Annotated in this window: 58 protein-coding genes (2 of these 58 only partly in view); 35 read left to right on the forward strand and 23 right to left on the reverse strand. The window is 59.7% G+C overall.

The genetic code is table 11. The features are described from left to right. The 3 genes in view from AAGW23_RS11860 to AAGW23_RS11870 are tightly spaced (at most 50 nt apart) and all read left to right on the forward strand, a layout consistent with a single transcriptional unit that may run on beyond the window. On the forward strand, positions 1-366 hold the 3' portion of the coding sequence (locus AAGW23_RS11860) for an MFS transporter (protein WP_342406685.1). The gene continues 96 nt to the left of window position 1, outside the view; only the last 366 of its 462 coding nucleotides appear in the window; the start codon falls outside the window, past its left edge; the stop codon is at positions 364-366. A gap of 50 nt (positions 367-416) precedes the next feature. Further along, positions 417-1193 (forward strand): class II glutamine amidotransferase, encoded by a 777-nt coding sequence (locus tag AAGW23_RS11865; protein ID WP_342406686.1) that lies wholly within the window; start codon positions 417-419, stop codon positions 1191-1193. Next, on the forward strand, positions 1193-1732 hold the full coding sequence (locus AAGW23_RS11870; RefSeq protein ID WP_342406687.1) for a DUF2937 family protein: 540 nt from the start codon (positions 1193-1195) through the stop codon (positions 1730-1732). Before AAGW23_RS11865 ends, AAGW23_RS11870 begins: the two co-directional genes overlap by 1 nt. Here the strand turns inward: AAGW23_RS11870 and AAGW23_RS11875 are convergent. From AAGW23_RS11875 to AAGW23_RS11895, 5 genes are all read right to left on the reverse strand, one after another. Continuing rightward, positions 1707-2225 (reverse strand): hypothetical protein, encoded by a 519-nt coding sequence (locus tag AAGW23_RS11875; RefSeq protein WP_342406688.1) that lies wholly within the window; start codon positions 2223-2225, stop codon positions 1707-1709. The two genes, AAGW23_RS11870 and AAGW23_RS11875, sit on opposite strands and share 26 nt — an antisense overlap. Before the next feature lie 36 nt (positions 2226-2261). Beyond that, on the reverse strand, positions 2262-3440 hold the full coding sequence (locus AAGW23_RS11880; protein WP_342406689.1) for a VWA domain-containing protein: 1179 nt from the start codon (positions 3438-3440) through the stop codon (positions 2262-2264). Positions 3441-3486: 46 nt separating this feature from the next. Then, entirely contained in the window at positions 3487-3885 is a 399-nt protein-coding gene (locus AAGW23_RS11885; RefSeq protein ID WP_342406690.1) for a GFA family protein, read from the reverse strand. 49 nt (positions 3886-3934) lie between these two features. Beyond that, entirely contained in the window at positions 3935-4780 is an 846-nt protein-coding gene (locus AAGW23_RS11890) for an AAA family ATPase (RefSeq protein ID WP_019341637.1), read from the reverse strand. Positions 4781-4921: 141 nt separating this feature from the next. Continuing rightward, positions 4922-5998: a DUF748 domain-containing protein gene (locus AAGW23_RS11895; protein WP_342406691.1), complete on the reverse strand. Its 1077-nt coding sequence runs from the start codon at positions 5996-5998 to the stop codon at positions 4922-4924. A gap of 130 nt (positions 5999-6128) precedes the next feature. Here AAGW23_RS11895 and cysK point away from each other — a divergent pair, with 130 nt between their 5' ends. From cysK to AAGW23_RS11910, 3 genes are all read left to right on the forward strand, one after another. After that, positions 6129-7103 (forward strand): cysteine synthase A, encoded by a 975-nt coding sequence (cysK, locus tag AAGW23_RS11900; protein ID WP_342406692.1) that lies wholly within the window; start codon positions 6129-6131, stop codon positions 7101-7103. Between the two features lie 354 nt (positions 7104-7457). Beyond that, positions 7458-9179: a bifunctional isocitrate dehydrogenase kinase/phosphatase gene (gene aceK / locus AAGW23_RS11905; RefSeq protein ID WP_342406693.1), complete on the forward strand. Its 1722-nt coding sequence runs from the start codon at positions 7458-7460 to the stop codon at positions 9177-9179. 179 nt (positions 9180-9358) lie between these two features. Next, positions 9359-9484, forward strand: a complete 126-nt coding sequence (locus AAGW23_RS11910; RefSeq protein WP_342406694.1) for a PA1414 family protein — start codon at positions 9359-9361, stop codon at positions 9482-9484. A gap of 22 nt (positions 9485-9506) precedes the next feature. Here AAGW23_RS11910 and AAGW23_RS11915 read toward each other — a convergent pair whose 3' ends face one another. Further along, positions 9507-10178, reverse strand: a complete 672-nt coding sequence (locus AAGW23_RS11915; RefSeq protein ID WP_342406695.1) for a glutathione S-transferase — start codon at positions 10176-10178, stop codon at positions 9507-9509. Positions 10179-10269: 91 nt separating this feature from the next. Between AAGW23_RS11915 and AAGW23_RS11920 the strand changes: the two genes are divergently transcribed. After that, the gene (locus AAGW23_RS11920) at positions 10270-10854 is read left to right on the forward strand and encodes a tRNA-uridine aminocarboxypropyltransferase (RefSeq protein WP_342406696.1); all 585 of its coding nucleotides are present in this window, start codon (positions 10270-10272) and stop codon (positions 10852-10854) included. Positions 10855-10861: 7 nt separating this feature from the next. Here AAGW23_RS11920 and AAGW23_RS11925 read toward each other — a convergent pair whose 3' ends face one another. Beyond that, positions 10862-11263: a YbaN family protein gene (locus tag AAGW23_RS11925; protein WP_342406697.1), complete on the reverse strand. Its 402-nt coding sequence runs from the start codon at positions 11261-11263 to the stop codon at positions 10862-10864. A 15-nt stretch (positions 11264-11278) separates the two neighbouring features. Continuing rightward, positions 11279-11866 carry a YecA family protein gene (locus AAGW23_RS11930; RefSeq protein WP_342406698.1) on the reverse strand — a complete coding sequence of 196 codons (588 nt, stop codon included), beginning with the start codon at positions 11864-11866 and terminating at the stop codon, positions 11279-11281. A gap of 246 nt (positions 11867-12112) precedes the next feature. Between AAGW23_RS11930 and recQ the strand changes: the two genes are divergently transcribed. From recQ to AAGW23_RS11945, 3 genes are all read left to right on the forward strand, one after another. Continuing rightward, positions 12113-14236 carry a DNA helicase RecQ gene (gene recQ, locus AAGW23_RS11935; RefSeq protein WP_342406744.1) on the forward strand — a complete coding sequence of 708 codons (2124 nt, stop codon included), beginning with the start codon at positions 12113-12115 and terminating at the stop codon, positions 14234-14236. Positions 14237-14403: 167 nt separating this feature from the next. Further along, positions 14404-14841 (forward strand): MarR family transcriptional regulator, encoded by a 438-nt coding sequence (locus tag AAGW23_RS11940; protein ID WP_342406699.1) that lies wholly within the window; start codon positions 14404-14406, stop codon positions 14839-14841. Positions 14842-15119: 278 nt separating this feature from the next. Next, a complete protein-coding gene (locus tag AAGW23_RS11945) occupies positions 15120-17084 on the forward strand; it encodes a FimV/HubP family polar landmark protein (RefSeq protein WP_342406700.1) in 1965 nt (654 codons plus the stop codon). Between the two features lie 30 nt (positions 17085-17114). Here the strand turns inward: AAGW23_RS11945 and AAGW23_RS11950 are convergent, their stop codons facing one another. Beyond that, positions 17115-19295 (reverse strand): patatin-like phospholipase family protein, encoded by a 2181-nt coding sequence (locus AAGW23_RS11950; RefSeq protein WP_342406701.1) that lies wholly within the window; start codon positions 19293-19295, stop codon positions 17115-17117. 74 nt (positions 19296-19369) lie between these two features. On the opposite strand from AAGW23_RS11950, the gene AAGW23_RS11955 reads away from it, so the two are divergent. After that, positions 19370-19654, forward strand: a complete 285-nt coding sequence (locus AAGW23_RS11955) for a SelT/SelW/SelH family protein (protein ID WP_342406702.1) — start codon at positions 19370-19372, stop codon at positions 19652-19654. A gap of 33 nt (positions 19655-19687) precedes the next feature. On the opposite strand, the gene AAGW23_RS11960 is transcribed toward AAGW23_RS11955, so the two are convergent. The 4 genes from AAGW23_RS11960 to AAGW23_RS11975 form a co-directional block, all read right to left on the reverse strand. Further along, positions 19688-20596, reverse strand: coding sequence for a DMT family transporter (locus tag AAGW23_RS11960; RefSeq protein WP_342406703.1), 909 nt, complete (start codon positions 20594-20596; stop codon positions 19688-19690). A gap of 141 nt (positions 20597-20737) precedes the next feature. Further along, positions 20738-21505 carry an AraC family transcriptional regulator gene (locus tag AAGW23_RS11965; protein ID WP_342406704.1) on the reverse strand — a complete coding sequence of 256 codons (768 nt, stop codon included), beginning with the start codon at positions 21503-21505 and terminating at the stop codon, positions 20738-20740. 80 nt (positions 21506-21585) lie between these two features. Beyond that, a complete protein-coding gene (locus tag AAGW23_RS11970) occupies positions 21586-22974 on the reverse strand; it encodes an adenylate/guanylate cyclase domain-containing protein (RefSeq protein WP_342406705.1) in 1389 nt (462 codons plus the stop codon). Positions 22975-23147: 173 nt separating this feature from the next. Next, on the reverse strand, positions 23148-23465 hold the full coding sequence (locus AAGW23_RS11975) for an Mpo1-like protein (RefSeq protein WP_342406706.1): 318 nt from the start codon (positions 23463-23465) through the stop codon (positions 23148-23150). A 175-nt stretch (positions 23466-23640) separates the two neighbouring features. Between AAGW23_RS11975 and AAGW23_RS11980 the strand changes: the two genes are divergently transcribed. The 3 genes from AAGW23_RS11980 to AAGW23_RS11990 all read left to right on the forward strand — a co-directional run bounded on the left by AAGW23_RS11980 (position 23641) and on the right by AAGW23_RS11990 (position 26162). Then, a complete protein-coding gene (locus AAGW23_RS11980; protein WP_342406707.1) occupies positions 23641-24642 on the forward strand; it encodes an AraC family transcriptional regulator in 1002 nt (333 codons plus the stop codon). Between the two features lie 107 nt (positions 24643-24749). Further along, on the forward strand, positions 24750-25679 hold the full coding sequence (locus tag AAGW23_RS11985) for a DUF808 domain-containing protein (RefSeq protein ID WP_342406708.1): 930 nt from the start codon (positions 24750-24752) through the stop codon (positions 25677-25679). Between the two features lie 42 nt (positions 25680-25721). Beyond that, the gene (locus AAGW23_RS11990; RefSeq protein WP_342406709.1) at positions 25722-26162 is read left to right on the forward strand and encodes a nucleoside deaminase; all 441 of its coding nucleotides are present in this window, start codon (positions 25722-25724) and stop codon (positions 26160-26162) included. Between the two features lie 5 nt (positions 26163-26167). On the opposite strand, the gene AAGW23_RS11995 is transcribed toward AAGW23_RS11990, so the two are convergent. Further along, the gene (locus tag AAGW23_RS11995) at positions 26168-27619 is read right to left on the reverse strand and encodes a TrkH family potassium uptake protein (protein WP_342406710.1); all 1452 of its coding nucleotides are present in this window, start codon (positions 27617-27619) and stop codon (positions 26168-26170) included. Positions 27620-27808: 189 nt separating this feature from the next. On the opposite strand from AAGW23_RS11995, the gene AAGW23_RS12000 reads away from it, so the two are divergent. Further along, complete coding sequence (locus tag AAGW23_RS12000) at positions 27809-28180, forward strand: YkgJ family cysteine cluster protein (protein ID WP_342406711.1); 372 nt, start codon at positions 27809-27811, stop codon at positions 28178-28180. Between the two features lie 124 nt (positions 28181-28304). Beyond that, positions 28305-28871, forward strand: a complete 567-nt coding sequence (locus tag AAGW23_RS12005) for a nitroreductase (protein ID WP_342406712.1) — start codon at positions 28305-28307, stop codon at positions 28869-28871. A 1-nt stretch (position 28872) separates the two neighbouring features. Here AAGW23_RS12005 and AAGW23_RS12010 read toward each other — a convergent pair whose 3' ends face one another. The 6 genes from AAGW23_RS12010 to AAGW23_RS12035 form a co-directional block, all read right to left on the reverse strand. Continuing rightward, a complete protein-coding gene (locus AAGW23_RS12010; protein WP_342406713.1) occupies positions 28873-30222 on the reverse strand; it encodes a HAMP domain-containing sensor histidine kinase in 1350 nt (449 codons plus the stop codon). A 73-nt stretch (positions 30223-30295) separates the two neighbouring features. Continuing rightward, entirely contained in the window at positions 30296-30700 is a 405-nt protein-coding gene (locus tag AAGW23_RS12015; protein WP_342406745.1) for a Spy/CpxP family protein refolding chaperone, read from the reverse strand. Between the two features lie 144 nt (positions 30701-30844). Next, the gene (locus AAGW23_RS12020; RefSeq protein ID WP_342406714.1) at positions 30845-31522 is read right to left on the reverse strand and encodes a response regulator transcription factor; all 678 of its coding nucleotides are present in this window, start codon (positions 31520-31522) and stop codon (positions 30845-30847) included. A 17-nt stretch (positions 31523-31539) separates the two neighbouring features. Further along, positions 31540-31926 carry a hypothetical protein gene (locus tag AAGW23_RS12025; RefSeq protein WP_342406715.1) on the reverse strand — a complete coding sequence of 129 codons (387 nt, stop codon included), beginning with the start codon at positions 31924-31926 and terminating at the stop codon, positions 31540-31542. Positions 31927-32013: 87 nt separating this feature from the next. After that, a complete protein-coding gene (locus AAGW23_RS12030; protein WP_102834504.1) occupies positions 32014-32313 on the reverse strand; it encodes a YciI family protein in 300 nt (99 codons plus the stop codon). Positions 32314-32322: 9 nt separating this feature from the next. Next, a complete protein-coding gene (locus tag AAGW23_RS12035; RefSeq protein ID WP_342406746.1) occupies positions 32323-32904 on the reverse strand; it encodes a septation protein A in 582 nt (193 codons plus the stop codon). A gap of 180 nt (positions 32905-33084) precedes the next feature. On the opposite strand from AAGW23_RS12035, the gene AAGW23_RS12040 reads away from it, so the two are divergent. From AAGW23_RS12040 to scpB, 5 genes are all read left to right on the forward strand, one after another. Next, positions 33085-33951 (forward strand): PHP domain-containing protein, encoded by an 867-nt coding sequence (locus tag AAGW23_RS12040; RefSeq protein ID WP_342406716.1) that lies wholly within the window; start codon positions 33085-33087, stop codon positions 33949-33951. Positions 33952-33964: 13 nt separating this feature from the next. Continuing rightward, entirely contained in the window at positions 33965-34588 is a 624-nt protein-coding gene (locus tag AAGW23_RS12045; RefSeq protein WP_342406717.1) for an L-threonylcarbamoyladenylate synthase, read from the forward strand. A gap of 46 nt (positions 34589-34634) precedes the next feature. Then, positions 34635-35840 (forward strand): tryptophan--tRNA ligase, encoded by a 1206-nt coding sequence (locus AAGW23_RS12050; protein ID WP_342406747.1) that lies wholly within the window; start codon positions 34635-34637, stop codon positions 35838-35840. Positions 35841-35903: 63 nt separating this feature from the next. Next, on the forward strand, positions 35904-36764 hold the full coding sequence (locus tag AAGW23_RS12055) for a ScpA family protein (protein ID WP_342406718.1): 861 nt from the start codon (positions 35904-35906) through the stop codon (positions 36762-36764). Continuing rightward, on the forward strand, positions 36761-37531 hold the full coding sequence (scpB, locus tag AAGW23_RS12060) for an SMC-Scp complex subunit ScpB (protein ID WP_342406719.1): 771 nt from the start codon (positions 36761-36763) through the stop codon (positions 37529-37531). The genes AAGW23_RS12055 and scpB overlap by 4 nt, the downstream gene beginning before the upstream one ends. Here the strand turns inward: scpB and AAGW23_RS12065 are convergent. Both AAGW23_RS12065 and gap read right to left on the reverse strand, forming a co-directional pair. Further along, complete coding sequence (locus AAGW23_RS12065; RefSeq protein ID WP_342406720.1) at positions 37525-38001, reverse strand: methylglyoxal synthase; 477 nt, start codon at positions 37999-38001, stop codon at positions 37525-37527. The genes scpB and AAGW23_RS12065 overlap by 7 nt on opposite strands. A 34-nt stretch (positions 38002-38035) precedes the next feature. Continuing rightward, entirely contained in the window at positions 38036-39037 is a 1002-nt protein-coding gene (gene gap, locus AAGW23_RS12070) for a type I glyceraldehyde-3-phosphate dehydrogenase (RefSeq protein WP_342406721.1), read from the reverse strand. A gap of 122 nt (positions 39038-39159) precedes the next feature. Here gap and edd point away from each other — a divergent pair, with 122 nt between their 5' ends. The 10 genes from edd (at position 39160) to AAGW23_RS12120 (ending at position 50422) form a co-directional block, all read left to right on the forward strand. After that, positions 39160-40989, forward strand: a complete 1830-nt coding sequence (gene edd, locus AAGW23_RS12075) for a phosphogluconate dehydratase (RefSeq protein ID WP_342406722.1) — start codon at positions 39160-39162, stop codon at positions 40987-40989. Next, positions 40986-41957 carry a glucokinase gene (locus AAGW23_RS12080; RefSeq protein WP_342406723.1) on the forward strand — a complete coding sequence of 324 codons (972 nt, stop codon included), beginning with the start codon at positions 40986-40988 and terminating at the stop codon, positions 41955-41957. The genes edd and AAGW23_RS12080 overlap by 4 nt, the downstream gene beginning before the upstream one ends. Positions 41958-41996: 39 nt before the next feature. After that, the gene (locus AAGW23_RS12085) at positions 41997-42731 is read left to right on the forward strand and encodes a response regulator transcription factor (protein WP_342406724.1); all 735 of its coding nucleotides are present in this window, start codon (positions 41997-41999) and stop codon (positions 42729-42731) included. Further along, entirely contained in the window at positions 42715-44175 is a 1461-nt protein-coding gene (locus AAGW23_RS12090; protein ID WP_342406725.1) for an ATP-binding protein, read from the forward strand. Before AAGW23_RS12085 ends, AAGW23_RS12090 begins: the two co-directional genes overlap by 17 nt. Before the next feature lie 168 nt (positions 44176-44343). Beyond that, entirely contained in the window at positions 44344-45594 is a 1251-nt protein-coding gene (locus tag AAGW23_RS12095; protein WP_342406726.1) for an ABC transporter substrate-binding protein, read from the forward strand. Positions 45595-45772: 178 nt separating this feature from the next. Next, positions 45773-46681, forward strand: a complete 909-nt coding sequence (locus tag AAGW23_RS12100; protein WP_045427975.1) for a carbohydrate ABC transporter permease — start codon at positions 45773-45775, stop codon at positions 46679-46681. Beyond that, positions 46674-47519: a carbohydrate ABC transporter permease gene (locus tag AAGW23_RS12105; protein ID WP_342406727.1), complete on the forward strand. Its 846-nt coding sequence runs from the start codon at positions 46674-46676 to the stop codon at positions 47517-47519. The genes AAGW23_RS12100 and AAGW23_RS12105 overlap by 8 nt, the downstream gene beginning before the upstream one ends. A gap of 10 nt (positions 47520-47529) precedes the next feature. Further along, positions 47530-48684, forward strand: coding sequence for a sn-glycerol-3-phosphate ABC transporter ATP-binding protein UgpC (locus AAGW23_RS12110; protein ID WP_342406728.1), 1155 nt, complete (start codon positions 47530-47532; stop codon positions 48682-48684). A gap of 235 nt (positions 48685-48919) precedes the next feature. Further along, positions 48920-50143 (forward strand): carbohydrate porin, encoded by a 1224-nt coding sequence (locus AAGW23_RS12115; protein ID WP_342406729.1) that lies wholly within the window; start codon positions 48920-48922, stop codon positions 50141-50143. Between the two features lie 66 nt (positions 50144-50209). Beyond that, positions 50210-50422: a DUF1289 domain-containing protein gene (locus tag AAGW23_RS12120; protein ID WP_342406730.1), complete on the forward strand. Its 213-nt coding sequence runs from the start codon at positions 50210-50212 to the stop codon at positions 50420-50422. On the opposite strand, the gene AAGW23_RS12125 is transcribed toward AAGW23_RS12120, so the two are convergent. Further along, positions 50423-51286, reverse strand: coding sequence for a MurR/RpiR family transcriptional regulator (locus AAGW23_RS12125; protein WP_102834485.1), 864 nt, complete (start codon positions 51284-51286; stop codon positions 50423-50425). A 153-nt stretch (positions 51287-51439) separates the two neighbouring features. Between AAGW23_RS12125 and zwf the strand changes: the two genes are divergently transcribed. The 4 genes from zwf to rluB all read left to right on the forward strand — a co-directional run. Continuing rightward, the gene (gene zwf, locus AAGW23_RS12130) at positions 51440-52909 is read left to right on the forward strand and encodes a glucose-6-phosphate dehydrogenase (protein WP_342406731.1); all 1470 of its coding nucleotides are present in this window, start codon (positions 51440-51442) and stop codon (positions 52907-52909) included. After that, complete coding sequence (gene pgl, locus AAGW23_RS12135; RefSeq protein ID WP_342406732.1) at positions 52896-53609, forward strand: 6-phosphogluconolactonase; 714 nt, start codon at positions 52896-52898, stop codon at positions 53607-53609. Before zwf ends, pgl begins: the two co-directional genes overlap by 14 nt. Before the next feature lie 17 nt (positions 53610-53626). Next, entirely contained in the window at positions 53627-54277 is a 651-nt protein-coding gene (locus AAGW23_RS12140; RefSeq protein WP_342406733.1) for a bifunctional 4-hydroxy-2-oxoglutarate aldolase/2-dehydro-3-deoxy-phosphogluconate aldolase, read from the forward strand. Between the two features lie 124 nt (positions 54278-54401). Then, a protein-coding gene (gene rluB / locus AAGW23_RS12145) for a 23S rRNA pseudouridine(2605) synthase RluB (RefSeq protein WP_342406734.1) crosses the window boundary here: on the forward strand, positions 54402-55240 show its 5' portion. Its footprint extends 295 nt past the window's final position; the window shows 839 of its 1134 coding nt (coding positions 1-839); its start codon is at positions 54402-54404; its stop codon lies beyond the right edge, outside the window.

A 55240-nucleotide genomic window follows, 5' to 3' on the forward strand; every position in this document is an offset into this window, starting at 1 on the left:
CTGTGGCGCTGGTTGCGCGAACCGTTGCGGCTGATCGTTGCCGTGCTGCTGTTGACGCCGACCATCGTCGACCCCGCCAAGGAGCTGTTCGCCCCGGCCGTCGCGATCACCATGCTGGATCTGCTTTTCAAAGTTGGCAGCAATGCCTGGCGTGCCGTGGCTGACCTCGCGCTCTACGGATTGGTCGTATTCGCGATCTACGCAGTATTTGCGGTCATACGCTGGCTGTTCGAACGCCGGGTAAAACAGCAGGGGAGCCAATCGCGCCATGAGGACCCTCGTACCCTGCGCGAGCGACTGGAAGACGATGACGAGGACCTCCGCCCAACGAGCCGCTACCAGGCACGGACCGAACCCAGACTCTGACTCAGCATTCTTCGCCGTAAGGCGCAGCAGGAACTTTCGGGAGATAGCGCATGTGTGAACTGCTCGGCATGAGCGCCAATGTACCGACCGACATCCACTTCAGTTTTACCGGGCTGATGCAGCGCGGCGGCCGTACTGGGCCGCACAAGGACGGCTGGGGTATCGCGTTTTATGAAGGTCGCGGTTTGCGGCTGTTTCAGGATCCGGTGGCGAGCTGCGAGTCGGAAGTGGCGAAGATGGTCCAGCACTATCTGATCAAAAGTCATGTGGTGATCGGCCATATCCGTCACGCCAATGTGGGTAAGATCGCGCTGGTCAATACGCATCCCTTCGTGCGTGAGCTATGGGGCCAGCACTGGTGTTTCGCCCATAACGGGCAGCTAGCAGATTTCAGCCCAGCGCGTGGCTTCTATCAGCCGGTAGGGGATACCGACAGCGAAGCGGCATTTTGCGACCTGCTCAATCAGATACGCGGCGACTTCCCCGAGCGAGTCGCGGCTGAGGATCTGATCCCACATTTGCTCGATGCCTGCGCCGGTTACCGTGCCAAGGGTGTGTTCAACTGCCTGCTCAGTAACGGCGAATGGCTGTTCAGCTTCTGCTCGACCAAGCTGGCGCAGATCACCCGTCGCGCGCCATTTGGCCCGGCTCAGTTGAAAGATGCCGAATTGACGGTGGATTTCAATGCCGAGACGACACCCAACGACGTCGTGACAGTGCTGGCGACCGAGCCGTTAACCGACAACGAACAGTGGGACGTCCATCAATCAGGCGAATGGACGTTGTGGCGGTTGGGCGAGTGCGTCGCGCGCGGGCAGGTGCAATGATGCTGCGAAGCTATCTGCGGCTTACTTTGTTCGCGCTCGGGTTGCTCGTCGGCGTTCAGGTACCAGGCTTCATTGAAGCCTACGCTAATCAGGTAGAGGCGCGTCGCCTTGAGGCCCAGCAAGGCCTGGCAGGGTTTCAGGAAACCGCCGGGAAATTTTTCGAAGGTGACCTCAACGCACTGGTCGAGCATTACCGCGCCAGCGAGGATCCTGTGATCCAGAGCGATGCACGCAGTGTTTCGGCGTTGGTCGAGCGTGCGCGTTTGCTCGACCGCGAATGGCGGATCATGGAGGGGCCTTGGTATGCGCAGGCCTGGCATGTCCTGGTAGGCGCGGACCAGGCGATCAGGCGGCAAGTCTGGAGTGGCTATCGGTTCCAGGTGTTACTGGCGCCTGAGGCTATCGCGTGGGGTCTGAGCTGTGCGCTATTGCTCGCATGGCTCATTGTAAGCCTCTATGTATTACTGCGCCAGGCGCTGTTTCCACAGCGCTATCGACGCCGACGCCGTACGGCTAACCCGCTTCCATCGAAGCGATAGTATTGGTTGCCTGAGTTCGCCCAACACGCGTACTTACACGGTACGCCCACTCCCCTAGGCCGAGCTGAGCGGCAGGCAGGCACAGCGTCAAAGGTATGATCCACAGCAGGTCGGTATCCCTCACAATCAGCCTCACGTTTCGAAGGGTCGTGGGCATTTCGGCAACCTGCAGCAGGACTCCGATAACGCCGAGCCATATCAGCGTAACCTGAGCGAGCTGCCAGCCGCCGAAAATCCCATTGGCAATTCGCAGCCACGGCCGGTGCGCTGGCACCAGCAGGGCGCGTAACCACCACCCTAGCAAGGTCATCGATAACGACATTTTGCACAGGGCAGGAAGAATCCCTCCGTTGCCTAACAAGAATGCATGCGATGGGGCTGTTGCCCAGCTATTGGGGCCAGATTGCAGTGCCGCTATAACCAAACGGAAATCGCTAACTGCGGTGAGCGCTGTAAACCCGGTTACTGCGGCAATCGCCCAACGCTGTTTCATTTACTTGCATCCTTGCAATGGTTAACCGGAAACGGCCTATTTCGACAGGAACTTCATCCCTTCTTCCAGCCCGCTCAAGGTTAACGGATACATGCGGTCTTCAACTAAGTCGCGGACGATTCCGGTCGATGAGGTGTAGCCCCAGGTGTCTTTCGGGTAAGGATTGATCCAGATGAGCTTCTTGTATTTCTCCATGAAGCGCTGCATCCAGACGTAGCCCGCTTCCTCGTTCCAGTGTTCGACACTGCCCCCGGCCTGAGTGATCTCGTAAGGCGCCATGGCCGCGTCGCCGACGAACACCACCTTATAATCAGCGCCGTACTTGTGCAGCAGATCGAGGGTCGAGGTGCGTTCTGAGGTGCGGCGGAAATTGTTTTTCCAGACCGATTCATAAATAAAGTTGTGGAAGTAGAAGTACTCGAGGTGTTTGAACTCCGTCTTGCAGGCAGAGAACAATTCTTCGCAGACCTTTACATGCGCATCCATCGATCCGCCGATGTCGAACAGAATCAGCAGCTTCACCGCATTGCGACGCTCGGGGCGCATCTGGATATTCAGCAGGCCGCCGTCCTTCGCGGTGTGGTCGATGGTGCCGTCCAGGTCCAGTTCGTCCTGAGCACCCTGGCGGGCGAATTTGCGCAAACGGCGCAAAGCCACCTTAATGTTGCGCGTGCCCAGCTCGACCTGATCGTCGAGATTTTTGTATTCGCGCTGATCCCAGACCTTAACCGCCTTGCCCTGACGCTTTCCCGCATCTCCGATGCGGATACCCTCTGGGTTGTAACCGCCGGAGCCGAATGGGCTGGTGCCGCCGGTGCCGATCCACTTGTTGCCTCCGGCATGTTTGCCTTTCTGCTCCTCGAGACGCTTCTTGAACTCCTCGATCAGCTTGTCCAGACCGCCTAGCGACTCGATCTTGGCCCGCTCTTCCTCGCTCAGCGAGCGCTCGAACTCCTTGCGCAGCCACTCTTCCGGAATCAACGCTTCGATGTGTTGATCGAGATTTTCCAGGCCTTTGAAGTAGGCGCCGAAGGCACGATCGAACTTGTCGAAGTGTCGCTCGTCCTTCACCAGAATGGCACGCGACAGATAGTAGAACTCGTCCATGTCAGCGAACACGACGTTGTGTTTCAGCGCATTGATCAGATCGAGCAGTTCGCGCACCGACACCGGAACCTTGGCGGCGCGCATCTCATTGAACAGGCCAAGCAACATGGCAGAACCTCAGGCGTGCCGTCATCGCGGCACCTTGTGTGAATGGTCAGCGGTCTTCGTCGTGCGTCGGGAGTCCGTCGCGGATCTCGTACCAGTCCGCCTTCGAGCTCGCAAAAATGTGTTCCTGGGGCGGGGCGGGCAACGGCGAGTCAAGTGTCCCGGCAGCAATGCCGAGCTCATGCTCGCGGTTGTCGACGAATTGCAGGTTGGAGCCGCAGCGAATGCAGAACGTCCGCGTCACATGGTCGGACGAGTGATAGACACCCAACTGATCCTTGCCGGAGAGAAAGTGAAACGCATCCAGCGGCACGCTCGCATAAGTGGCGAAAGCCGCACCGTGGGCTTTGCGACACATCTTGCAGTGACAATGGGTCAGCTCGTTGATCGCGGCATCGATGCGATAACGAACGACGCCACAGAGGCAACTACCGGTATGCGTTTGCATGGATCTTCCTCCAGTAAGTGAGGCGTCCGGCTCGTGTGAACGCCGTCAGTCAACGGCTGGCGCGGCGACTCATGAATGCCAGGCGTTCAAGTAACTGCACGTCCTGCTCGTTTTTCACCAGGGCGCCAGCCAGCGGCGGGATGGCCTTGGTCGGGTCGCGCTCGCGCAGAACGGCCTCGCCAATGTTGTCGGCCATCAGCAACTTCAGCCAGTCGACCAGTTCGCTGGTGGACGGCTTCTTCTTCAAGCCTGGCACCTTACGTACATCAAAGAACACATCCAGCGCTTCGGCCACCAGGTCCTTCTTGATGTTCGGGTAGTGCACGTCGACGATCCGCTGCAGCGTGTCACGATCTGGGAACGCGATGTAGTGGAAGAAGCAGCGGCGCAGGAAGGCGTCGGGCAATTCCTTCTCGTTGTTCGAGGTAATGATGATGATTGGGCGCTGCTTGGCTTTGATCGTCTCGTTGGTCTCGTAAACGTAGAACTCCATCTTGTCGAGTTCTTGCAGCAGGTCGTTGGGGAACTCGATGTCGGCTTTGTCGATCTCGTCGATCAACAGGATAACGCGCTGCTCGGACTCGAATGCCTCCCACAACTTGCCCTTTTTGATGTAGTTGCGTACATCGTGAACGCGGTCGGAGTCCAGCTGCGAGTCACGCAGGCGGCTCACTGCGTCGTATTCGTACAAGCCCTGATGCGCCTTGGTGGTGGATTTGATGTGCCAGGTGATCAACTGCGCGCCAAATGACTCCGCCAGTTGCTCGGCCAGCATGGTTTTTCCGGTGCCCGGCTCGCCCTTCACCAGAAGCGGGCGCTCCAGTGTGATGGCGGCGTTCACCGCAAGCTTTAGGTCGTCGGTGGCGACGTAGGACTGGGTGCCTTCGAACTTCATCGGAGTTTCCTTGCATCGGGCCTGGCACGCAGGCGCTTACTGTTTAGTTAGACGCCCGACTATAAGTGATGGACGCGCGAGTGTGAACGTGAGCGGATCATTCAGTCACTGAATGGGCAGCCGTTCCGTAGGTGTTCGCGCTTATCCCTCATCGTCGCCAAGCGAGCGCTCGAAACGAGCTGAAAATGCCTCGACAAAGGCGTTGCGGAGAATCGCAACGAAGGCCTGGAGCGGGCTGATATCGGCATTTTTAGTGCTTCCGTTCAGCTCAACGCGCGTAGCGAATTGCTCCTTGCGTTGGTTTTGCAGCACTTCCTCACCGGCTCCAACAACCGCTTCCCAGATGCCACGGAAAAATCCCTTGTCTTCGTTTTCAACGTCCTGCTTGAAATTGAACACCTCGACATTACGCAGCAGTGGCTTGATATAGCCGTCCAGCTGCGCGTCCTTGGCCTCGACTTCTATTACCAGATCGCCGGTACCGCTCGCGAAGTCAAAGCTTCCATAGGCGTTGCTGAAATCATTAAGGTTGGTCAGCTCGACCCCTGTCACACGCAAACTGAACTGGAAGTCTGCCCAGTCCGTATAGGGATCGAACTGTGCGCTGGCTTCCATCGGGGCCTGGTTGAAGAATTGAGCAGTGCCTTCGAAGCGTGCGACGCGACCCTGCTCCTGGTTGGCCGTATTGGTCAGATTGAAGAGGCTAGCATTGATGGCGCTGGCATAGACGTGGACGGGTGGGTCGGCCTGAAAGTTGCGAAACGATATCTGCCCGTTCACAACCTTCAGTTCATTGAGCGTAAAGGGCATCAGCTCATCGAGGCGATCACGCCAATCCACCCCATCCCCCGTTTGCGAGCTTTCCTTTTGCTCACCGTCGACGAAGTTCAGGTGCGGCTGTTCCAGAATGATTTCCCCGACCAGCGCTTGATCCCTCCAAAGCGCTTTCCAGCTAACGCCGATATCGACAGCGGCGGTGGTGAGCAGCGGCGCCTGGACCTGTTCGTTCTTTTTCTCTATTACCAGATCGTTCAGTCGATAAGCGCCACGCCACCAGGCAAGGTCGACGTCTTCGATGTGGCCGCGATAGTCACCCATGTCGGCGAGCTTGCCGTTCAGGTAGTTGAGGACGACGTAGGGCAGCGCCAAATGGACAGCCAGCAACAGAAGTGCAAGCGACAGCAATGTCCACAGCAGGGGGCGGTAACGTATCTTCATCGGAGGCCTGGTCGGGTGGGCGGCTCTGCTTCTGAATTGACCGTGCCCAAAGACCCTGAGTTCGGCTGGACGACTCCGTTGACTGCGCTTAGGCTCATCAGTCTGGTTTTTTCATCGCAGGGACACCGTCATGAGCCGCATCTTCGCTGACAACGCGCAAACCATCGGCAACACGCCACTGGTTATGATCAATCGGCTGGGGCCCAAAGGCGTCAGCATCATGGCCAAGATCGAAGGTCGTAATCCCGCCTATTCAGTCAAGTGCCGGATCGGCGCCGCAATGATCTGGGACGCGGAGGAAAGCGGGCAATTGAAGCCGGGCATGACGCTGGTCGAGCCGACCTCGGGCAATACGGGCATTGGCCTGGCTTTCGTCGCAGCGGCGCGGGGCTACAAGCTGATGTTGACCATGCCTGCGTCGATGAGCCTGGAGCGGCGCAAGGTACTGAAAGCGCTCGGTGCTGAACTGGTTCTCACCGAACCCGCAAAAGGTATGAAGGGGGCCATCGAGAAGGCCGCTGAGATTGCTGCTTCAGCGCCAGATACCTATTTCATGCCGCAACAGTTCGAGAACCCGTCGAACCCCGCCATTCACGAAAAAACCACCGGGCCGGAAATCTGGAACGACACCGAAGGCACCATTGATGTGCTGGTGGCGGGTGTGGGAACGGGCGGGACCATCACGGGTGTATCGCGCTATATCAAAAACACGAAGGGCAAGCAGATTCTGAGCGTCGCGGTGGAACCGGTCAGCTCGCCTGTGATCAGTCAGACACTGGCGGGTGAAGAGGTAAAGCCTAGCCCTCACAAGATTCAGGGCATCGGCGCCGGCTTCGTGCCGAAGAATCTGGACTTGTCGATCGTCGATCAGGTCGAGCGTGTCGATGATGATGAGGCGAAAGCGATGGCGCTGCGCCTGATGCGTGAGGAAGGCATCCTGTGCGGTATCTCCTGCGGTGCGGCGATGGCTGCGGCGGTACGCCTGGCCGAGAAGCCGGAGATGCAAGGCAAGAACATCGTGGTGATCCTGCCTGACTCGGGTGAGCGTTACCTCTCGTCCATGTTGTTTTCCGACATGTTCGGCGAGCAGGAGCTGCAGCAATAATCGACGCTACGCGGGCTATATCTACAGTCCCGCCGCAGTTGATGTGATCAACGATAACGAGTGCCGATTTCGCCTCGCCGCGGTGGGTCCTTCGCGCCACCTCGGCGTACAGCGCCGGTGCCAAGCGCCGGCGCGATGATGCCCAGGAAAAGAAAGTTGGCGCTCTAGACAGTCCAAGGCTGAGGAGGCGCTGCCTGTCGAAAAGTCTTAGTAGTGCTCCGGCGGGCAGTCGTCAGTGTTGGTGAGGCGTGCCTGGCACTCGGCTCGCGCCTTCAAACACCCGTTGAGCTGACTGGCTTTCATTGAACGGGGTCCGTGGATAAGCTCGACGTTTTCATACAGCGGGAAAATGATATGGCGCAGCATTCGCCGGACCTCAAGATCGCCCAGCAGATCCTTCTGGGGTTCGATGATTACCGCGAACATTTCAGGCTGATCACCGAGGGCGCCAGGGCGCGCTTCGAGCAAGCCCAGTGGCAGGATGCGCAGCGTGCATCGGCAGCGCGTATCAACCTGTACGAAGAAAAGGTCAGCGAAACCGCGGCGGCTTTGCGCTCGGCTATTGAGCCGCAGGTCCTACTCGACGTAAATCGTTGGCCGCAGATCAAGGGCGAGTACATTGGCCTGATCAATCCGCGCTTTGATGATGAGCTTTCGGAGACTTGGTACAACTCGATCTTCTGTACCTTGTTCAGTCATGACTGCATCAATGACAGCACCATGTTCATCCACACAACGCGGCCAGCTAACCGTGCCCAGCGGATGGCTCAGACGCGGCGCTATCAACCCAGCGGTGATCTGCATGGCGTGCTTGAGCAGATCCTCAGCGATTTTGCGTTCGACGTGCCGTACGGCGATCGGGTGGGAGATTTGCAGCGACTCGAGGCGCAGCTGCAGGTGTCCTTGCCAGACTGGGTGTGCAAGGATCCCGAGCTCGTCGTCGAGCTGTTCACCTCCGTGCTGTATCGCAACAAGGGCGCCTATCTGGTCGGGCGCATATTTACCTGTGATGAGCAATGGCCGCTGGTTATCCCGCTGTTGCACCGGGAAGGCGACGGATTGGTTGCCGATACCCTGATTGCGGATGAAGCGGAAGTGTCGATCATTTTCTCGTTCACCCGTTCGTACTTCATGGTGGAGGTCCCGATCCCGGCGGAGTTCATCGGATTTCTCAAGCGGATCATGCCTGGCAAGCACATCGCCGAACTCTATACCTCGATAGGCTTCTACAAGCACGGCAAGTCGGAATTCTATCGCGCGCTGATCAACCACCTGGCAACCACTGACGACCGCTTCATCATGGCGCCGGGCGTGCGCGGGATGGTCATGAGCGTATTCACGCTGCCAGGCTTCAACACCGTGTTCAAGATCATCAAGGATCGTTTTTCCCATACCAAGAACGTCAACCGCGCGACCGTCGTAGAGAAGTACCGATTGGTCAAAAGCGTCGACCGGGTAGGGCGCATGGCCGATACACAGGAGTTCGCTGATTTTCGCTTTCCCAAGGACAAATTCGAGCCGGAGTGCCTGTCTGAATTACTGGAAGTTGCGCCCTCTACGGTAGAGGTTCAGGGCGATACGGTTCTGGTGCGACACTGCTGGACCGAGCGGAGGATGACTCCATTGAATCTGTACGTGGAGCATGCAAGCGAGCAGCAGGTTCATGAAGCGCTGGAAGATTACGGGATGGCCATCAAGCAACTTGCTGCCGCCAACATCTTCCCTGGGGACATGTTGTTGAAAAACTTCGGAGTGACCCGCCATGGCCGCGTTGTGTTCTACGATTACGATGAGATCTGCTTTCTCACCGAGGTTAATTTCCGCTACATACCGGAGCCCCGATACCCTGAAGACGAAATGGCCTCCGAGCCGTGGTATTCCGTTGGGCCCAACGATGTATTCCCCGAGGAGTTTCCTCGTTTTCTGTTTGCAGATATCCAGCAGCGCCGGCTGTTTGCAAAACTGCACGGAGAACTCTACGACGCCAACTATTGGAAGGGCTTGCAGCAGGCGATCAGCGCCGGAAAGGTGATCGACGTCTTTCCCTATCGTCGCAAGGAGCAGACTGCCCGCTAGTCGCGCAAAGCGAACACTTCTAGCTGGTGTGGGTCGCTATCTATAAGACCGGACGAACGGCACGGCTACTGCACACTCTGCAACACCTGCCCGCGGGCGATGTTGCGATTGTTAGGTTATGCTGATCTGAAAGTCCCACGGCTCCACCAAGACCCGTATCAAGCAGGAGGGGTTAGACCATGAAAGCATGGCTCAATAATGTGTGCTGGAAGTTGGCAGTGGCGCTTGGGTTAATCGAACCGCCTCGTCTGCAGCCTATCCCTGTGCGTGCGCAGCGAGACGGGGTAGCAGCTAGACGTCGCTAGCTCCGGGGAGCCGGGCGCGATGCTAGCGCCCAGGCATTGCAGGCCCCCCTTTCTCGACCGCGCGCTTATAGGCGGGCCGCTCTCGTATCCGCTGCAGGAATGCAGTCAAGTTCGGGCGACTGGCGTCCAGGCCAGCCCGAGATTGGGCGGCCTCCAAGGGAAAGCTCATCTGAATATCCGCCAGACTGAAAGTCTCTCCTGCGAACCACTCGGTTCTGGAGAGCTCGTTTTCCATATAGTCCAGATGCAGTTTTAGCTGCGGGCCGATGAACGCCTGGTTAGCGCCTTTGGCAATCGCCCGCGCTACGGGCCGGATGAAGAATGGCATCGGCCCGTTGGCGACACGATCAAACACCAGCCGCAGCAGCAATGGCGGCATCGCTGAGCCTTCCGCGTAATGCATCCAATAGCGATAACGAGGGTATTCCGGCGTTCCGGCCGCCGGCGCTAGCCGACCTTCGCCGTAGCGGTCCACCAAATATTCAAGAATGGCTGCGGACTCCGCTAGCGTCAGGTCGCCGTCGGTAATAACAGGGGATTTGCCCAGCGGGTGTACTTGTTTCAGTTCGGGCGGTGCCAGCATAGTCTGTGGGTCCCGAGTGTAACGCTTGATTTCGTAGGGCAGCTGCAACTCCTCCAGTAGCCACAGCACACGTTGCGAGCGGGAGTGTTCCAAATGGTGGAGCGTGATCATTGGTGATTGCCTTCTTGGTCTCGGTCGGTGAGACCAGCATAGCCTGCCGTTGCGCGCGATATGGCAGACTTGGCCAATCGCAGGAGAAGTCATGCCCCGTCCGCAATGTCCCCGTTGTCAGCGTCCGTCCAGCCACTGCCTGTGCTCGCTGATTCCTTCACTCGATAGTTCCACGCTTGTGTTGATCCTGCAGCACCCTAGTGAAACCGCGCATGCGCTCAACACCGCCCGATTGGCGGCCTTGGGGTTGGTCAATGCGCAGTTGCGGGTGGGAGAAGCTGTGAAGCTTCCGGCGGATGAGCGCAACAACTATCTCTTGTTCCCTGGGGGCGATGCCATTCCGCTGGAACGCCTGGCAGGCAGTGAGCGCCCGTTGCGATTGATCGTTCCGGACGGCACCTGGCGGAAGGCGCGCAGGCTGTTGCATCTTAATCCAGAGCTGGCGGCCTTGCCTCGCGTCTCGCTGCCAGCGGGGCTCGGTTCACGCTATCGGTTACGAAAGGCACCAGCGCCAGGTGCGCTTTCAACGATCGAGGCGATCGTCACAGCGCTGAACATGCTGGAGGGCGAGGGACGGTTCGATCAGTTGCTTCGGCCCTTTGAAGCCTTGATCGACGCTCAGATAGCTGCAATGGGAGTTGAAACCTACCAGCGCAACCATGGCGATGACGGCTAAAAGCGACTTAGCGGGCGGCCAGGGTTTTCATGCGAAGGATATAGATACTGACCAGTGTCGCGCTGGTCAGCATGCCGATACGCGCCCAGAACATCGGGACCAGCCAGCAGGAAATACCAATGCTTAGCCACATGGTCGCGATGGCGTAGACCTTGCCTTTCAGCGGGATGCCGTTGCCTTCCAGGTAATCGCGAAACCAGGGGCCGAGCCGCGGGTGTGTCACCAGCCAGTCATAGAAGCGGCGAGAACTACGGACGAAGCAAGCGGCAGCGAGAAGCAGAAAGGGCGTGGTTGGCAGGACTGGCAAAAAGATGCCGATGATGCCGAGGATGACGCTTAGCCAACCGATCACCAGTAGCACATAGCGCGCTACTGGGTTGCGATACGTCGGGATATCGCGGTGAGCCAAGGGAGCTGTCCGAGGTCAGTGCTTGCGCGGCTTGAGAAGCGCGGGCTTCTCTTCGGGTGCGTGGCAGATCAGATACAGCGCCGTGAGGATTTCTGGTATCTGCGCGACCATCTCTGCTACCAGGTCGTGGTCCGTGGCGATATCACTGAATTCGGGTTGCTCGTCAAACAGGCCTGAACCCACCATGATTGGCAGAAGCAGCTCACTGACCTCTTCCTCGGAATCTTCGAACCACACCGACTCGCGCATGAACACGCCTTCCATGAAGCCGATGCACCAGCCGCGCAGATCGGATTCATCAGGCTCGTCGCCCATGTCGAGTTCGCAGGGAAGTTCCATGTCTTCATCACTGGCCAGCTGCCGAGCGATGTGTGCCTTGAGCTGGATCAGCGTCGCCTCTATGGCTTCGCGTTCGGTGTCGTCCGCGTATTTTGGTGGCTCGGCAAACAGCGCATCGATCCACTCGCGCTCGGACACTTGCTCCGAACAGATGCACAGGGCAGTCAGATAGCCATGGGCGGCGATGTAATCGAGCGCTTCTTCATGCAGATCATCTGCATCCAGAAACACTTGCAGGCGGGCGAGTTGCTCGGCGAAGGACATCGATGGCTACCTTGGAGAGAAAACAGCGATGATTCTAGACGAGCTGCAGGCCTCCGGCTACCGCACGCTTTGGCGTCGCGGTGGCTGAGGTCGTTTCCAGCCTCTGTTGCTTCGACTGATAGAAAAAAACGCGCGGAGTTCCGCTGGGCAATGCATGACACTTCCGACTATCGCGCTGGGGAAGTGTTCGGCCTGACCCGGGCGGCCGTGTCGCGTATACTCGCGCGTCTTGTTTCGGAGACCGGCATGCTCGATCAGGCACAGCGCATTCTCAAAGATGTATTCGGCTACGACGCATTTCGTGGCAACCAGGGTGCGATCATCCAGCGTGTGGCCGACGGCGGCGATGCGCTGGTGCTGATGCCAACAGGCGGCGGCAAGTCGCTTTGTTATCAGGTGCCGGCATTGCTTCGCGACGGCCTGGCTGTGGTGGTGTCGCCGCTGATTGCGTTGATGGATGATCAGGTGGCCACGCTTGAAGAGCTGGGTGTTGCGGCGGCTGCGCTCAACTCGACCCTGACGGCCGAACAGCAGCGCGATATCGCCGACCGGTTACGTCGAAGCGAAATCAAAATGCTCTATCTGGCGCCGGAGCGTCTGGTTCAGCCTCGCATGCTGGCGTTCCTGCAGCGCTTACAGATCGGTCTGTTCGCCATCGACGAGGCGCACTGCGTGTCGCAGTGGGGACACGATTTTCGTCCCGAGTATCTGCAACTCGGTCAGCTGGCTGAGTTTTTCCCCAATGTCCCACGCCTCGCGCTGACTGCCACGGCTGACAAGCGCACGCGGGAGGAAATCGTCCAGCGCTTGCATCTGGGGAACGCCGAGCGATTCCTGTCGAGTTTTGATCGGCCAAACATTTTCTATCGCATCGTGCCTAAGGAGCAGCCGCGCAAGCAGCTGATGGCATTCCTGGCTGAGCGGCGCGGCGACGCCGGCATCATTTATTGCATGTCGCGCAAGAAGGTCGATGACATTGCCGCCTTCCTAACCGAGCAGGGTTTTCCGGCATTGCCGTACCACGCCGGCTTGCCGAATGATCTACGGGCCTTTCACCAGAAGCGCTTTCTCAATGAGGAAGGCCTGATCATGGTGGCAACCATTGCGTTCGGCATGGGCATCGATAAGCCCAATGTGCGCTTCGTCGCGCACCTGGACCTGCCGAAGTCGCTAGAAGCCTACTATCAGGAAACCGGCCGCGCAGGTCGAGATGGTTTGCCTGCCGATGCCTGGATGGCGTACGGGCTGCAAGATGTGATTTTCCTCAAGCAGATGCTCAACAACTCCGACGGTGACGAGCGACATAAGCGTATCGAGCAACACAAGCTCGACGCGATGCTTTCGCTATGTGAAGAAACTCGCTGTCGTCGCCAGGTGTTACTGGCCTATTTCGATGAGCAGATGCCGGAGCCTTGCGGCCATTGCGACAATTGTGTCGACGGCGTGCAGACCTGGGATGCCACCGAGCCGGCACGGCAAGCCCTGTCGGCGATCTACCGCAGCGGCCAGCGCTACGGTGTGGGCCATCTGGTCGACGTCCTACTAGGTCGGGACAACGACAAGATCCGCAGTCTCGGTCATCAACACCTGTCCGTTTTCGGCGTAGGCAAGGCGCTGGCCGAAGGGGAGTGGCGTTCGCTGTTTCGCCAGCTGGTCGCCCGTGGGCTGGCTGACGTCGATCTTGAAGGTTTCGGTGGCCTTCGACTCAGCGACAATTGCCGCAGCTTGCTCAGAGGTGAGGTTACCCTTGAGTTGCGTCGAGAGCTGACGACCAAGGCGCCAAAGTCGGCTGCCAGCGCGGCAAGTCAGTTGGTGCGCAGCGAGGAGCGCGAGACCTGGGAAGCGCTGCGGGCACTGCGGCGCAAATTGGCCGAGGAGCACGGTGTGCCACCTTATGTCATCTTCCCGGACGCGACGCTGCTTGAGATGCTTCGCAGCCAGCCCGGCACGCTCAGCGATATGGCGCGCATCAGCGGCGTGGGCGCACGCAAGCTGGAGCGTTATGGCGAAGCCTTTCTCGAAGTCCTGCAGGGTACGGCGCCGGTGGCCAAGTCGCCTGCAGATGTTCGTCATGAGCTGATCACGCTGGCACGTGCCGGAATGACCCCTGCTCAGATCGCACGGCAACTCGATTGCAGCGAAAAAAACGTCTACGCCATGCTTGCAGAAGCCATTGGCCAACAGCAGTTGAGCCTTGAGCAGGCGCTGGACCTTCCAGAAGAGCTGCTCGGTGAGATTCAGGAGGCATTCCTGGACGGTGAAGGGGAGTTGCCTCCGGTTGCTGCGGTCGCCGAGCAGTTCGCTGGTCGCGTCCCGGAAGCGGTGCTGTTCTGCGTACGTGCCTCGCTGCAAGCGGAGTTCGAGCTCTAGCGTTCTACCGGTGCAGTGCGGCGTATTGCCGCTGCGCTTGTTTGGCGTAGCGGCTAGCGCGGGGCGCCGCAACACAGGGTTACGTACGCGAGCCAATGGTAGCCTTGCCAGTCTTTCGGTGCTGTGGTTAGCTCACTAATAATTAGTTTTTCCGGAAAGACCGCTCCATGTATCCCGACCAACACCGCTTCGCCATGCAGTTGGCTCAACTTTCGCGTGGCTGGCGCGCCGAGCTGGACCGACGTCTGGCAGATCTTGATCTTTCTCAGGCTCGATGGTTGGTGCTGTTGCATCTGGCCCGGTTCGATCACGACCCGACACAGCGTGAGCTTGCTCAAAGCGTTGCGGTTGAAGGGCCGACACTGGCGCGGTTGCTGGACAGTCTCGAAGCTCAAGGGCTGGTCCACCGCCAGCCGGCGCCCGGTGATCGTCGCGCCAAACTGATCACGCTCGGTGCTCCGGCGCGTCCTCTTATTCAGAGAATCGAGGCAATTTCCACGCAGGTTCGTCAGGAGCTCTTCGATGGCATTGACGAAGAGGATCTGCGCAAATGCCAGCAAGTGCATGAACGCATCCTGGCTAACCTGATAAAAGCCAAACGCTAATAGTGGTGCTGGCCCGACTGCCTCGTGCGTGAAGGCTTGCAAGCAAAACGCGACGGTTTAAAGCGAGTATCTGCGCGACCAATTCCAGACACTGCCCCTCACTGCCGTTTGTCTTCTGACGTTAGGCTATGTTTTGCGAATGATGGCACAATGCTTTCACGCGCAAGCCGACGAACTGCCTCTACTTTCTGCTGCATCAGTCGATAACCGCGTCACAGTTCAGTAATCGAACCGTGGACCGGCGAGCAAGCACGCCGAGCGCCACCAGCGGAGGTGTCATGGCACTCGGTCGTCGAGTCTTATTCACAGTGGCCTCTGGCTCACTGATTTATTCGGGGATGGTTTCTGCCCTGGGTATGGGCGACATCACGCTCAATTCGGCACTGAATCAGCCGCTGAGTGCCGAGATTGATCTGCTGGACGTAGGCGATCTGAGCGCTGATGACATTCGTGTCGTGTTGGCTTCCAGCGCTGACTTTGCGCGGGTCGGCGTTGAGCGTTCGGCGTTTCTGCAGGATCTGCGCTTCACACCGGTGATCGACGGTAATCGCAGTCGCATCCGCGTTGCGTCCAACAAGCCCGTCCGCGAGCCTTATCTGAATTTTCTGGTAGAGATCACTCGAGCAAAAAGCCGGATGCTCCGTGAGTACACGGTTCTGCTCGACCCGATGCCGAGTTCGCCCGAGAACTCGACCAGCTTCTTCGTAAATAATCCGCAAGCCGTGGCTACGCCGGCGCCCGTCGAGCCAACGCGTTTCGTGCCGTCTGCAGAGTTGCCACAGGCGTCTCAGGGCCAGCGCCACAGAGTGGCGAGCGGCGAGAGCCTGTGGACCATCGCCGGCGCTTACACAGATGGCTCACAGACAGCACAGGCCCAGTTGATGCGCGACATTCTCGCGCTGAACCCCGATGCGTTCGCCGGTGGTGATGCGGCGCGTCTCAAGGCCGGCGCTGATCTGCTGCTGCCCGATGTAGCCGTACAAGCCACTGCAGAGCTCGTAGAGTCCGCTTCGCCAGCGCCAATAGCGGAGACCATCGTGCAGAGCCCGCTGGCAGCTTATGCCGAGCCAACTGCGCCCGTGCCTGCTGATCGGGCACTTGTTGATGATCAGGTAGCGATGCTGCGCCGGCAGTTGTTCGAAGAACTGGCTGCCAGCCGTGAAGAGAATCAGCAGCTCAAGCAAATGCTCATCGACATGCGGCTGCAGCTCGAAGCCGTTACTGCTCAACTGGCCGAGCAAAGAACTCCGCAGACGGACGCTTCGCTAGCTGGCCAACAGTCGGCGCCAGCGGTAACGCCGCAGAGCCAGCCGATCGAGCAGCCAGCGGCTGAGTCGACCCCAACCGAACCTGTTCCGTCATTCCGCTGGCAGGACTGGACGTTGCCGGGCGGGGGCGTTCTGATTTCCATGCTGATGGGCGGCTTGTGGTTCAGTCGCCGTAAAAAACCTGAACCCAAATACCCGGATGCGGCGCCCCTGGTTGCAGCACAGCCGGCGCGCGTACCGTCGGTCGCTGTGGCGGCGACGCCAGAAATGCCTCGTCAGCCGGCGCATGCCTCGGTCAGCGAGACCGACGCGCTCGAAGCGGCAGATATATACATCACCTATGGCCGCCGTGATGAAGCAATCGACGTGCTGTCGCGCGGCATCGAGCGAGCGCCGGCACAACTCGATATTCGACTTCGTCATCTCGGGCTTCTTGCTGAGGCAGGTGACGCCGAGGGCTATAGTGCCGCAGCTGAAGCTTATTTGCAGGCCGGCGGTTCGCATGCACAGCTCGATCAGCTGCTCGCGTTGCATCCCGCGCTGGCTTCGGCAGTTGCTGCAGCCAAAACGGACACTGAGGCTTTGCTGGATCCGGATATCACGTTTGTTCTGGACGAATCGTCGGCCGCGGACTTTTTGGATGCTGCATCCGCTCCCGCCCTGCAAAGTTCAGCGGCGGAGGCCAGGCAGTCTTACCCCGCGCAACCATTGATCGATGGCTTCGATGAAGCGCTGACGCTTGGCGAGCTGACATCGTTGCTCGGCAATGCCGAGCCGGTCGAGTCGAAGCCCACGGCCGAGGAGTTGCGCCAGCTAGAGCCGAACCCTGAACATCTGATTCGTCTTAACCAGGCCGTTGCGTATATTAAACAGGGTGACATGGAGAGTGCGTGCAGCATTCTCGAAACCCTCGCGACGGAGGGCGATGAAGCGCAGCGGCGGCAGGTCAACGAGTTGCTGGCAATGATCGGCTGATAGCGTTGAAGTATTGCAAGGGCGCAGCAATCAGAAGCTGCGTCCTAGATTCAGATACAGCGCGCGCTCGGCTTCGTCATTCAGGCCGTAGCTGAAGTTCAGCGGGCCCAAAGGTGTTTCGTAGCCGACGAACACGCTGCCGGCGTTGATATAGCCACTGTCGAAAGCGTTGTCGTTGTTCCAGGCGCGGCCTCGCTCGAGCGATGCGCCCAGGTACAACGGAAAATCCAGCGGCAGGAACGAGCGCGGCGTCATTCGGCGGAAGTAGATCATCCGCGCCAGGCTGATGTTCTGCCCGGACAGCGCATCTTGCCGGAAGCCAGACAACTGCCGCGCCCCGCCGAGTAGAAAGCTGGAGGTGACGATCTCGGCATCATCCAGTGTGCGCCCGTAGCGTCCGCCAAATACCAAGGTGTCCAGGCCAAAGCTGATGGCCTTGTCCAGGCGGAATTCCCACTGACGATAGCGGCCATCGGCCCCCAGGCTAGGATCGTACTGGCGAAAGGTGAGCCCAATGTCCTCGCCCTCGCGAGGGAAGTCGACGTCGTCCACCGTGTCGAACGAATATTTCAGTTGGTAGTAACCTTCCTCGAACGAGAAGTCCGGGAGCTGCTGGTCGCCGACCCGGACATCGGCTTCCCCCCAGGCCTGGCCTACACCGAAGCGGATTTCACCGTTATTGGCGATCTGCCGGCCTAGGTTCAGCCCATAGCCATAACGTTGCAGGCGGTACTCGGCGATCGGATCGTTATCCAGAATTGCTTCGACGTTCTGCGCTTCGGCAAACAGGTTGGGCGCAACGAACCATCGCGAGCCAGCGTCCAGCTGCTGGTAGAACTCACTGAAGAACTCTTGGTGATCGCCCAACTGCAGGCGCGTCAGCCACTCGGCACCGAGTTGATTGATGCCGTTCTTGCGGAAACTCGCGCCAATGTTGAAGGCACTATCGCCACGAAAATCATCCGAGAGATTGATCCCAAGGCGCAGGTAATCGGTGCCGGAGCGCTTCTCGCGGGTCGTGATGACCAACGTATTGCCAAGCTTGTCGTGGACCACTCGGTACTCGACCTGTTCGAAGTAATCGAGTCCGTACAGCGTGCCCATGTCCTTCTGCAGGCCCTGCAAATCCAGTCGCTCGCCGGCCTGCTGACGGATATGTCGGCGTACCACCGCATCGCTGACCTTGGAATCGTTCTCGATGCGCACGGCGCTGATCAGCGGGTTTCGCGGCTCGGCCGAACGGGCGAGGCTCAGCGAAAGGTTGCCGCCGCTTTCGCTGCGCATGGTAGCCAGCCGCGCACCCAAGGCATCGGCGGCACGATAACCGGCATCGATTAGCTGCTCGGCTCTTGCGAAATCAGTCGAGCCGAACCCTGCCAGCATCGGTTGCACCAGCAGGTCCTCCGGACGCAGGGTGGCCAGCTGCGCTTCTGAGTTGCGTCGGGTCATCATGGTGGTCGATTGGTTGAGCACGTCGACGACAGTGAGCAGCTGCTCGCGGGGCAGAAGCGGGGTGCCGATGTCCACCACGATCAGCCGGTCCACGCCCATGTCCCGCGCAACATCCATGGGGATGTTGTCGACCATGCCTCCGTCGACCAGCAGCCGGCCGTCGATTTCGACCGGGGCGAAAACTGCCGGGATCGACATGCTGGCGCGAATGGCCTGAGGCAAGTGGCCGCTGCGAAAGATCACCTTCTCGTCATTGGCGATATCCGTTGCAACAGCGCGAAACGGGATGGGTAGCCGGTCGAAGTCACGGGTGTCACTGGCGTGAACCAACAGTCGCTCGAGCAGCAGCGACAGGTTCTGCCCTTGGATAACGCCGAGAGGCAGGCCGAGGCTGCCATCGTCGCGAAAGCTCAGCTTGCGTTTGACCAGGAAGTCTCGGTCGTCCTGCTTGCGTCGGAAGGGGATGTCCTCGCGCGGAGGATCGTCGGAGAGCACCTGCTGCCAGTCCAATTCGAGCGCTAGCTTTTCCAGTTCATCGACACTGTAGCCGGCGGCATACAGACCGCCGATCACGGCCCCCATGCTGGTCCCCGCAATCGCATCGACCTGCACGCCTTGCTCTTCCAGCGCTTTGAGCACACCGATGTGCGCCAGGCCCCTCGCGGCTCCGCCTGACAACACCAGACCCGTACGCGGCTGAGTGTCGGCAAAGCCTGCGAGGGGGGCGAGCAGCATCAGCAGAAAGAGGAGACGAGACATGAAGGCACACCGGACAAGCTGACGTGAAATGGCGGCTATTATAGGCGTCCCCTCAGCTACCCGAGCGCCTCGACATGGCCGATACCAAGCCTGAAATTGTCATCACCTATTGCACTCAGTGCCAGTGGATGTTGCGCGCAACCTGGTTGGCCCAGGAACTGCTATCGACCTTCTCGGATGACCTCGGCAAGGTGTCGCTGGTGCCTGCAACGGGAGGAACCTTTCACATCACCTGCGACGGAGTGCAGATCTGGGAGCGCAAACTGGACGGCGGCTTTCCCGAAGCCAAGAGCTTGAAACAACGGGTGAGGGACCAAATCGATCCAGATCGGAATCTGGGGCATAACTACCGGCCCTGAGCCTTCCGTAATTTCAGCGACATCTCCATTCTTCTAGCGCAGCTCTCGTACTTGTGCAGCTTTTGCCAAGGGCGTGGCGGCGTTGGTAACTGCCGGTGTTTTCAGCCGACTGGTAATGACCGAGGCGAGGATGATCAAGGCGCCGCCGACGAGCATCCTTGCCGTGGGTTGTTCATTGAACAACCACCAGGCGATGGTGATGCCATAGACCGGTTCCAGCGCGAAGATCACCGCAGTGGTCCGGGCCTTCAATACCTTCAGGCTCGCCACGAACAGGCTGTGTGCAAGGCCCGTACAAAACACGCCGAGTAAGCTCAGCCACAGCCAGTCCATGGCTGGGACGGCCGGCAGGGACGTCCAGGTGAACGGCAGAAGGCACAGGAGGATGGTGCCGTTCTGCCAGAGCGCGGCCTGGACCGGGTCTACGTCGCGGGTGACTGCCCGGTTGAGCAGGGAAAGCAAGGCGAACATCAACCCGGAAACGATCCCATAGAGCAGACCCAGCGTGCTCTGGCTACCGAGATCGAACTGCGGGGTCACCAGCAGCAGACCGACGCAGACCAGCGCGACCAAGCCGAACTCGACAGGGCGTGTACGCTCACGAAACAGCACGCCCTCGAGCAGGATGGCAAACGCGGGAAAACTGGCGAAGCCCAGCGTAGCGATGCCAACTCCAGCGACCTTTACGGCCAGAAAAAAGGTCAGCCAGTGTCCGCCGAGCAGCAGCCCGCCGAGCAGCAGTCCGAACCGCTGGCGTGCGGTTGGCTGCGTGCCTTTATTAGGAAGCATTTGTGCGGCCAGCAGCAACGCCACGACGGCGAAGCCGGCTCGGCCGAGGGTGATGATCAAAGGCGTGCTCGCCGCCAGCTTGCCGAACACACCGGACAACCCGAACATCAGTGCGCCGAGGTGAATCGCCAACAGGGCGTTGCGATGGGTCATGGTCTGAGGTCCAGCGGAGCAGACCGAAGATGGGGGGCGGATGAGCTGAAATGATTCATGAAGCCTCGCGATAGCATGCGTTTACGCATCTGCATCAGTGAAGATTCATGGTAGGCCGTGCGAGGCGAATGGTCTGTCGCGTCACGCTTGCGGTTTGTCGAGCGACTCGCGTCGGACCTCACGTGGGGTGATGCCGAACTGGCGGCTAAGCGCTGCGGTAAAGGCGCTTTGCGAGGCATAACCTACCCGCGCTGCAATCTCGCCTACTGCGAGCGGAGTGCTGAGCAGCAACTCACGGCCCTGATGCAGGCGTCGACGTCGAATGAATGCCTGCGGCGTGAGCCCCGTTTCGCTGACAAAGCGTGCGTGGAATCGCTGCACCGAAAGGCCCACCGACCGTGCAAGATCCTTTACCTCGAGTGGATGTGACAGATGCCGATCGACGAAGTCCTGCAACGCCGCGATCGGCAGCGGGTGTTGCCGAGCAATGGGTTCGCAGCCGACGGCGAGGCTCGCCAGCAAGAGGGCAGCGCCTTGCTCGCTGATGATCGGGTCGTTGATGGGGCTGGCAGCGAGCCAGCCCACCAGTTGGCTTTGCGTCTGGCTCAGGTGCAGGGCAGCAGGTCGTTCGAGCAGCCGCTGCGCCGAATCGGCGTGGTGGCCGAGTTGTCGCCGTAGCCAGTCACCATCCGGGATGTCGAGGACCAGACACAGACTGCCCTCGGCGCTGTCGCAGGCATGCCGTGTGTCACGGGGCACGACGGCCAGAAGCTGTTGTTGGATGCGGCTGCCATTGCCATCAACCTCGAAATCCAACCGTCCTCGCAGGCCGAAGACCAGCTGCGTGTGCTCATGGCTATGGGTGATCTGGTCACGGTTGTAATGACGTAAGGAAAGGATGGGCGGCATGGTAGACCTCGACTGCATGCGGAGCGCCGGCCGGTATTGGTGAGTGATGGCGATCGGGCCCGTGCCGGACCTGGCGGTCGCTACATGATGACCTTATCGCGCAACTTTTCAGCGGCCTGGTTGAGCGCCTGGATGACACGCTCCTTGTCGAAATTCTGCACGCCATTGGTGTCCAGGTACATCGAGAAGCCGGGCAACTCGTGCTCGACGAAGCTGTTGGTGGCGCCGAGGTCGCGACGGAAGTCCACCACTTGGTAGATCTGTACCGGGCGGGTAAAGCCCTTAACCGTGATCTGGCCTTTGTCGCGGCACATGATGACGTCTTTGACCAGCGAATAGGTTTCGTGGGAAATGAGGATCTCACCGGCCTCGGCGGAGCTTTCCAGGCGGCTCGCCAGATTCACTTCGCGACCGATGATGGTGTAGTCCATTCGGGTGTCGGCGCCGAAGTTGCCGACTGTGCAGTAGCCGGTGTTGATGCCCATGCGAATTTCCATCGGCTTTGTAATGCCTTGGCTGCGCCACTGCTGACGAAGGACCTTCATGTGCTTGCGCATGGCAATAGCCATCGAAACCGCTGCCACGGCGTCCTTTTTCGCGCCCTGGCTGGTGGGGTCGCCAAAAAACACCATCACGCAGTCGCCAACGAACTTGTCGATGGTGCCGCCGTACTTGAGCGTGATTTTCGACATCTCGTTGAGGTAGGTGTTGAGCAGGTCGGTGAGGGCTTCGGCTTCCAGTTCTTCCGAGAGCTCAGTGAAGCCTTTGATGTCAGAGAAGAACACGGTGAGCTTCTTGCGTTGAGTTTCAAGACGCACGGTGCGCTTGCCGGAGAAGATCGATTCCCATACCTGCGGTGACAGGTATTTGGCCAGGCTTCGGGCCAGTCGCGCCGCTTTAGCCTGTTGGGCCTCCACTTCGCTGCGTGCCTGCGCCAGACGGATGCCCTGCTGGTGGACGTAGTAAGCCGTTACGCACACGTAGAGCGTGGTGAGCAGGATGCTGACTGTGGATACCAGAACCGAGCTGACACCTTCGAAACGCAAAGGTACCAATAGGCTGGTCAGTCCGGCGCCGATGCAGACCATTAACAGCGTCATTAACAGATGGCGCAGGCTGCCGACCACCAGTGCGCTGAAACTCAGCGTCAGCATAAACATCAGGCTCGGTACGAGGCTGCCTCCGAGAAGAACGATTCCGGCGCCCGCGTTCAGGGCATCGAGGCATAGAAGGGTTTGGGAAGTTGCCTCTGGGTGGTCGCGTTTAAATCGATAGCTGAGGTGATAGGCGAAGTGCGGATACAGCAGCGTGTAAGGCACCATCCACAAGAGGTCGAGCCCAAACTGCTGGGTATAGGCACCAGCAGCGAGCGTGGCGGAACAGATCAGATAGGCGAAGACTCGGGCGTAGTACTCGCGCAATGGACGAGTCGCGAGGCCGTTACGTCGTTCACCGGTCACGGTTGACATGATGGTTGCTATCCCTGAAAGATGCCGACGCTCTAGAACGCGCCGTGAGAGGCTGCAGCGCATCGACCGGCGCTGGCTCGGTGATCATAACCAAGTCGCCAGCACTGCGCCAAACCGCCGGTCCATTCCGTGACCGAGAGCCGCTGCCGCAGCAACGGCACATGACCTATCAATCAGAATCGAATCTTTCCGGTAAGCATGTCCTTGAGCATTACCCAGTCGCCGAGAAAGCTGTACAGCGGGTACTGAAATGTCGCCGGACGGTTCTTCTCGAAAATGAAATGACCGACCCAAGCAAACCCATAGCCGGCCAATGGCATCGCCAGCAGCCATAACCACTGCTCGGTGATTACTGCGTAGGCGAGGATTGCCAGTACCAGCAAGCTGCCAATGTAGTGCAGCCGTCTGCAGGTGGGGTTGCTGTGCTCGGCCAGGTAGAACGGATAAAAATCTGCAAAGCGAGTGAAGCGTTCGGCGGTTCGCGTGCTCATGCCGCACCTCCTGTCATTGTGGTCGTTGGAGTCTAGAACCTTCGGCAACATAGGCCACTGACTCCAGATGCCAGTTTAGTAGCCTTGTGTGCCATTCCCCGGCGGTTGAAACTGCGCGGGTCGTCGTTATGACGGCGCGCCATGTAATAAAGCCTGATTCTGAGCGAATTGATTAATGACAGAACGCACCACGTCCTCGAGCTGGGCCTTGAGCATTGTCCAGGCGCTTGAGCTCGAGGGTCTCGACTGCAAGGCGCTGTTCAGCGAGCTTGGGCTCGACTATTGCGCACTGAACGATCCCGATGCCCGGTTTGCCCAGGACGGCATGACGCGGCTCTGGCAGCGCGCAGTGGAGATTACCGGGAACGCTGCAATCGGCTTGAATCTGGCTAAAGTGATGCGCCCTGGTGCGATGCATGTGGTCGGCTATGCACTGATGTCCAGTAGCACGCTCAGGGACAGCTTCCAGCGTCTGGTGCGGTATCAGCGCATCATTGCCGAAGGTGCGGACCTGCAGTTCGGACCAACTGATCGCGGCGCCTTGTTGACCTTGGCGATCCATGGTGATCAGCTGCCACCCGCCCGCCAGAGCGCAGACGGTTCCCTGGCCAGTACGCTTGCGTTCTGTCGCTGGCTGACCGGCAAGCCACTGGTCCCGCTCGAAGTCTATCTCCAGGGCCCGCGACCTGCGGATGTCGAACCGTACCAGGCCATGTTTCAAGCGCCGCTACGCTTCAATGCCGACAGCCACGGCTTGCTGATGCGCCACATTGATATGGATATTCCACTACCTACTGCGAATGCCGAACTGGCTCTGCTGCACGACCGGTTTGCCGGCGACTACCTGGCGCGCTTCTCGGACAATCGGGTGACGCATCGGGCACGGCAGGTAATCTGCCGCCTGTTGCCGCAGGGTGAACCGCGGCGCGAAACGGTAGCGCAGACGCTGCAACTGTCCGAGCGTACATTGCAGCGGAGGCTGGACGAGGAGGGCACGAGCTTCCAGCAGTTGCTCGACGACACCCGGCGCGCGCTTGCCCAGCAATACCTGGCGCGTGCAGATTTCGCGTTGCTGGAAGTGGCTTATCTACTGGGCTTTGCCGATCCAAGCAATTTCTTCCGCGCCTTCAAGCGCTGGTTCGCGATGACACCTGGCGAATACCGCGCACAGCATTGAAGCGCCCATGCTGGAACTTGTGCTTTGCTGCCATAGCCTTAGCTTGCGTACATATGACCGCGGCGCATCTGTGCCGCTTTTTGCCGATACCTTAAGGATGACCCGCATTGGCCAGTAGCCTTCTTGCCTTGATCGACGATATCGCTTCGGTCCTGGACGACGTATCCCTGATGACCAAGGTCGCGGCAAAGAAAACTGCCGGCGTGCTCGGAGACGATCTGGCGCTCAATGCTCAGCAGGTAACCGGCGTCAATGCGGACCGCGAGCTGCCGGTGGTCTGGGCCGTGGCCAAGGGCTCCATGCGCAACAAGCTGATTCTGGTGCCGGCTGCGCTGCTGATCAGCGCATTCATCCCATGGGCCATTACGCCGCTGCTTATGCTGGGCGGTGCGTTTCTCTGCTTCGAAGGATTCGAAAAGCTGGCACACCGGTTCCTGCACCGCGATCAGGATCACCATGCAGAGCAGATCAAGGCGCTGGCCGATGAGAACGTCGACATGGTGGCGTTCGAGCGCGACAAGATCAGCGGGGCGGTGCGCACCGATTTCATTTTGTCTGCCGAGATCATCGCCATCACACTGGGTACGGTTGCTGCCGCTACCTTTATCGAACAGATCGTCGTGCTGGCGGGCATAGCGATCATCATGACCATCGGCGTCTACGGCTTGGTCGCCGGCATCGTCAAGCTCGATGACGCGGGCCTGGCGCTGACCAAAACCAGCAGTTCCTTCGCGCAGTCGCTCGGCCGTGCCATCCTCTCGGTCGCGCCCTGGCTGATGAAGTCCCTGTCAGTGATCGGTACGGCCGCCATGTTTATGGTCGGCGGCGGCATTCTGACTCACGGCTTTAAGGTTATTCACCACCTCATCGAGAACAGCGCGGAACACACCGTGGCGCTGCCCTACATCGGAACGGTTCTGGCCGGGCTGTTGCCGACGCTGCTGGACGCCGCCTTCGGGATACTCGCCGGCGGCCTGGTATTTGCAGTTGTCGAGCTGGGTAAGCGGCTGTTCAAGCGTCGATCCGAAACCGCCTAATGGCGATTCCTACTATCCAGCAAGACCGAAGGAGCACCGTGAATGGATGAGTTCATGCAGGCCGCAATCGACGAAGCGCAGAAGGGGCTGTCCGACGGCGGTATTCCGATTGGCTCGGTGATCGTCCACCGGGGCAGAATCATTGGCCGAGGGCATAACCGGCGGGTTCAGCAAGGCAGCGCGGTGCTGCACGGGGAAATGGACGCATTCGAAAACGCCGGCCGGCAACCGGCCAGCGTCTACGCCGAATCCACCCTCTATACGACGCTGTCGCCCTGTTCCATGTGCAGCGGGGCGATTCTGCTGTATGGCATACCGAAGGTGGTGATCGGCGAGAACCAGACCTTCATGGGCGAGGAGCTGTTGCTGCGCGGCAGAGGCGTTGAGGTTGAGGTGCTGCAGGAGGCGAGTTGTGTCGAGATGATGCGCCGTTTTATCGCCGACAGCCCCGAACTGTGGAACGAGGATATCGGCGAGACATGAGCCCGTCAGTGGCGCCAGAACGAAGGGGTCAGCATCACCAGCATGGTGATGATTTCCAGTCGGCCGAGCAGCATGCCGACGGATAATAACCACTTGGCGGCATCGGGTAGCGTTGAGAAATTGCCCGCCGGGCCTATGATCGGTCCAAGCCCCGGACCTACGTTGCACACCGCTGACGCGGCGCCCGTGAGCGCGGTAATCGGGTCCAGCCCAAGCAATGCCAGACACAGGGCCAGCACACCAATGGTCATGGTAAAGAAGAATGAAAATGTCAGGATCGAACGGACAATTTCCTCGTCCAGATTATGCCCGTTGTACTGTTGGCGGATGACCGCCCGTGGGTGAACCAGTTGCTTGAGGTTCGAGCGCAGCAGGGTGTAGGCGACCTGAAAACGAAACATCTTCAAGCCGCCGGACGTAGACCCGGAACAACCACCGAGGAAAGTGAGATAGAAGAACACCATGACCGCAAAACCACCCCATTGGGTGTAATCGCTGACGGCATAGCCGGTGGTCGTGATGACCGATACGACGCTGAATGTCACTATCCGCAGCGAGTCGAGAAGACTGTCTTCATGGTTGAACCAATACCACAGGCTGAATAACAGGCTCGTTGCCGTGAGCATCACCAGAAACCCACGAACCTGCTGATCCCCAAACAGTGCCCGGCGGTCGCCGCGGGCGGTGGCTACGTACAGGGTGAACGGCAAGCTGCCTAAAATCATGAAGAAGATCGCAACCCAATGCGTGGCTGGACCGAACTTGCCGAGCGATGCGTCAGAGGTCGAATAGCCGCCAGTCGCCACGGTGGACATTGCATGGTTGATCGCATCGAATCCGCTCATTCCTGCTAGCCAGAATGCGATGAAGGCGGCCAGCGTAAAGACCAGGTAGATAACGATCAGGTACTTGCCGGCCATGTGTGAACGCGGCATGACTTTTTCTGACCAGTCAGATGATTCGGTCTGGAACAGTCGCATACCGCCAACGCGTAACAGCGGCAGAATGGCGACTGCCATGCCGATGAAGCCGATACCGCCAAGCCAGTGCAGCAATGATCGCCAAATAAGCAGACCCGGTGAGGCGCTATCGAGACCGGAGAGTACGGTCGCACCGGTGGTGGTGATGCCGGACATGGTTTCAAAGAACGCATCGGTATAGCTGATGTGTTGGATGAGCATGAGCGGCAGGGCGGCGAAGCAGCACACAATTACCCAGCTAACCGTGGTCAGAAAATACATGTCGCGCGGGCGCAGGTTGGTATTGGCCGGTCGACCTGGTGCAACCAGCGCAAAACCGCAGCCAAAAGTGATCAGACTGGACCACAGAAACGCTTGAAGATCGTCTGTTCGGTCAAACGCAAACAGCGTGACCATCGGAATGACCATGCTGACTGCGAGTGTGATCAGGAAAATGCCGAGAATGAAACCGATGATGCGCAGGGTCGGCAAGGCCATGTGTGATTGCTGCTCGGCTCGAAAAATGAGGCCGCCATTCTACGCCTGTCGCTGCGGCAGTAAACCGGCTATCGGCGTGTGGAAAAATCTTTTGTAACGCCCCTGGCCGGCCTCTTCCCAAGTTCGTTGCGATGAATAGAATAGCCGCCCGGTGCCGGCCCTTTGCCGGTTTCTGAGTGTTCTCCTTCCATGTCCATCGACAATCCCTGCCTGACGTGCGGCGCCTGCTGCGCGTATTTTCGTGTGTCGTTCTTTTGGGGCGAGTGTGCCTCGTCCGGCGGTGTCGTTCCTGACAGCGCAACCGTGCAGGTCAGCCCGTTTCACGTTGCCATGCTTGGGACGCAATCCAGTCCCGCGCGTTGCGTCGGGCTGATGGGCGATGTGGGCTGCGGCGTGCGTTGCACCCTGTATGAGCAGCGCTCGAGCACCTGTCGCGAATTCGAAGCATCCTGGGTCGACGGTCAACATAACGCCCATTGCGACACGGCTCGCGCCGCCCACGGTCTTCCGCCGCTGATGCCCCCGCTGGAACCGCAGCTTGCGCCTGATCGGGTAGCCTGAGGGCGTCGGTAGTCGGAGCGCTGATCGTCAGAGCGGTCAGCCAATACGACGCTTGCTTCAACTGTGCTGCCAAACGAACGGCTCTGGGCTCTAGAATGTCCGATTGATTTTCGGAGGTAGTCGGATGGAAGCTCTCGACCTGTTGCTCACCCGCGTGTCTGTCACGCGGCTTACCGATCCTGCGCCAACACCGGCTCAGCTGGACGTGATGTTTCGTGCGGCCCTGCGTGCGCCTGATCATGGTCAGCTGCGTCCGTGGCGCTTCTTGACGGTGCAAGGCGAAGCCCGCGACCGGTTGGGACAGTTGATGGCTGAGTCGCTGCGTGTGCGCTCGCCTGAGGCGAGCGAGGATGCGTTGCTCAAAGCCCGCAAAATGCCGTTGCGTGCACCGCTGCTGGTGGTGGTCATCGCCCGAGTACAGCCGCACCCGAAGGTGCCTGGTTCCGAGCAAGTGCTTGCAGTTTCCTGCGCTGCGCATGGTTTGTTGCTGGCTGCGCACGCTCAGGGCCTCGGGGCCGTGTGGCGTACCGGTGATTTCGCTTACGATTCGTATCTGACGAAGGCGCTGGGGCTGACCGGTGACGAGCAGATTCTGGGGTTCATTTACGTCGGCACCCCCGAGGGTACGCTGCGGACCCCTCCGGTGATGGAGCCGCAGCAGTTCGTCACTGAGTGGTCTGGCGCACGCTAGCTCACTTCGCGTTCTGACGAGTGTCGTCAGCCGGGTTCAGCGGCAGCTTCAGCGTAGCGATGAAACCACCGTCCGGGTGATTGCCCAGCAGCAGCTCGCCGTTATGCCGTTCAGCGGCCCGGCGAGCGATAGCCAGGCCCAATCCGTGTCCCGCCGTGGTCTGTCCCGGTGCGCGAAAGAAGGGTTCGCTCAGCTGAGCGAGGTGGGCTCCGTCTACGCCAGGGCCGTGGTCGCGGACGCTCAATAGCAGGTTCAGACCGTCGCTGCTCGCTCGCAGTTCGATTGGCTCTCCTTCCGGATTGAAGCGCAGGGCATTGCGCAACAAGTTGTCGAGGGCGCGCTCGAGCATGTCCGGCCAGCCTAGCAACTGGGTTTCGGTTTCAACGTGACAGTCAATACGTTGATTCGGCGAGACGATACGTGCGTTTTCCTCAAGCTGCTCAAACATGGATTGCAGGTTGATGGGGTTCGGTAGGCCGGGGTCGGCGTCGAGTCTGGCTAACTCCAGAATCTCGCTGATCAGGGCCTCCAGCCGATCACATTCTTTGGCCAGCCGCGGCCAGATCGCCTCGCGTTCGGCCGGCGTGGCGCGTTCTGCCAGTGCCAGCGCTATCCGCAAGCGTGCCAGCGGTGAACGCAGCTCATGGGACACGTCACGCAGTAGCTGCCGCTGGCTACCGATCAGGCTCTGCAATCGGGCGCCCATGCGGTTGAAGTCTTTGGCAAGCACACCCAACTCGTCCCGTCGGTTGGCCAAGCGCGCCAGCGAGTTCTGCTGATAGGTGGTCTGCCCCAGGTCGTGTACGGCGCCGCGAAGCCTATCAAGCGGGCGGGTAATCGAAAGGGTCAGCAGCAAGCTGAACCCCGTCAGAACGACCAAGGCGATGGCGAGTGCGCTCAGGGGCCAGAAGAGACTCCCCCGGTGCCAGGCCTGCAGCTCCTGATTAGGGATGCGGTAGATGAACAGATAGGTATTGCCGGTCTCTGGGCTGGTGTAATCGGTCGTCAGCCGCCGCCAGGGGAGGCGGCCGTCGCGGTGTTCCTGTCGCGCTTCGAAGGCGGCGGCGCGAGCAGGGAAGGTGCCGCGGATGATGGGCTGGCCGTTCTCGGCCAGAACCTGCACGTCGACACCGAAGCGGTTTCGATGTCGCTCGAGAAGAAACTGTGCAGTGATCGGCCCCTGGCGCTCATAGACCTTGGTCCACACTTCGGCCAGGCCGTTCACGCCGGGGTGACGGTTGAGAATCCAAGTGTCTTGGTTCAGCGCATGACCGAGGAGCATGGCCAAGCCTGCTACAAGCGCAATGGCTAGCCAGAACGTCGCAAGGATGCGCCAGAACAGTGATCGCACCGGTCATGTACTCCAAAGAAAAGCCCGGTGCGCGTGGCTCATGGCGCGCCGGGCGGTTTTGCGTGTTTGTGGGTCAGTTCTGTTGATCGCGTTCGGCTTTCCACTGTTCGAATTCAGCGCGGTCGGCGCGCTTGGCTGCCATCTTTTCGTGCAGCTCGTCGAACTTCTTCTGCTGTTCAGGCTTGAGTAGATCACGCACCTGTTTTTGGGTTTTTTCCTGGTTGGCGCTCAGTTCGTCCTGCATGGCTTTGCGATCGGCTTCGGGCAGCTTGTTCAGGTACCGATGAGTGATCTCGCGATGACTTTTCATCTGCTGACCCATCAGTTGGCGCATCTCGTTGCGTTGCTCCTTGGTCAGGTCGAGCTGCTCGAAAGGCGAGTGGTTGCCACCATGATGGCGCTGACCGTTCTCCGGCATGGCCATGGCAATGGTGGGCAGGGTGGAGGCGAAGAGTACGGCGATCAGGGTCTTGCGCATCATGAGTTTCTCCTTGATATGGGAACCGGTCACCGGTTGGGCGCCCATCGAGGGCGCCTCAGCTGGCATCGACCGGATGAGCTCAGTCTAGGGCGCGCAAGGTCAACGGCAGTCAGTGCTGGGTAAAGGCTGGGTAAAGGCCGCTCAGGATGCGTAGAGGTAGCCACGGCTGCGCAAGGCAACTATCCGCTGGCGGCCGTCTGGATGGGGGCCGAGTTTGCGGCGCAGATTGCTGACGTGCATGTCCAGGCTGCGGTCGTAAAGAGTGAGCTTGCGGCCCAGGGCCAGCTGCGCCAATGCCTGCTTTTCAATAGGTTCGCCGGGCTGACCAAGAAGTGCTTCGAGAATGCGGCCTTCGGAGAGGGTGAGTGTGACTTCATGGTCGCCGACGCTGGCCACGCCGCGTGCGGGGCTGTACCAGAGATCACCCAACTCGAGTTGAGTCGGCGTGCTGGCCGGCTGGCTACGGCGTAGAACGGCTTTCAGGCGAGCGGTCAGCTCGCGTGGATCGCAGGGCTTGGCAAGGTAGTCGTCGGCGCCCAGCTCCAGGCCCAGGATGCGGTCAAGTGGTTCGCCTCGCCCAGAAAGCATCAGGACTGGCAGGTCGGGATGTTCGCTACGCAGCTGCTTAAGCAATTCCAAACCACTGCCGTCAGGCAGCATCACATCGAGCACGACTGCGGCGGGTTGGTGTTCGGCCAGCGCAGCACGGGCGCTCTGGCCGTCATGGCAGGCGCGGGCGACAAAGCCTTCCTGGGCCAGCCAGCTGACCAACAACTCGCAGAGCTCCTGGTCATCGTCTATCAGCAGCAATTCGCTCATGGTTCGCTCGTGTCGATTCAGTTGAGCCATTGACGGCGGCGGCGGCCGCGGGTTGTCAGGACGCCAAGCAGAAAGCCCAGCACGCCCACGCCGCCCCCAACCGCGAACCACTGTTGCTGGTCGTTTAGCAGTGGCGGTTGCACCGGTGTCTGCGCTTGTTCTTGTTCAAGCTGCAGGCGCAGTCGCTGGTTTTCCTGGCGCAGTCTTAACAGCTGAGCCTTGCCCGCCACACTGGCGGCGTCGAGGTTTTGCTTGATCGCCTCCCGTTGCTGCTGATTGTCGCTCAGGCGATGCTCCAGCTCGACCTGCCGTTCGGCGGGGGGCTCGATGGGGGCTTCTTCGGCCTGCAGCAAGGGTGTGGCGAAACCTAGAGCAATCAGCAAAAACAGCGGACCTTGGCGCATCGGAACTCCTTTTTCCTCAACGGTTGATTCTCTGTAGGGCCGTGGCGAAGACAGCGCTACTGCAGGGGGCGGCGTCAGCCGATCGACTTAGGGGTAAACCTGCTTGAAAGGCTTGACGATGACATCGCCATATACGCCTGCGGCTTTGTAGGGGTCGGCCGCCGCCCACTGTTCAGCGGCCTGGAGAGAATCGAACTCGGCGACAACCAAGCTGCCGGTAAAGCCGGCTGCGCCTGGGTCATTGCTATCCACTGCCGGATGCGGGCCAGCCAATACGAGTCGGCCCTCGCTTTTAAGCTGGTCGAGACGTGCCAGATGAGCGGGGCGCGAGGCGAGACGGTCCTGCAGTGAGTTGGGTACATCGCTGGCGATGATGGCGTAGAGCATAATGGATTCCTATGATTCTTCAGGTTCGGGTTGCATGTGTCGCACCAGATATAGGGCCTGGCCAGCCATGAACAGCAGCGTCAGGCCGAGGCTGCCAAAGACTTTGAAGTCTACCCAGATTGCGGGATAGATGAAGGCAACGAAGAGATTGGCGAAGCCGCAAACGAGGAAGAACAGAATCCAGGCGACATTGAGCTGGGTCCATTGTGCTGCCGGCAAGCGGACGGCATGCCCCATCATCCGTTGGATCAGTGGCTTGTCGCCGATGAAGTGGCTACCAGTGAAGGCCAGCGCGAACAGCCAGTTCAGTACCGGCGCTTTCCATTTGAGAATCGCTTCGCTGTGCAGCGCCAAGGTCAGCCCGCCGAACAACAAGCAAGCCGCCAAGGTCAGCCACTGGCTTTTTTCAAGTCGCCGCTGATGGATGAATAAAACGCCGTAGAGGATGACTGAGCTGACGACCAGCACTGCTGTTGCGCTGAATATGCCGCCGACGTCTAGGCTGAAACCCGCGATGTCGATCGTTGTAGGCGCGATTTTGTAGGCGATGAAGAACAGCAGCAGCGGAACGAAGTCGATGATTTGTTTCACGAGGCAAGCCAGAGGGCAGATGTGCCCGGCATAATAACAAACCGCGCTTTTAGCGGAACGCTGTCTGCTTGCCGTTTCCAAGACATTGCGCAAGCTTTGGCAAACTGGACGACGGCACGAGTGCTGGCGCTGGCGGTCACACGCTGTGAGTGGCCAAGCCCCCTGGAGAATCTGTTTCGAATGATTGTTGATCTGCATTGCCATAGCACCGCCTCCGACGGCGTGCTTGCGCCCGACGTGCTGGTGCAGCGAGCCCATGCGCGTGGCATCGAACTGCTTGCGCTGACCGATCACGATACCCTCGAAGGGCTCGATGATGCCCGCGCCGCTGCTGATGCGCTGGGTGTCCGGTTGGTCAATGGCATCGAGCTGTCCTGTGTCTGGAATGGCGCCACCATCCATGTGCTGGGTTATGCGTTTCGCCGTGATGCTGTTGCGCTGCAACAGGCTATCGGCGAGTTGCACGCGGGCCGCTGGCAGCGCGCCGAGACGATTGCTCAGCGCCTCGAGGCCAAGGGGATGCCCGGTGCGCTGGACGGTGCCCGGGCCATTCAGCAGGAGCTGGGGGATAGCGGCAACGCGCCGGCACGCCCTCATTTTGCGGATTATCTCGTGCGTGCCGGGCATGTGCGCGACCGCGCCGAGGCATTCCGCAAGTGGCTCGGCTCCGGCAAGCTGGGAGACGTCAAACAGCATTGGCCAACGCTTGAGCGAACCGTATGCACCTTGCGCGACGCCGGCGCATGGATCAGTTTGGCGCATCCTTGGCAGTACGATTTCACCCGCAGCAAACGACGTCGACTGATAAGCGAATTCGCCCAGGCGGGCGGTCATGCGCTGGAAGTGGTCAACGGTATGCAACCGTTGGAGCAGGTGGGTGGCTTGTCGATCCTGGCGCGGGAGTTCGGGCTGATGGCAAGCATCGGCAGTGATTTCCATGCGCCAGGCGACTGGTCGGAGCTGGGTATGTACAGAGCCCTGCCTGACGACTTGCGACCGCTTTGGACTTCTTTTGATCACGAACCCGGCGCGTCTGTTGGCCGCTGAACAGGGAGTTCCCATGAGCCAGTTCTTTCAGATACACCCAGACAATCCGCAGGCCAGGCTGATCAAGCAAGCCGTAGAAATCATTCGCAGCGGCGGCGTGGTGGTTTACCCCACCGACTCTTCCTACGCTGTGGGTTGCTCGATGGGAAACAAAACCGGCATCGAGCGCATTCGCCGCCTGCGTCAGTTGGACGATAAACATAATTTCACGCTGGTCTGTCGCGACTTGTCCCAGCTCGGATTGTTCGCGAAGGTGGATACTGCCGCTTTCCGCCTGCTCAAGACACATCTGCCAGGGCCTTACACCATCATTCTCAGCGCCACGCGGGAGGTGCCGCGCATGCTGTTGCATCCGAAGCGCCGTACCATTGGCCTGCGCGTGCCTGCTCAGCCGATTGCGCAGGCGCTGCTAGCCGAGCTGGGTGAGCCATTGATGAGCGTCAGCCTGATCCTCCCTGGTCAAACCGAACCGATGAGCGACCCTTACGAAATGCGCGATGCACTGGAGCATCAGGTAGACCTGATCATCGACGGCGGTTACGGTGGCGTCGAAGCGTCAACCGTCATCAGCTTGGTGGATGGCGATCCTGAAGTGATACGGGTCGGGTGCGGCGACCCCGCGCCGTTCGCCGGCTGAACCGTTCGCCTTTTTCAAATCTACGAAGGAAACCCTTTTGAGCGCCATGGATTCGCAGCGACGTGTAGTCTCCGGAATGCGGCCTAATGGCCGTCTCCACCTCGGCCACTATCACGGCGTGCTGAAGAGCTGGGTCAGAATGCAGCATGAGTACCAATGTTTTTTCTGCATCGTCGACTGGCATGCACTGACCACCGATTACGCTGCAGGCACGGACATCGCACGCAACGTTCATGAGATGGCAATCGATTGGCTGGCAGCCGGGGTCAGCCCGAGTTCTGCCACGTTGTTCGTTCAGTCGCAGGTGCCCGAGCATGCCGAACTGCACCTGCTACTTTCGATGATCTGCCCGCTGGCGTGGCTGGAGCGCGTGCCGTCCTACAAGGAGCTGCAGCTCGATGCGCAGCACAAAGACCTCGGCACCTACGGCTTCCTCGGGTACCCGTTGCTGCAGGCCGCGGATATCCTCGCTTATCGCGCTGGCGTCGTGCCTGTTGGCGCCGATCAGTTGCCGCATATCGAGTTTGCGCGCGATGTCGCCAGACGCTTCAACCATCTGTACGGCAGCGAAGAGGATTTCGAGGTCAAGGCTGAAGCGGCGGTGCGCAAGCTCGGCAAGAAAAGCTCCAAGCTCTACGCCAGTCTGCGCAAGAGCTACCAGGAACAGGGTGATCTCGAGGCGCTGAATACCGCCCGAGCGCTGCTCAAGGATCAGCAGACCATCACCATTGGCGACCAGGAACGCCTGTTTGGCTATCTGGAAGGGAGCGGCAGGTTGTTGTTACCCGAACCGCAGGCGCTGCTCAGCGATGCCCCCAAGGTGACTGGGCTGGACGGTGGAAAGATGGCCAAGTCGGCCAGCAATTCCGTCTTTTTGCGCGACACGCCGGCTGATATTGAGGAAAAGATCAAGCGCATGCCAACCGATCCGGCACGCGTTCATCGCCATGATCCGGGGGAGCCGACGCGTTGTCCGGTGTGGCAAATGCACCAGGCCCATTCGGTAGAAGAGGTTTGCCAGTGGGCGGAGCAGGGCTGTCGCACTGCGGGCATCGGCTGCCTGGAATGCAAGGCGCCACTCATCGATGCCATCAAGCTCGAGCTAGTACCGCTGCAGGAACGGGCTCAGGACTACGAGGCGAATGCGGATCTGGTGCGCAGCATTCTCGCCGAAGGCGCTGAGCAGGCCCGCGACGAAGCACGCGAGACCCTGGTGGTTGTGCGTCAGGCCATGGGTCTGAATTATCGCTAGAGCCTATTCGGGCGCCGGCATAAGCTGTCGCCGCTTCCAGTACTCGTTCGTTCCGGAGAGATAATGCAGGACACCCAGGCCGAGGCGACCCTCAAGGCGCCCGGCGAGCAGCTGCGGCTGGCGCTTGTCTACGGCGAGGCTTTCAATAACCTGCCGCAGGATCTCTATATCCCTCCAGATGCGCTCGAGGTCTTCCTTGAGGCATTCGAGGGACCGCTGGATTTGCTGCTGTATCTTATCCGCAAGCAGAACATCGATATTCTCGATATCCCTGTCGCGGAAATCACGCGTCAGTACATGGGCTATGTCGAGTTGATGAAGGCCGTGCGCCTGGAGCTTGCGGCCGAGTACCTGGTAATGGCGGCCATGTTGGCGGAGATCAAGTCGCGCATGCTGCTGCCTCGCTCGGCCGAGGTGGAGGAGGACGAACTCGACCCGCGTGCCGAGTTGATCCGCAGGCTTCAGGAGTACGAGCGGTTCAAGGCGGCGTCGGAAGAGATCGACCAGCTGCCACGGGTCGGGCGTGACCTGCACGTGCCGAAACTCGACGCACCTGACGCGCGCGTGCGCAAGCTGCTGCCTCAGGTCAGCCTGGAGGAGCTGTTGATCTCCATGGCGGAGGTCTTGCGTCGTGCTGACATGTTCGAAAGCCACCAGGTCACGCGTGAGACGCTGTCGACCCGCGAGCGCATGAGCGATGTGCTCGAGCGGCTCAAGGGCGGCGGCTTTGTGCCTTTCGTGGCGTTGTTTACCGCCGAGGAAGGGCGGCTTGGTGTGGTGGTGACCTTCATGGCGGTGCTTGAGTTGATCAAGGAGTCGCTGGTCGAGCTGGTGCAGAACGAGCCCTTCGCACCGATTCATGTCAGGGCCCGCAGCGATGAGGCCTCATTGCCACTGGAAGCGTCAATGGAGCCGAGCCTGTGAATCTGTCCGATCCCAAAGATCTTGCCTCGCTGCTTGAAGCTTTCTTACTGGCCTCAGGCAAACCGATGTCGATAGAGCGGATGGCCGAGCTGTTCGACGAAATTGAGCGGCCAACCCCCAGCTTGCTGCGCAAGGCACTCGAGGTGCTGGATAAGTCCTGCAAGGGTCGAGCGTTCGAGCTGAAAGAAGTGGCCAGTGGTTACCGCCTGCAGGTGCGCGAGCGGTTTTCGCCCTGGGTAGGACGTCTATGGGAGGAGCGGCCGCAGCGATATTCGCGCGCCTTGTTGGAGACGCTGGTACTGATCGCGTATCGCCAGCCAATCACCCGTGGCGAGATCGAGGATATCCGCGGAGTGGCGGTCAACAGTCAAATTGTGAAGACGCTATTGGAGCGCGAGTGGGTGCGGGTGGTCGGTCATCGCGACGTGCCAGGGCGACCGGCAATGTTCGCCACTACCAAACAGTTCCTCGATCATTTCAATCTGAAGAACCTCGACGAGCTGCCCCCGCTGGCAGTCTTGCGTGAGATGGAGCCTGAACCCCAACCATTAGATGTCGAAGAGGCTCCGGTGCCGGCGGCGTTGCAGGCGCGCGCCGATCTCGAAGCGGCGCCGGAGGCGCCGCGTGAACAGACCAGTTTCCGCAGTCTTCTGGCCGAGCTGGACAGCATGGAAACCGGATTGAAGACCGATTTTGACGACTTGCGCGCAGAGGCTGAGCCTGATGAAGGTCAGTCCGCCCCCGAAGAGGATCGTCGCGACTATTGATCGGTTACCTGGCGCCCCGTCAGGTAGCTTGCATAGTCAGGGATACTCAGTGAGTGTTCCTGGTCCAGCAACGGACTGGAAAGCAGGTAGTCGGCACTGCTTTCATTGGCCGCCAGCGGGATGTTCCACACCGCTGCGACCCTGAGCAGCGCCTTCACGTCAGGATCATGCGGTTGTGGTTCGAACGGGTCCCAGAAGAACACCAGCATGTCGATCCGGCGCTCGGCAATGCGGGCGCCGATCTGCTGGTCTCCTCCGAGTGGGCCGCTGATCATGCACTCGACCGGCAGCTGCAGGCGTCGCTCGAGGAGCAGTCCGGTGGTCCCGGTGGCCAGCAACTCATGTGCTTCCAGCTTTGATTTCTGACGCTCAGCCCAGTCCAGCAGACGCTCCTTGCAGTGATCGTGTGCGACCAGTGCGATGCGTTTGCGGGCTGGGAGTGTTGCGCTCACAAAATCGATGCGGTTCATGTTCGTCCTACATGACAGTAATGGGCTGCTGCCCTTATGACGCTTCGTGAAGAGCGCGGCAAGTGTCGAGCATTCGGTTGGAAAACCCCCACTCGTTGTCATACCAAGCCATCACTTTCAGCAAGCGTCCGCTAACCTTGGTGTGGTTGGTGTCGAAAATAGAGGACATCGGGTTGTGGTTGAAGTCGCAGGAAACCAGAGGTAGCGAGTTGCACGCCAGGATCGGCGAGCGCTCACTGGCGCTAAGCATCAGTGCGTTGACCTCCTCGGCGGTGGTCTCGCGGCTCAACTCAAAGGTCAGGTCGACCAGCGAGACGTTGATGACAGGAACGCGCACGGCCATGCCTGTCAGCTTGCCGGCCAGCTCTGGCAGGACCAGGCCCACCGCTTCGGCGGCACCGGTCTTGGTCGGGATCATCGACTGGGTGGCCGAGCGCGCGCGGAACGGGTCGCTGTGATAGACGTCCGACAGATTCTGGTCATTGGTGTAGGCGTGGATGGTAGTCATCAGGCCGTGTTCGATGCCGTATTCGCGTGACAGCACCTGGGCAACGGGTGCCAGGCAGTTGGTGGTACAGGAGGCGTTGGAAATGATCTGGTGCGACTGGCGCAACGTGTCGTGATTGACGCCGTAGACGATGGTGGCGTCAACGCCGGAGGCCGGGGCAGAAATGATCACTTTGCCGGCGCCGGCTTGCAGGTGCGCGCTGGCTTTTTCACGGGAGGTGAACAGCCCGGTACACTCGAAGACCACATCGACGTTGTACTGGCGCCACGGCAGCTCCGCAGGATTGCGGATAGCGGTTACAGCAATCGAGTCACCGTTGACCCGCAGCTGGTCGTCTGTCACTTCGACCTTTGCGTCGAATTGGCCGTGCACGCTGTCGAACTGCAACAGGTGAGCGTTCATCGCCGGGCTGCCAAGGTCGTTAATCGCCACGACCTGCAAATGCTCGCGATAGCTCTGGCTGTACAGGGCGCGAAGGACGTTGCGTCCGATACGGCCGAAGCCGTTGATGGCGATTCGAATAGTCATAAGAGGTCCTGGGCGGATTTTGTTGTAGGAATTACAAGATTATTCCTGTCAAAATAGAAATCAAGCCCAAATCCATGTTGTTTTGTTGGTAAAACTAAAGATTCATGAGCAGGAGTGATGGCATGCACCCGCGGATTCAAGAAGTGACTGAGCGATTGATCGAACGCAGCCGGCCGACCCGACAGCGCTACCTGGCGCAGATGGCCGGCGCGGCGAGTGACGGGCCTCAGCGCGGCAAGCTGCAATGCGCCAACTTCGCTCACGGAGTTGCCGGTTGTGGGTCGGCCGATGACAAGCAGCGTTTGCGACTGATGAACGAGGCGAATGTAGCCATCGTTTCGGCCTACAACGACATGCTCTCGGCGCATCAGCCGTATCAGTACTTTCCCGACCTGATAAAAGAAGCGCTTCGTGAAGTGGGCTCGGTAGGGCAGTTCGCCGGTGGCGTACCGGCGATGTGTGACGGCGTGACCCAAGGCGAGGCGGGTATGGAGCTGAGCCTGGCCAGCCGCGAAGTGATTGCCATGGCTACGGCTGTCGCACTGTCCCACAACATGTTCGACGGGGCCCTGTACCTTGGGATCTGCGACAAGATCATTCCAGGCCTGATGATCGGCGCGCTGCGCTTCGGTCATCTACCGTCAGTGTTTGTGCCCGGTGGCCCGATGACCTCCGGCATTCCCAACAAACAGAAAGCGGAAGTGCGCCAACGCTACGCAGAAGGCAAGGCCAGCCGCGAGGAGCTGCTGGAATCGGAGATGGCGTCTTATCACAGCCCCGGTACTTGCACGTTCTATGGCACCGCCAATACCAACCAGGTGGTGATGGAAATCATGGGCTTGCATCTGCCGGGTTCATCCTTCGTCAATCCCTATACGCCACTGCGCGACGAGCTCACACGTGAGGCGGCGCGGCAGATAACTCGTCTTACCCCGCAGTCGGGTAACTATGTGCCGCTGTGCAAGATCGTCGATGAAAAGTCGATCATCAATTCGGTGGTGGCGCTTAATGCCACGGGTGGCTCCACCAACCACACCTTGCACATTCCGGCGTTCGCTCAGGCGGCAGGCATCCAGTTGACCTGGCAAGACATGGCCGATATTTCGGCCGTTACACCGACGCTGGCCAAGGTCTACCCGAACGGCCAGGCGGACGTTAACCATTTCCATGCCTGTGGGGGCGTTCCGTTCATGGTGCGTACGCTGCTTGCGGCGGGCTTGCTACACGAGGACGTACATACGGTCCTGGGCAAGGGCCTCAGCCAATACACCAAGGAACCCTTCCTCGAAGACGGCAAGCTCGTCTGGCGCGAAGGGCCGGATAACAGTTTGGACGAGGCGATACTGCGCCCGGTCGAGCGCGCATTTTCGCCAGAAGGCGGGCTGCGTGTTCTCGAAGGCAATCTTGGCCGCGGCGTGACAAAGATCTCCGCCGTTGCGCCGGAGCACCGTGTGGTGGAGGCGCCGGCACGCGTCTTCAGTGACCAGAGCGAGCTCGCACTGGCTTTTAAGAATGGTGAATTGGAGAAGGATTTCGTCGCCGTGGTGCGTTTCCAGGGGCCGAAAGCCAATGGTATGCCTGAACTGCACAAGCTGACCCCGTTCCTCGGCGTGCTACAGGATCGCGGCTACAAGGTGGCGCTGGTCACTGACGGCCGCATGTCGGGCGCTTCCGGAAAGGTACCGGCGGCTATCCACGTCTGTCCTGAAGCGCTCGACGGCGGTCCGCTGTGCCGTGTGCGCGACGGCGATGTCATTCGTGTCGATGGCGAAACGGGTGAGCTTCTCGCGCTGGTTGATCAAGCCGAGTTCGATAGCCGCGATGCCGTCTCGGCCCCTAGCGATTTGGGAATTGGCTGCGGACGCGAACTGTTCGGTTTTCTGCGCGCTTCGTTCAGCCCGGCGGAAAAGGGCGCAAGCGTATTCACCGAGGAGTTGGAGACGCTCAAGTGACGGCGCTCGTAGGGGATATCGGCGGCACCAACGCGCGCTTTGCCCTGTGGCGAGGTCAGCAGATCGAGTCTGTGCGGGTATTGCCGACCGTTGATTATCCGCGTCCGGAAGATGCCATTCGTGCCTACCTGCAAGGCGTCGGACTCGCTGTCGACGCGCTGCAGGCCGTGTGTCTGGCCTGTGCCGGGCCTGTCTCAGGTGATGAGTTCGCTTTCACCAACAATCATTGGCGCCTTAGCCGCAAGGCGTTCTGCCAGGGCTTGGGATTGAGCAACCTGTTGCTGATCAATGACTTCACCGCCATGGCGCTAGGTATGACCCGGCTGCGCGAAGGTGAGCTGATCGAAGTCTGTCCGGGTCAGTCTGAAACCGGCGCAGCACGCTTGGTGATCGGCCCCGGGACCGGCCTCGGCGTCGCTACACTGCTGCCGCTCAAGGACGGCGGTTGGCGGGCGCTGCCGGGGGAGGGTGGCCATGTCTGCCTGCCAATCGGCAGCGCACGCGAGGCTGCGCTGTGGACGCGGCTGCACGATAAGTTAGGGCACGTAAATGCTGAAGCGATTCTGAGTGGCGGCGGTTTGCTGGAGCTCTATCGGACCAGCTGCGCACTGGATAACGAGGCGGTAAAACTGACCAGCCCAGCTGAGGTGACTGCGGCGGCTCTGAACGGTGATGCTTACGCGGCAGCAGTGCTGGAACAATTCTGCGTCTGGCTGGGTCGGATCGCCGGCGATAATGTGTTGACTACGGGTGCGCGAGGCGGCGTCTATATCGCGGGCGGTATCATTCCGCGCTTCGTCGAGTTCTTCAGGCGCAGCGGATTCAGCCAGAGTTTTCGCGACAAGGGCAATATGAGTCGGTATTTTGACAATATCCCGGTCTGGGTAGTGACTGCCAAGTATCCTGGCCTGGAAGGCGCCGGCGTGGCTTTGCAGCAATTGCTGGAGGGCCGGCACAGCGGGGACTAACCCGTTTCGAAACATCCTATAAGAAGAGAAAGGACGCCAGTGAGCCAGGTTGGAAGATCGATTCTGCTGGTCGACGATGACCAGGAAATCCGCGAGCTGCTAGACACCTACCTCAGCCGATCAGGCTTTCAGGTGCGCACCGTTGCCGACGGTGCGCAGTTTCGCGAAGCCATGAGCAACGATTGCCCCGATCTCGTCATTCTCGATGTGATGCTGCCTGACGAGGACGGCTTTAGTCTTTGCCGTTGGGTGAGAGGGCATCAGCGGTTGGCACAGATGCCTATCATCATGCTGACCGCCAGTTCAGATGAGGCTGACCGAGTGATCGGTCTGGAGCTGGGTGCCGACGATTACCTCGGCAAACCTTTCAGTCCGCGGGAGCTGCTGGCGCGGATCAAGGCGCTGTTGCGTCGGGCCAACTTTGGCCAGGAACGCGGCAGTGACGTGCGGGCCTTCGATGAGTGGCGACTGGATATGGTCAGTCACCGGTTGTTTCATCAAGACGGTGAAGAAGTGCTGCTGTCCGGCGCCGATTTTGCCCTGCTCAAGCTGTTTCTGGATCACCCGCAACAGATACTGGACCGCGATACCATCGCCAACGCCACCCGGGGTCGTGAGGTCATGCCGCTCGAGCGAATCGTCGACATGGCGGTCAGCCGCCTGCGCCAGCGGCTGCGTGACACCGGAAAGTGTCCACGATTGATCCGAACCGTACGGGGCAGTGGTTACCTGCTCGCCGCGCAGGTGGCACCGCATCATGACGCGCTCCGTTAAGCGCCGCTGGTCGCCTGTTCCACGCTCACTGCTCGGCCGCATGCTGTTCCTGACGCTGCTGGTGGTGCTGATGGCGCAGGCGCTGTCCAGTTTCATCTGGGTATCGCAGCTTCGCGCAAGCCAGATGGAGGGGCTGCTGACCAGTGCCCGCAGCCTGGCGCATTCGATGGCGGCCAGCGTCAGCTATTTTCGTTCGCTGCCACTGGGCTATCGGCCCCTGGTGCTCGACCAGCTGCGCAGCATGGGCGGCACGCGCTTTTTCGTTTCGCTGAATGACAAGCCGCTTGAGATGCGAATCCTGCCGCCAACCGAGCGCAAACAGGCGGTGTTGGCGCAGGTGGATGAGGTGCTGCGTGAGCGACTCGGCAAACATGTCGACATGTCGGTCAGCTTCGTCAGTCCCGATGACCTGCGGATTTTCAATGGCGGTCTGAAACTGGACGAGTTGCCCCGGTCTTGGGCGCATTACGCACTGAGTCTGGAGCCACTGAACCCGCCGGTGCTGGTCACCCAGATTCAGATTGCGCCGGACGAGTGGCTGTATCTCGCCTCGCTGATGCCGGCTCCGTATGTCAGCCTCGAGAACGAGGGAGTCCCCACCCAACAGATCTGGTTCATTTTTCTGACCAGCAGTTTTCTACTGCTGTTCATCGGTATTCTGGTGCACTGGCAGAGTCGACCGCTCAAGCAACTGGCCCAGGCCGCACGCGAGATGTCGCTGGGTAGCGAAGTTGAATTGTTGCCCGAGGCTGGAGGGAGCGAGGTGGTAGAGGTCAGTCGCGCCTTCAACAGCATGCGTGAGCGTATCGGGCGTTACCTCACCGAACGTAGCCAGTTGTTCAGTGCGATCTCGCATGATCTGCGCACACCGATCACCCGGCTGCGGTTGCGTGTGGAGTTGCTGGAGGACGAAGCCTTGCAGCGTAAGTTCAGCCGTGACCTGGACGAGCTTGAGTTATTGGTCAAAGGCGCGCTGCAGTGTGTCAAGGACACTGATATCCACGAAAACATCGAACCGCTGGATCTCAATCTGCTGCTCGATTGCGTCACCGAGCCATATCTGGCGCCTGGAGGCAATGGTCGCGTCACGGTTCAGGGCCGGGCCTGCGCACCCTATGCCGGCAAGCCGCTGGCGCTCAAGCGCTGCATCGGCAACCTGCTGGACAATGCGTTGAAGTATGGCGAGCGTGCCAATCTGCTTATCGAAGACGGTAACGGAACCTTCGTCTTGCATGTTGATGATCAAGGGCCTGGGGTGCCTGAAGCCTGGTTGAAGCAGGTATTCGAACCGAACTTCCGCCTCGCTGCCAAGCAGCCCGGTTACGGACTTGGTCTCGGTATCGCACGCAATATCGCCCATGCTCATGGCGGTGAGGTCAGCCTGCGCAATCTGCCTGCCGGCGGGTTACGGGTGACCCTGAGCCTTCCGCGGACGACCGATTGAACCCGTCTCGTAGGCGCGGCACCTCAACGCGTTACAAAGTCCCGAGCTTTGTAACGAAACGGTGACCAATCACTATCCCTTCGTTACCCGGCGCGATGTGCCGCGCGCCTAGAATCGGTGCAGCGCAAGCAAAGACTTGCATCGATAACAACAAGAAAAGGAACCCCAATGAACGCGATTCATCGTCTGGTTACTGCTGTTTCCCTTGCTTCTCTCGTTCCTTTTGCCCACGCCGGCGAAGTCGAAGTGCTGCACTGGTGGACCTCTGGCGGCGAAAAGCGCGCGGCTGACACGCTGCAGCGCCTGGTCGAGGAAGAGGGTCACACCTGGAAAGATTTCGCCGTTGCCGGTGGTGGCGGCGAAGCGGCCATGACCGTTCTCAAGACCCGCGCCGTTTCTGGCAACGCACCTGCAGCTGCTCAGATCAAAGGCCCTGACATTCAGGAGTGGGGTGAGTTGGGCCTGCTGACCGACCTCAACGAGGTGGCGGAAAAAGCCAATTGGGACGAACTGCTGCCCAAACAAGTATCGGCTGCGATGAAGTACGACGGTGACTACGTCGCCGTGCCGGTCAACGTGCACCGTGTGAACTGGCTGTGGATCAACCCGGACGTGTTTGAGAAAGCCGGCGTTGAACCGCCGAAAAACCTCGACGAATTTTTCGCAGTGGCCGACAAGCTGAAAGAAGCGGGCTTCATGCCACTCGCTCATGGTGGCCAGCCCTGGCAGGACGGCACCGTCTTCGAAGATCTGGCGCTGGCCATCCTTGGTCCTGAGGATTTCCGCAAGGCATTCGTCGAGCTTGATCGTGACGTGCTGACGGGCGACAAGATGGTCAAGACTTTCGAGGCGCTGAAAAAGCTGCGCAGCTACGTCGACAACAACGCGGCGGGCCGTGACTGGAATAGCGCGACGGCCATGGTCATGAACGGCAAGGCCGGCATGCAGATCATGGGCGATTGGGCCAAGAGCGAGTGGAGCGCAGCCAAGAAAATCGCTGGCGACCACTACAAGTGCGTGCCGTTCCCGGGCACTCAGGGCAGCTTCGCCTACAACATCGACTCACTGGCGATGTTCAAGCTGAACAACGATGACAATCGCAAGGCCCAGCAGGATCTGGCCCGGATTGTTCTGGAGCCTGAGTTCCAGCAGTTCTTCAACCAGAACAAAGGCTCCATCCCGGTCCGCCTGGATCAGGACATGAGCGAGTTCGATGCCTGCGCCCAGCAATCGATGACGGACTTCAAGCAAGCGGCTCAGGGCCCGGGGCTGGTGCCCAGCCTGGCGCATGGCATGGCGGCGTCGAGCTACGTTCAGGGCGCTGTGTTCGATGTCGTGACGAACTTCTTCAACGACTCGTCCGCCGACCCGAAAAAGGCTGCCCAGCAATTGGCAGCTGCGATTCAGGCGGTCCAGTAGCGCCACGGGGCGCGGACCCTCGCGCCCCGTTTCAACACCGATCAAGCATTGACTCCCCCGCGGCCGAGCTGTCAGTCGGCCGCGACGGGAACGGCTTGTTCGAAATTCGTAACGGGCCTCGAAATCAGCGCGCTCTGATCACGACTGTAACGGAACCTGTAAACAATCGGAGCCAACCATGAGCTCAACAGCCGTTTTCACCAAGGCTTCGCCGTTGGATGCGCTGCAGAACTGGCTGCCCAAGCTGGTGCTGGCGCCAAGCATGCTGATCGTTCTGGTCGGCTTCTACGGCTACATCCTGTGGACCTTCCTGCTCTCGTTCACCAATTCAAGCTTCATGCCGAGCTACAAGTGGGTTGGGCTGCTGCAGTACGAGCGGCTCTGGAACAACGATCGCTGGTGGGTGGCCAGCAAGAACCTGCTGGTATTCGGCGGGCTGTTCATCACGATCAGTCTCGCGATTGGCGTGTTGCTGGCGGTGCTGCTGGACCAGCGCATCCGCCGCGAAGGCTTCATTCGTACCGTCTACCTCTACCCGATGGCGCTGTCGATGATTGTCACCGGCACGGCCTGGAAGTGGCTGCTGAACCCCGGCCTGGGGATCGACAAGATGCTGCGTGACTGGGGCTGGGAAGGCTTTCGTTTCGACTGGCTGGTGGACCCGGATCGCGTGGTCTATTGCCTGGTGATTGCAGCCGTATGGCAGGCCTCGGGTTTTGTCATGGCCCTGTTCCTCGCCGGCTTGCGCGGCGTCGACCAGTCCATCGTGCGCGCCGCACAGATCGATGGCGCCAGCCTGCCGAGCATCTACCTGCGCATCATCCTGCCCAGCCTGCGCCCGGTGTTTTTCAGCGCACTGATGATCCTTGCGCACATCGCCATCAAGGCTTTCGACCTGGTGGCGGCCATGACCGCAGGGGGGCCGGGCTACGCCTCCGACCTGCCGGCCATGTTCATGTACACGCACACTTTCACCCGCGGGCAGATGGGGCTTGGCGCCGCGAGCGCGATCCTCATGCTGGGCGCGGTGATGGCGATCGTCGTGCCCTATCTGTATTCGGAATTGAGGAACAAGCGCCATGACTAGCCATGTAAGGCAAAAGCGCCTGACGATCAGCCGAGTGGCAATCTACACAACGCTGCTGGTCGCCGTTGCGGTATATCTCATACCGCTGGTGGTCATGCTGCTGACCAGCCTGAAGACGCCCGCAGACATCCGCACCGGCAATCTGCTGTCGTGGCCGGAAGTCACGACTGTGATCGGTTGGGTCACGGCGTGGGATGCCGTCGGCGGTTACTTCTGGAACTCGGTCAAGATCACCGTTCCGGCCGTCATCATCTCGACACTGCTCGGCGCACTGAATGGCTACGTGCTGGCCATGTGGCGTTTTCGCGGCTCACAGCTGTTCTTCGGGCTGTTGCTGTTCGGCTGCTTTCTGCCGTTTCAGGTGATCCTGCTACCAGCGTCCTTCACCCTCGGGCAACTCGGGCTGGCCAATACCACGCCGGGGCTGGTGCTGGTGCATCTGGTCTATGGCCTGGCCTTCACCACGCTGTTCTTCCGCAACTTCTATGTGAGCGTGCCGGACGCGTTGATTCGCGCAGCACGTTTGGACGGTGCGGGATTCTTCACCATCTTTGCGCGGATCCTGCTGCCGATGTCGATCCCCACGATCATGGTCTGCCTGATCTGGCAGTTCACCCAGATCTGGAACGACTTCCTCTTCGGTGTGGTGTTTGCCAGTGGCGACACGCAGCCGATCACCGTGGCGCTGAACAACCTGGTGAACACCAGCACGGGCGTCAAGGAATACAACGTCGACATGGCCGCGGCGATGATCGCCGGGCTGCCAACACTGCTGGTGTACATCCTCGCCGGCAAGTATTTCCTGCGCGGGCTCACCGCCGGCGCAGTCAAGGGGTAGGAGAATAATCATGGCCGCACTCGAACTTTGTAACGTCCGCAAGAGCTATCCCGGAAGCAATCACGACACGCTGAAAGACATCGACCTGAAAATCGACGATGGCGAATTCCTGATCCTTGTCGGGCCTTCCGGTTGCGGCAAGTCGACCTTGATGAATTGCATCGCTGGGCTGGAAGAAATCACGGGTGGAGAGATCCGCCTCGATGGCGCAGACATCAGTGGGGCCAGCCCGAAAGATCGCGACATCGCGATGGTGTTTCAGTCCTACGCCTTGTACCCGACCATGACCGTGCAGGAGAACATTGCCTTCGGTTTGAAGATGCGCAAGGTGCCGGCATCGAAGATCGAAGAGGAAGTTTCACGTGTCGCCAAATTGTTGCAAATCGAGCACCTGCTCGGTCGCAAGCCGGCTCAACTTTCGGGTGGTCAGCAACAACGCGTCGCCATGGGGAGGGCATTGGCGCGCCGGCCGAAAATCTATCTGTTCGATGAGCCGCTTTCCAACCTCGATGCCAAGTTGCGGGTGGAGATGCGCACGGAAATCAAGCTGATGCATCAGCGGCTCAAGACCACGACGGTCTACGTCACCCATGACCAGATCGAAGCAATGACCTTAGGCGACAAGGTCGCCGTGATGAAGGATGGCATCGTCCAGCAGTTCGGGACACCCAAGGAGATCTACAACAACCCCGCCAATCTCTTCGTCGCCAGCTTTATCGGATCACCGCCGATGAACTTCATCCCGCTGCGTCTGAGCCGTCAGGGCGGGTGGCGCGCGCTGCTGGAAAGCGGCCAGGACCGTTGTGAGTTGCCGTTGAACCTGGCGGATGGGCAATCGCTGGAAGGCCGAGAGGTGATCCTCGGCATACGTCCTGAGCAGATCAGCGTAGGCGTTGATGGGGATCTGCCCTCGCTGCGCGCCGAAGTGCAAGTCATCGAGCCGACAGGTCCGGACACCATGATCTTCGTCAGCCTCAACCAGACGAAGGTTTGCTGTCGGCTGAGCCCGGACGCCGCACCGAATCCGGGCGAGAGCCTGACGTTGCAGTTCGAGCCTGACAAGGTGCTGCTGTTCGATTCGCAGACGGGGGAGCGGCTGGGCGTTACGCCTGGCAACGGAGCTTCCGGTCGCAACGGCACCATCACCCGGCTGGTCGCGCGTTGAAGCAGTAATCCCAAGCAAAGTGCGGAAAAGGCCGGGTCGCCGTGTAACAGCGTACCGGCACCCGTCGCTTTGGGATGTTATTGATATTTCGATTGTTTTTAGCAGGTAGTGGCGATGGTCGCTGCTGGCGAAAACTCGAGCCGCAACAGGCAGCGCCGCTGATGCGGATCGATAGGAGAGCCATACCGGCTCAATCCAAAAGCAGTAACAACAATAAGAGCTAATTGGAGCGGATATGAAGAAAACGACACGCATAGGCCTCGCCGTCTCGCTGGCCAGTCTCGCTATACCGTTCACTGCGCAGGCCTTGGACTTCAACGGGTATGTGCGCAGCGGCATTGGCGAATCGACGGCAAGCGAATCGCAGGCCTGCTTCCAGCTGCCGGGCGCAGCGTCCAAGTTCCGACTGGGGAACGAGTGCGAGCAGTACGCCGAGCTGGGATTGCGTCAGAATCTGTTCACCATGGACGACGGGTCGGTCCTGAGCGTTGAGGGCATGGCTGCGCTCTACAACGAATACGACCACACCCCCAAGTTCACCGGCGACCATGGCTTTGCGCGCTTGGTGCAGGCCTACGCCGAATGGAGCAACATCGCGGCGCTTAACAATGGGTCGTTATGGGCCGGTCGACGCTTCTACAAGCGAAACGACATCCACATATCCGACTTCTATTACTGGAATCAGAGTGCTACGGGCGCCGGTATAGAAAACGTCGAAATTGGCGGGTTGGAATACAGCTATGCCTTTTCGCGCAAGGACAGCGTTTTCCAGGAAAATTACACCAATCGTCACGATTTCAACGTTGGCGGTTTTGATACCAACCCCGGTGGGGAGTTTCAGTTCGGCGTCAGCTACATCGATGACCCGGACCGTGGCGACTCAAACAGTGGCTGGTCGGTGACGGCTCAGCATGAGCAGATCGGGTTCCTGGGGGGCAGCAATACCTTCGCTGTTCAATATGGTGAAGGCCCGGGTACCGGGCTGGGTTACACCGGCGACGTGACGCTGGATGACAGCGCCAAGAGCTGGCGGGTCGTAGAGTTCTTCGACTGGCAGGTAACCCCGCGCTTCGGTGGGCAGTTCCAGGTCGTGTATCAGAAGGACAAGCGTCAGGATGGCGGCGATCAGGACTGGATATCGGTGGGTGTGCGCCCGGTTTATGCCTTGACCGAGCAGTTCAAGCTGGTGGCCGAGGTGGGGCACGATCAGATCGATGCTGAGGCCGGGACCCGCAAGCTGACCAAGTTCACCATCGCCCCGACCTGGTCACCCGCAGGGCCAGGGTTCTGGGCGCGTCCCGAGTTTCGCTTGTATTACACCTACGCCCAGTGGAACGACGCTGCGCAGGAGGCCGCCAATCTAATGGCCGCTGGCAGCGCCTTGTCGGAAACCGGTGCCTTTGGCAACGCGCAGCACGGCTCCAACTTTGGCGTGCAGGTTGAATACTGGTGGGATTGATCGACGCCATAGCCGTATTCGCTTAGAACCTCCTGATCGCCATGGCCTCTACTAGTCGTGAATGCAATGGCTGATCAGGAGGTGGTTTTGGGCGACAAGGCGAAGAATCCTTGCATCAGTATCTGCAAGCTCAAGGACGACATCTGCATCGGTTGCGGTCGCAGTCGGGACGAGATGAAGGCCTGGAAGGGCATGAAGAATAAAGAGCGCAAGGCGGTCAACGAGGTGGCCGCCGAGCGGCTTAAAAAGCTGGGCAAGGTGAAGAAGAAAAAGAAATGATCAGTGCTCTTCGCTTGGATAGCGGGTGGCCATCAGGCTTTCTTTGATCTTGCGCAGATGAGGCTGGAAATCCACCCCTCGCTTCAATGTCACGCCCGCGGCCAGTGCGTCGAGTACCGTCAATTGGATGATTCGAGACGTCATCGGCATGTAGATGTCAGTGTCTTCGGGCAGCGGAATATCCAGGCTCAATGTAGAGACCTTTGCCAATGGTGAGTCTGCTGCCGTTAACCCTAGAACAGAGGCGCCGTTATCCCGTGCGATGGTCGCGGCTTCCACCAGTTCACGGGTGCGTCCGGTGTAGGAGATGATCACGAATAGATCGCCGGTATGCGCGACCGAAGCCAGCATCCGTTGCATCAGCACATCACTGTGTGCGGTTACCGGCAGGTTGAAGCGGAAGAATTTATGCTGAGCGTCCAGCGCCACTGATGCCGAAGCACCAAGCCCGAAGAAGTGGATCTGCCGCGCCTGAATCATCAGATCGACAGCTTGGCTGATTGCCTGAGGGTCTATTGCCTGGCAGGCGCTGTCCAAGGATGCAATAGCGCTTCCAAATATCTTCCTCGTGTACGCCTCCGGTCCATCGTTCGCTTCCACGGCCCGGCTGACATAGGCCGCGCCGCTGGCCAAGCTCTGTGCCAGCTGGATTTTCAAGGCTGGATAGCCGGCCGCACCAAATGAGCGACAGAAGCGATTCACCGTTGGCTCGCTGACCTTCGCCGCTTGCGCCAGCGCGGCGATGCTATAGCGCGTTGCTTCTTGCGGGTCGCGAAGAATTACCTCGGCCACCTTGCGTTCTGCCTTGTTCAGCTCGTCGAGCCGATTCTTTATCTGTTCCAAGAGATTTTTCATGCGATCCATGTCTCTTCCTTCAGGGACTCATGCCCAAGGCTACGGATAGTAGCGAAATCGGCGTTCGAAAAAATCGGTGTATGTTGTTTTAATAACAACATATTGTGCTTAAACTGCGCATCTGAACCTCTCGCGCAGACTAATTTGGTTAATATAAAAATCATGCCTGCTATAACTGTTGACGCAACTACCTTCGCCTTGTTTGGCGCCCTCGGGGATTTGGCGCTGCGTAAGCTGTTCCCGGCACTTTATCAGCTCGATAGAGCGGGGCTGCTGAACAACGACACGCGCATCCTTGCCCTGTCGCGCGATCCGGGCGAGCCGGCGGCTCATCTCGAGCGTATCGACCAGGCGCTTCGTCGCTATGTGCCGGCTGCTCAGCTGGACGAAAGCGTTCTCAGCCGATTCCAAGGCCGGTTGGGCTATCTGACCATGGACTTTCGCAATGCGAAAGACTACGCGGCCCTGGCCGGAATGGTCGCGCCGGAAATGCCGCTGATTGCTTACTTCGCCACACCTGCAGCTGTGTATGGCTCGATTTGCGAAAACCTCGCAGCGGCCGGATTGGCCGAGCAGACGCGAGTTGTTCTGGAGAAGCCAATCGGGCACGATCTCGACTCCTCGCGGCTGGTCAACGATGCCGTTGCGCAATACTTCCCCGAGACCCGCATTTATCGGATCGACCACTACCTTGGCAAGGAAACGGTCCAGAACCTGATCGCGCTGCGCTTTGCCAACAGCCTGTTCGAGACCCAGTGGAATCAGCACCACATTTCCCATGTCGAGATCACGGTCGCCGAAACGGTTGGCATTGAAGGGCGCTGGGGCTATTTCGATCAGGCTGGCCAGCTGCGCGACATGATTCAGAATCACCTGTTGCAGTTGCTGTGTCTGATCGCCATGGACCCGCCGAGTGACCTGACCGCCGACAGCATCCGTGACGAAAAGGTAAAGGTGCTCAAGGCGCTGGCGCCGATCACATCCGAGCGTCTGTCCCGGCACGTCGTTAGGGGTCAGTACGTTGGGGGTTCGGTCGGCGGCAAGCAGGTGCCGGGTTATCTCGAAGAAGAGAACTCGAACGCCGAAAGCAGCACCGAAACCTTCGTTGCGCTGCGGGCCGATATCTGCAACTGGCGCTGGTCAGGAGTGCCGTTCTACCTGCGCACAGGCAAACGCATGGGCGAAAAGGTCTCGCAGATCGTCATCCATTTCAAAGAGCCGCCTTTCTATATCTTCGCGCCCGAGCAACGGTCGCTGATCAGCAATCGCCTGATTATCCGCCTGCAGCCGGACGAAGGCATTTCCTTGCAGGTGATGACCAAAGAGCAGGGCCTGGACAAAGGCATGCATCTGCGTAGCGGCCCGCTCCAGCTGAACTTCTCCGAAACCTACAAGAGCTCGCGCATTCCGGATGCTTATGAGCGCTTGCTGCTGGAGGTAATGCAGGGCAACCAGAACCTGTTCGTCCGCAAGGATGAAATTGAATATGCCTGGAAATGGTGCGATCAGCTGATCGACGGTTGGTCGCGCATCGGGGATGCTCCCAAGCCCTATCCTGCGGGTTCATGGGGGCCTGTAGCTTCTATTGCATTGATTACTCGTGACGGGAGGTCCTGGTATGGCGATCTCTGAACTCGATCTGCCCTCCGACGTAGTGGCGCACAGTCTCCCGGGGCCGGAACAGTTGGCGCAGGCGTTGGCCGATCGGGTTGCGGGGGCGTTGCAGTACGCCGTCAACAATCATGGCCGAGCAAGCCTGGTGGTGTCGGGCGGGCGGAGCCCGATCGCATTTCTCGAAGCGCTCTCCGTGCGCGAGTTGCCGTGGGCCAGGGTGCAGGTCAGCTTGGCTGACGAGCGCTGGGTCGAACCTGAAGACCCGGACAGTAATGAAGGTTTGCTCCGTCGACATCTTCTACAAAACGCAGCGGCCGAGGCCCAGCTTGTTGGTCTATATCAAGCCGCTGAGAGCCTGGAGCAAGCGGCAGCGCTCGCCAGCGAGAAGCTGTTGGGCTTCGCTCAGCCGATCGATGTGCTGGTGCTAGGGATGGGCAACGATGGGCATACGGCGTCGCTGTTCCCGAACAGCCCGCTGTTGGCAAAAGGCTTAACTGAAAGCGGTACTGACCTTTGCCTGCCAATGCTGGCGCCTGTCAGTCCCGAGCAGCGCATCAGCATGACCTACCCGCTGCTGGCATCGGCACGTGTTCAGTGCCTGGCGATTCAGGGCTCCGCCAAGCTGGAAACACTACGTCAAGCCATGCGGCTCGAACCTTTGCAGATGCCGATTCGCGCATTTCTGCATTCACCTCTAGAGATTTACTGGTGCCCGTGAGGCCCGAGGACTTTTCCATGACCATGGACCAGAAAAACGTGCTGATCGAGAAGATCTGTACCGAAGCTCGCATCCTGCCGGTGATTACCATTGGCCGCGAGGAGCAAATCCTGCCGCTGGCTGATGCCCTCGCTGCTGGCGGGTTGACGGCACTTGAGATCACCCTGCGTTCGGCACATGGGCTGACGGCCATTCGCCGCCTGCGCCAGGAACGGCCCAACCTTTGCGTCGGTGCCGGTACGGTGCTGGACAAGCGCATGATGGACGAGGTCGAGGCTGCTGGTGCTCAGTTCATCGTCTCACCGGGGTGCACCGATGAACTGTTGCAAGCCGGCGTCAATTGCTCCGTGCCTCTGCTGGCCGGCATCAGCAATGCATCCGATATCATGCGTGGCTACGCGCTCGGATATCGGCGCTTCAAGCTCTTCCCTGCCGAGGTGTGTGGTGGCGTTGCCGCGATCAAGGCGCTTGGCGGCCCGTTCGCTGACGTTCGTTTCTGTCCCACAGGTGGCGTCAACGCAAGCAATGCCGCTCAGTACCTGTCGCTTCCTAATGTCATGTGCGTCGGCGGAACCTGGATGATTGATGGCGCCGCGTTGAAGAGCGGGGATTGGGCTGCGATACAGCAGGCCACGGCTGAGGCTCTGGCCTCCTTGGCGAAAGGCTGACTGCAGACCGAGGCGCGCTGGGCGCGCCTCCTTTCTGGCTGCTAACCTTCTCGTGCTTCGGTAAACCGTTGCGCGTATAGTGCGCGGCCTTTCAATCGGAATTGCCACACCGGGAGGTGCCCAGATGACCGAGCACGAAGAAACAACCCCTCATATTGCCCACGGCGAAAAACTGCAGAAAGTACTGGCCCGTCTTGGCCTTGCCTCGCGGCGCGACGTGGAAAATTGGATCGCGGCTGGCCGAGTCAAGGTCAACGGGTCCGTAGCGACGCTCGGCCAGCGTGTCGATCTGCACGATGCGATTGCCGTCGATGGCCGCTTGCTCAAGCGTGAAGAGGCGGCCGAAACGGTCCGTCGCGTGCTCATCTACAACAAGCCCGATGGCGAGATCTGCACCCGTGACGATCCAGAAGGTCGTCCGACGGTATTCGACCGGCTGCCACGACCGAAAGAGGGACGCTGGATCAACATTGGTCGCCTCGACATCAACACGACAGGCTTGCTGCTGTTCACCACCGATGGCGAGCTGGCGAACCGTCTGATGCATCCCTCGTACGAAATGGACCGTGAGTACGCAGTGCGGGTGCGCGGCGAAGTCGACGAGGAAATGATCGAGCGCCTGAAGACGGGCGTCATGCTTGAAGACGGCCCGGCCCGTTTCACTGACATTCAGGAAGCGCCTGGTGGTGAGGGCTTCAACCATTGGTATCACTGCGTGGTAATGGAAGGCCGTAACCGTGAAGTCCGGCGCCTCTGGGAGTCGCAGGGTTTGGTGGTCAGCCGTTTGAAGCGTGTGCGTTTTGGTCCTGTGTTCATGACCTCAGACCTTCCAATGGGTCGCTGGCGTGAAATGTCCCAGAGCGAAGTTGATATCCTCAGTGAAGAGGTTGGCCTCAAGTCGGTGGCGTTGCCAGGCATGAAAGCCAAGACCAAGGACAAGCTTGATCGCATGCAGCGTAAAGT

It is taken from the genome of Stutzerimonas chloritidismutans, assembly GCF_038562055.1.
GTDB lineage: Bacteria > Pseudomonadota > Gammaproteobacteria > Pseudomonadales > Pseudomonadaceae > Stutzerimonas > Stutzerimonas chloritidismutans_A.

Excerpts from the sequence above, each read along its gene's own strand:
- AAGW23_RS11865 (WP_342406686.1), top strand. The coding sequence starts at position 417 with ATGTGTGAACTGCTCGGCATGAGCGCCAATGTACCGACCGACATCCAC.
- AAGW23_RS11870 (WP_342406687.1), top strand. The coding sequence starts at position 1,193 with ATGCTGCGAAGCTATCTGCGGCTTACTTTGTTCGCGCTCGGGTTGCTC.
- AAGW23_RS11875 (WP_342406688.1), bottom strand. The coding sequence starts at position 2,225 with ATGAAACAGCGTTGGGCGATTGCCGCAGTAACCGGGTTTACAGCGCTC.
- AAGW23_RS11880 (WP_342406689.1), bottom strand. The coding sequence starts at position 3,440 with ATGTTGCTTGGCCTGTTCAATGAGATGCGCGCCGCCAAGGTTCCGGTG.
- AAGW23_RS11885 (WP_342406690.1), bottom strand. The coding sequence starts at position 3,885 with ATGCAAACGCATACCGGTAGTTGCCTCTGTGGCGTCGTTCGTTATCGC.
- AAGW23_RS11890 (WP_019341637.1), bottom strand. The coding sequence starts at position 4,780 with ATGAAGTTCGAAGGCACCCAGTCCTACGTCGCCACCGACGACCTAAAG.
- AAGW23_RS11895 (WP_342406691.1), bottom strand. The coding sequence starts at position 5,998 with ATGAAGATACGTTACCGCCCCCTGCTGTGGACATTGCTGTCGCTTGCA.
- cysK (WP_342406692.1), top strand. The coding sequence starts at position 6,129 with ATGAGCCGCATCTTCGCTGACAACGCGCAAACCATCGGCAACACGCCA.
- aceK (WP_342406693.1), top strand. The coding sequence starts at position 7,458 with ATGGCGCAGCATTCGCCGGACCTCAAGATCGCCCAGCAGATCCTTCTG.
- AAGW23_RS11910 (WP_342406694.1), top strand. The coding sequence starts at position 9,359 with ATGAAAGCATGGCTCAATAATGTGTGCTGGAAGTTGGCAGTGGCGCTT.
- AAGW23_RS11915 (WP_342406695.1), bottom strand. The coding sequence starts at position 10,178 with ATGATCACGCTCCACCATTTGGAACACTCCCGCTCGCAACGTGTGCTG.
- AAGW23_RS11920 (WP_342406696.1), top strand. The coding sequence starts at position 10,270 with ATGCCCCGTCCGCAATGTCCCCGTTGTCAGCGTCCGTCCAGCCACTGC.
- AAGW23_RS11930 (WP_342406698.1), bottom strand. The coding sequence starts at position 11,866 with ATGTCCTTCGCCGAGCAACTCGCCCGCCTGCAAGTGTTTCTGGATGCA.
- recQ (WP_342406744.1), top strand. The coding sequence starts at position 12,113 with ATGCTCGATCAGGCACAGCGCATTCTCAAAGATGTATTCGGCTACGAC.
- AAGW23_RS11940 (WP_342406699.1), top strand. The coding sequence starts at position 14,404 with ATGTATCCCGACCAACACCGCTTCGCCATGCAGTTGGCTCAACTTTCG.
- AAGW23_RS11945 (WP_342406700.1), top strand. The coding sequence starts at position 15,120 with ATGGCACTCGGTCGTCGAGTCTTATTCACAGTGGCCTCTGGCTCACTG.
- AAGW23_RS11950 (WP_342406701.1), bottom strand. The coding sequence starts at position 19,295 with ATGTCTCGTCTCCTCTTTCTGCTGATGCTGCTCGCCCCCCTCGCAGGC.
- AAGW23_RS11955 (WP_342406702.1), top strand. The coding sequence starts at position 19,370 with ATGGCCGATACCAAGCCTGAAATTGTCATCACCTATTGCACTCAGTGC.
- AAGW23_RS11960 (WP_342406703.1), bottom strand. The coding sequence starts at position 20,596 with ATGACCCATCGCAACGCCCTGTTGGCGATTCACCTCGGCGCACTGATG.
- AAGW23_RS11965 (WP_342406704.1), bottom strand. The coding sequence starts at position 21,505 with ATGCCGCCCATCCTTTCCTTACGTCATTACAACCGTGACCAGATCACC.
- AAGW23_RS11970 (WP_342406705.1), bottom strand. The coding sequence starts at position 22,974 with ATGTCAACCGTGACCGGTGAACGACGTAACGGCCTCGCGACTCGTCCA.
- AAGW23_RS11975 (WP_342406706.1), bottom strand. The coding sequence starts at position 23,465 with ATGAGCACGCGAACCGCCGAACGCTTCACTCGCTTTGCAGATTTTTAT.
- AAGW23_RS11980 (WP_342406707.1), top strand. The coding sequence starts at position 23,641 with ATGACAGAACGCACCACGTCCTCGAGCTGGGCCTTGAGCATTGTCCAG.
- AAGW23_RS11990 (WP_342406709.1), top strand. The coding sequence starts at position 25,722 with ATGGATGAGTTCATGCAGGCCGCAATCGACGAAGCGCAGAAGGGGCTG.
- AAGW23_RS11995 (WP_342406710.1), bottom strand. The coding sequence starts at position 27,619 with ATGGCCTTGCCGACCCTGCGCATCATCGGTTTCATTCTCGGCATTTTC.
- AAGW23_RS12000 (WP_342406711.1), top strand. The coding sequence starts at position 27,809 with ATGTCCATCGACAATCCCTGCCTGACGTGCGGCGCCTGCTGCGCGTAT.
- AAGW23_RS12005 (WP_342406712.1), top strand. The coding sequence starts at position 28,305 with ATGGAAGCTCTCGACCTGTTGCTCACCCGCGTGTCTGTCACGCGGCTT.
- AAGW23_RS12015 (WP_342406745.1), bottom strand. The coding sequence starts at position 30,700 with ATGCGCAAGACCCTGATCGCCGTACTCTTCGCCTCCACCCTGCCCACC.
- AAGW23_RS12020 (WP_342406714.1), bottom strand. The coding sequence starts at position 31,522 with ATGAGCGAATTGCTGCTGATAGACGATGACCAGGAGCTCTGCGAGTTG.
- AAGW23_RS12025 (WP_342406715.1), bottom strand. The coding sequence starts at position 31,926 with ATGCGCCAAGGTCCGCTGTTTTTGCTGATTGCTCTAGGTTTCGCCACA.
- AAGW23_RS12030 (WP_102834504.1), bottom strand. The coding sequence starts at position 32,313 with ATGCTCTACGCCATCATCGCCAGCGATGTACCCAACTCACTGCAGGAC.
- AAGW23_RS12040 (WP_342406716.1), top strand. The coding sequence starts at position 33,085 with ATGATTGTTGATCTGCATTGCCATAGCACCGCCTCCGACGGCGTGCTT.
- AAGW23_RS12045 (WP_342406717.1), top strand. The coding sequence starts at position 33,965 with ATGAGCCAGTTCTTTCAGATACACCCAGACAATCCGCAGGCCAGGCTG.
- AAGW23_RS12050 (WP_342406747.1), top strand. The coding sequence starts at position 34,635 with ATGGATTCGCAGCGACGTGTAGTCTCCGGAATGCGGCCTAATGGCCGT.
- AAGW23_RS12055 (WP_342406718.1), top strand. The coding sequence starts at position 35,904 with ATGCAGGACACCCAGGCCGAGGCGACCCTCAAGGCGCCCGGCGAGCAG.
- AAGW23_RS12065 (WP_342406720.1), bottom strand. The coding sequence starts at position 38,001 with ATGAACCGCATCGATTTTGTGAGCGCAACACTCCCAGCCCGCAAACGC.
- gap (WP_342406721.1), bottom strand. The coding sequence starts at position 39,037 with ATGACTATTCGAATCGCCATCAACGGCTTCGGCCGTATCGGACGCAAC.
- edd (WP_342406722.1), top strand. The coding sequence starts at position 39,160 with ATGCACCCGCGGATTCAAGAAGTGACTGAGCGATTGATCGAACGCAGC.
- AAGW23_RS12090 (WP_342406725.1), top strand. The coding sequence starts at position 42,715 with ATGACGCGCTCCGTTAAGCGCCGCTGGTCGCCTGTTCCACGCTCACTG.
- AAGW23_RS12095 (WP_342406726.1), top strand. The coding sequence starts at position 44,344 with ATGAACGCGATTCATCGTCTGGTTACTGCTGTTTCCCTTGCTTCTCTC.
- AAGW23_RS12100 (WP_045427975.1), top strand. The coding sequence starts at position 45,773 with ATGAGCTCAACAGCCGTTTTCACCAAGGCTTCGCCGTTGGATGCGCTG.
- AAGW23_RS12105 (WP_342406727.1), top strand. The coding sequence starts at position 46,674 with ATGACTAGCCATGTAAGGCAAAAGCGCCTGACGATCAGCCGAGTGGCA.
- AAGW23_RS12110 (WP_342406728.1), top strand. The coding sequence starts at position 47,530 with ATGGCCGCACTCGAACTTTGTAACGTCCGCAAGAGCTATCCCGGAAGC.
- AAGW23_RS12115 (WP_342406729.1), top strand. The coding sequence starts at position 48,920 with ATGAAGAAAACGACACGCATAGGCCTCGCCGTCTCGCTGGCCAGTCTC.
- AAGW23_RS12120 (WP_342406730.1), top strand. The coding sequence starts at position 50,210 with ATGGCTGATCAGGAGGTGGTTTTGGGCGACAAGGCGAAGAATCCTTGC.
- AAGW23_RS12125 (WP_102834485.1), bottom strand. The coding sequence starts at position 51,286 with ATGGATCGCATGAAAAATCTCTTGGAACAGATAAAGAATCGGCTCGAC.
- zwf (WP_342406731.1), top strand. The coding sequence starts at position 51,440 with ATGCCTGCTATAACTGTTGACGCAACTACCTTCGCCTTGTTTGGCGCC.
- pgl (WP_342406732.1), top strand. The coding sequence starts at position 52,896 with ATGGCGATCTCTGAACTCGATCTGCCCTCCGACGTAGTGGCGCACAGT.
- AAGW23_RS12140 (WP_342406733.1), top strand. The coding sequence starts at position 53,627 with ATGACCATGGACCAGAAAAACGTGCTGATCGAGAAGATCTGTACCGAA.